We start from the raw sequence: 55,537 nt of genomic DNA, 5'->3' as shown, positions 1-55,537 counted from the left end.
TGACCACGCTCAGCGCATTGCGCTCGCCGGGATTTCCTTGCGGATCGGGAATGAACTTGGGCACCAGAAACAGGCTGATCCCCTTGGTGCCCGGCACACCGTCGGGCAGCCGCGCGAGCACGAGGTGGCAGACGTTTTCCGTGAAATCGTTATCGCCCCAGGAGATGTAGATCTTCTGGCCCGTTATGGCATAGGTGCCGTCACCATTGGGCTCGGCGCGGGTGCGCAGCGCGCCCACGTCCGAGCCTGCCTGCGATTCGGTCAGGTTCATGGTGCCCGACCATTCCCCGCTTACGAGTCTGGGCAGGTAGAGGGCCTTCAACTCGTCGCTCGCGTGATGCTCGATCGCCTCGATCTGGCCTTGTGTCATCAAGGGGGCGAGTTGCAGCGACAGGCAGGCCGCTGCCATCATCTCGTTGACCGCCGTGGTCAGCACCATAGGCAGCCCCATGCCGCCGTGATCAGGGTCCGCACTGATCGCGATCCAGCCACCCTCGGCGATCGCGCGGTAGCCGTCGGCGAAACCGGGCGAGGTCCGCACCACGCCATTCTCCATGTGCGCGGGGTGCAGGTCGCCCGCGCGGTTCAACGGGCTGAGCACCTCCTCGCACATGCGCCCCGCCTCCGTCAGGATCGCGTCGGTCATGTCCGGTGCTGCCTCGGCAAAACGGTCGGTAGCGGCCACCTCGGGCAGGCCGATCACATGCTCGAAGAGAAAGCGATAATCCTCGACAGGGGCGCGATAGGGCATTGTCACTCATCCTTTCCATCCTGCCGGCGCGGCTTGGCAAGCGGGCCGCGGGGCTGTATTCAACCTCTTCCCGCCGAGGGTAGCCGGTGGCGCCGTGGCGGCAAGCGAAACGCCGCGTCAGGGGTTCTAGATGCCAAATGCAACCGAAACATTGCAAGCGGATGCGCAAGGCTTTGCCCGCGCCGCCGCCATCTGGCGCGCGGGCGGGCTCGTGGCCTTTCCCACCGAGACGGTCTATGGCCTCGGCGCCGATGCCGCCAATGACCGCGCGGTGGCCGCGATTTTCGAGGCCAAGGAGCGGCCGCGCTTCAACCCGCTGATCGTGCATGTCGATAGCGCCGAGCGCGCGCGCGACTTCGTGGACTGGTCGGACGCGGCGGAGATCGTGGCGAGCGCGTTCTGGCCGGGGCCGCTGACGCTGGTGTTGCCATTGCGGCAGGGCGCGAGGGTGTCGCCGCTGGTGACGGCGGATCTGCCGACGCTCGCCGTGCGGGTGCCCGCGCACCCGGTGGCGCGGGCGCTATTGGCCGAGTTCGGCGGGCCGGTTGCTGCCCCTTCGGCCAATCCTTCAGGACGGATCAGCCCAACCGAGGCGGCGCATGTGCTGGCCGGACTGGACGGGCGGATCGCGGCGGTGGTGGATGGCGGGGCCTGCCCGGTGGGGGTGGAATCGACCATCCTCGGGCTGGCGGGCGATCCGGTGCTGCTGCGCCCCGGCGGCGTGCCGGTCGAGGTGCTGGAGGCGGCGCTAGGTACCCCGGTCGCGCAGCGTGGCGAGGCCGACGCGTTGACCGCACCGGGGCAGATGCACTCGCATTACGCGCCAGGCGCGAGGGTGCGGCTCAATGCGACGGAGCGGCAGGCAGGCGAGGCGATGCTGGGCTTCGGCGCGGTGGCGGGCGATCTGAGCCTGTCGGAGACGGGTGATCTGGTCGAGGCGGCGGCAAACCTCTTTCACCACCTCCACGCGCTCGACGCGACCGGTGCGGCAGGGATTGCCGTGGCCCCCATTCCGGAGCGGGGCCTTGGACGGGCGATCAACGACCGGTTGCGACGCGCGGCGGCCCCCCGGGACTAGGGGGCGCTGCCCCCGTCGCGCATCCGCGCGACTCCCCCGGAGTATTTTCACCAAAGAGAAGCCGGGGCCGTCAGCCCAGAAGGGCGAGACCTGCAAAAAGCGTGAGCGCGCCGGCCGAGATGGCGAAGATCACGTTGCGCATGAAATATCCGATGGAGAGGGTGACGAGGGCGGCGGCCATGCGCGGGGCGTCGAGCGTGCCGCCGGTGGCGGCGGGCCAGACAACCAGCGGCGCGACCAGCCCCGGCAGCACCGCCACCGCCGTGTAACGCAGGTGCCGCAGCAGCCAGGCGGGCAGCGGGCGGTCGCCTATGAGCCCGAGAAAGACGAAGCGCAGCCCGAACGTTCCGAGGCCGAGCGCGGCGATGAAGAGCCACAGGGCGGGTCCTTCGATCATGTCCGGCCCTCCTTGCGGCGTTCGAGCACGACCTCGGCCTGCGCACCCGCCATCATGCCCGCGATCCCCGCCAGCAGCAGCCCGAGGTTGTAGGGCAGCCACGCCAGCGCCAACGCCAGCGTCACCGACACCAGCGCCGCCACCATGTGGGCGGGGGTGCGCAGCATCGGACCGATCATCGCGAGAAAGGTGATGGGCAGCGCGAAATCGAGCGGCAGCCCCGTGGGCACCGCGTTGCCGACCAGTGCGCCGACGAGGGTGAACACGTACCAAAGCGGGCAGATCGGTGTGACAACGCCAAAGAAGTAGGCCAGGCGCGCGGGCACCGACCAGTGCGGCTCCTGCTCGAATTTCACCACCGCGCAGGCATAGCTCTGATCGACGGTGAAGTAGGCTGCGATCGCGCGCTGCCACAGCGGCGCCGCCCCGAGCCACGGGGTGAGCGAGGCCGAGTACATCGCCATGCGCAGGTTGACCGCCAGCGCCGAGACGAGCGCGATGAGCGTCGGCGCGTTGTCGGTCAGCAGTTGCAGCGCCGCGAACTGCGCCGCGCCCGCGATCACCAGCACGGAAAACGCCATCGTTTCCGCGATGTGCAGTCCCGCCTCGGTACCGACCACGCCGAACAGCATCGAGAACGGCACGATCACGAGGATGAAGGGCGCGCCGTCGCGCACGCCTTGCCAATAGGGCGAATTGGTGCTTTGGCTGGACACTGTCGGGGGCGCTCCGGGCTGGTTGCGCCCTTGGCCTATCGGATGCGAGGAGGAGATTCAATTGACCGCTCAAAGCGATATTCCGGACTATCTCATCGCGCCCGATCCCGGTGCGGCGCGGCTCACCCGCGCGGTCGAGGGGGTGGATCACGAGGGAAATCCTGCGCACATCTCGGTGGTCGAGGAACGGCCCCTGACGATCTTTCTCAACGGTCAGGAAATCGTGACGGCGATGACCATCGGGGATTATCCCGAGTATCTCGCGCTCGGCTTCCTGCGCAATCAGGGGATGCTGGCGCCGGATGAGGTGGTGCGCGGTGTAGATTACGATGACGACCTGGAAACGGTGGTGGTGCGCACCGACGGACAGACGTCCTACGAGGAAAAGCTGAAAAAGAAGACCCGCACCAGTGGCTGTGCCGTGGGCACGGTCTTCGGCGACATGATGGAGGGGCTGGAGGAGGTGCGTCTGCCGCAGGTGGAGGTGCGCACATCGGACCTCTACGCGCTGGCCGCCAAGATCAACCGCACCCCGTCGCTCTATCTCGAGGCAGGGGCGATCCACGGCACGGTGCTGTGCCAGGGAGCGCGCCCGCTCGTCTACATGGAGGATGTCGGCCGCCACAACGCGGTGGACAAGATCGCCGGCTGGATGTTCTCCGAAGGCGTGCGCCCGGACGACAAGACGCTCTACACCACCGGGCGACTGACCTCGGAGATGGTGATCAAGACCGCGCTGATGGGCATTCCGGTGCTGGCCTCGCGCTCGGGCTTCACCGCCTGGGGGGTGGAAATCGCGCGCGAGGTGGGGCTCACGCTGATTGGCCGGATGCGCGGGCGGCGGTTTGTCTGCCTGAGCGGGGAAGACCGGGTCCTGCGCGACGCCGACCCCGCGAGCGTGGCCGAGGAAAGCCCGAAGCATCGCCGCAAGAGCGCCCAAGGATGAGCGCTCCGCCCGGCGTGATCCTCGCGGGCGGACAGGCCACGCGGATGGGCGGTGGCGACAAGGGGCTGCTGCCGCTTGGCGAGGCGACGATCCTCGATCATGTCCTCGACCGGCTTGCACCGCAGGCGGGTGCGCTGGCGCTCAACGCCAATGGCGATGCGACACGGTTCGCACGGTTCGGCCTTCCGGTTCTGCCCGACCCGGTCGAGGGTTTTCCCGGGCCGCTGGCGGGGGTGCTTGCCGGGCTCGACTGGGCCGCGGGCAATGGGGCTGAGGCCATCGTGACTGTGGCTGCCGACACGCCGTTCTTTCCCCGTGACCTCGTGGCGCGCTTCCAGGCGGCTGCGGAGGGGATGGATCACCCGTTGGTGCTGGCAGCCACGCCGCGCGGCGCGGAAGAGACCAAGTCTATGAGCCGCGGCGGGCAGGTGCGCCACCCCACCTTCGGCCTCTGGCCCGTGGCGCTGCGCGACGATCTGCGCGCCGCTCTGGAGGGTGGCCTGCGCAAGATCGTGCTCTGGACCGACAAGCATGGCGGGTGCGAGGCGCTATTCGAGGATCCGGACGCCTTTTTCAACGTCAACACGCCCGGGGACCTGGACCTCGCGCAGAGGAGGGCAGGGGCATGAGGCTCTACGGTGTCACCGGCTGGAAAAATGCAGGGAAAACCGGGCTGATGGAGCGGCTGGTGACCGAGATCACCGCGCGGGGCTACTCGGTCTCGACGATCAAGCACGCGCATCACAGCTTTGACGTCGATCATCCGGGCAAGGACAGCCATCGCCACCGGGTCGCGGGGGCGACCGAGGTGCTGTTGGCCTCGCGCAACCGCTTTGCGCTGATGCACGAGATGCGCGGTGAGGGCGAGCCCGCGCTGGAGGCGCTGTTGCAGAAGCTGAGCCCCGTCGATCTGGTGCTGATCGAGGGCTACAAGCGCGACCGCCACCCCAAGGTCGAGGCGTTCCGCGCCGAAACGGGCAACGCGATGATCGCCACGGATGATCCGACGATCCGCGCGGTGGCGAGCGACGTGCCTCTCGATCTGGACCGGCCGGTGTTCGATCTGGACGATACGGGGGGTATCGCGGATTTCATTCTCGCAGAGGTGGGGCTTTGACCCCATTCGACACGGTCGCGATGCTCGACTGGTCCGGGGGTAACGATACCGGCCCGCGCCCGCGACGCGACGCGATCTGGCTGGGGGTCGTGCGGGGCGAGGTGGAGGAAGACCCGCGCTACCTGCGCAACCGGGACGAGGCCGAAGCGGCGCTCGCCGCGCTGATCGAGGGCGAGCGCGCGGCGGGGCGCAGGCTGCTCATCGGGGTGGATTTTCCCTTCGGTTTTCCGGCGGGGTTTTCCGCGACCTTGACGGGCCACGCCGATCCCTTTGCCGTCTGGGATTGGCTGGAGGACCGGATCGAGGACACGCCGAAAGCGAACAACCGTTTCGACGTGGCGGCCGAAATCAACGCGCGCTTTCCCGGGGTGGGGCCGTTCTGGTTCAACGGGCTGAGGCGCGATATTGCTGGCCTGCCGCGCAAGGATACGCGCACGGGGCATGGAATGGCCGAGCGGCGCGTGGCGGATGCGCGTGCGCCGGGCGCCTTTTCATGCTGGCAGATGGGCGGCGCGGGGGCTGTCGGCGGGCAGGTGCTGACCGGGCTGCCGGTGCTGGGTCGCCTGCGGCGCAGGTTTTCCGGGCAGGTGGCGGTCTGGCCGTTCGAGCCGTTCGACGCGCCGGTAGCGCTGGTCGAGACATGGCCGGGGCTCATTAACGGGGCCGTGAAACGGGCCGAGGCGGCGGGCGGCATTCGCGACGCGCACCAGGTGCGGTTGATGGCGCGTGCGATGGACCGCTTGCCTCGCGACCGCCTCGCCATCATGCTGGCGGTGGAGGCGCCCGAGGAGGGCTGGATTCTCGGCCTGGGCCACGAGGAGGAATTGATGAAAGCCTGCGACGACCCCCTGAAACCGCCCCCCTTGCGCGACGATTGTTTCGCACTGCCTGCGGGCGTGGACTGGACGCCGGTGGATGACGCCTTGGCGATGCTGCGCGACCGGCTGCGCGCGGTGGTGGGGCAGGAGCGGTTGCCGCTCGGCGACGCGGCGGGGCGGGTGCTGGCGGCCCCGGTGGTGGCGCGGCGCGCCAACCCGCCGGAGGCGAACACGGCGGTGGATGGCTATGGGTTTGCCCATGCGTCGCTCGGCGAGGGCGATCAGGTGTTGCCGCTGGTGGAGGGGCGCGCGGCGGCCGGGATGCCCTATCGGGGCGCCGTGCCGCCGGGCCATGCCGTGCGGGTACTGACCGGCGCGGCGCTGCCAGAGGGCGTCGATACGGTGGTATTGCAGGAGGACGTGACACTCGGGCAGGGGCGCATCGCCTTTCGTGGGGGGCTAAAGCCGGGCGCGAACACGCGGCGCGCCGGTGAGGATGTCGAGGCGGACGCGACCGTGCTGGAGGCGGGGCGCGTTCTGACCCCTGCCGATCTGGCGCTTTGTGCCGCCGTGGGGCTGGCTGACCTCCCTGTTTTCAAGCGGTTGCGCGTGGCGGTGATCTCCACCGGGGATGAGCTGGTCGAGCCGGGAGAGGCGGCGCGCGCGGGACAGATTTACGACGCCAACCGGCCCATGCTGGCAGCACTTGTGCGGCAGGCGGGATACGATCTCGTCGATCTCGGGCGGGTGGCCGACGACCGCGCCGCCCTGCGCGCGGCGATGGACCGGGGCGCGGCGGAGGCGGATGTGATCCTGACCTCGGGTGGTGCGTCCTCGGGCGACGAGGATCACGTCTCGGCGCTGCTGAACGAGGCAGGGGCGATGGCGGAGTGGCGGATCGCGCTCAAGCCGGGGCGGCCGCTGGCGCTCGGGATGTGGGCCGGCGTGCCGGTTTTTGGCCTGCCGGGCAACCCGGTTGCGGCGTTGGTGTGCACGCTGGTCTTCGCGCGGCCTGCCATGGCGGTGCTCTCGGGGGCCGAGTGGTGCGCGCCGCAGGGCTTTGACGTGCCCGCTGCGTTCGAGAAGCGCAAGAAACCGGGGCGTCGCGAATACCTGCGCGCGCGCATCCGCGACGGCCGCGCCGAGGTGTTCCAGTCCGAGGGTTCGGGGCGCATAAGCGGGCTGAGCTGGGCCGAGGGGCTGGTCGAACTGCCCGACGGCGCGGCGGACATCTACCCCGGCGACCCGGTGCGCTACATCCCGTTCGGCAGTTTTTCAGGCGCCTGAAACGCCTTCTCCTCCTCGGCGCGCAGCGCCCGAACCTTGCGGTTCAGCGTGCGAATCGTGCGATTGAGGCAGAGCTTGCCGCCTCGGGGCTGTGCCACTCCATCGGCCGCCCGACCGCCTGATTCAGGTCGCTCTCCAGTCAGCCTGGCCGTCGGCGCGGGCAGGCCGTTCCTCCTGTTCGGAGATGGACGACTCCCGCCAAGTATTTGAGCCAAGAAGACGCAGTGGGTCAGTCACCGGGTGGGCAGACATGGACATGGGTGTCCCATGTCGCGCAGGCCTCGGCGAGGGCAGAAGGCAGCGGCAGGTCGGTGAAGACGTGATCGACGTCGCGGATCGAGCCGATGCGCACCGGCGCGCTGCGCTGGAATTTAGAGTGGTCGGCCACGAGCATCACCTCGCGCGAACGTTTCAGAAGGGTCTGGCCGACGAGCACCTCCTGGATGTCGAAATCGAGCATGTCGCCGTCCTCGTCGAGGGCCGAGCAGCCGAGGATCGCGTGGTCGAACTTGAAATTCTCGATGGCGCGCGCGGTGAGGTGGCCCACGAGCCCATTATCGGAGCGTCGCAGCGCGCCGCCGGCGAGCACGATCTCGCAATCGGGGTTGGCCAGCAGGGTTTGCGCCACGTTCATGTTGTTGGTCACCACCATCAGGTTGCGGTGGTCGAGCAGCGCCTGCGCCACCGCCTCTGTGGTGGTGCCGATGTCGAGAAAGAGCGATGTCGCGTCGGGGATGGCCGCCGCGCACGCGCGACCGATCGCCGTCTTGGCCGATTCGTTGAGGCGGCGGCGTTCCTCGTAGAGGATGTTGCTCACGCCCGAGGGCAGGATCGCGCCGCCGTGCACGCGCTCAAGCTTGCCGGCGTTGGCAAGCTCTGTGAGGTCGCGGCGGATGGTCTGGACGGTGACGTTGAAGCGTTCGGCGAGGTTCTCGACCATCACCTTTCCCTCGGCGCGGGCGATCTCGAGGATATCGGGCTGGCGAAACGATTGCGACATGGCGGACCTCGCTGGCTGAGTGTTCGATTATGTTCGTTTTTTCGCCCACCGCAAGGGCGTGTGTGGCCTGCGTTGTGATGTCGGTCAATGTAGTGCTCTGCCAAAAGAGAGCAAAAACGAACATTCGTTATTGACTGAAACGCGCGAATGCTGTTTCGTTTACTTTCATGTGAGGGAGGGCATGCGCGTGGAGGAGGCTGACGGCGATATTGTTGATCTGTTCGTCATCGGGGGCGGGATCAACGGCTGTGGTATCGCGCGGGATGCTGCCGGGCGCGGGCTTTCGGTCGAGCTCGCGGAGATGCACGACCTGGCGTCGGCCACGTCCTCGGCATCGACCAAGCTGTTCCACGGCGGGCTGCGTTACCTCGAGTATTTCGAGATACGGCTGGTGCGCGAGGCGCTGATAGAGCGCGAGACGCTGCTCCGGGCGATGCCGCATATAAGCTGGCCGATGCGGTTTGTACTCCCCTGGCATCGTGACATGCGGTTCGAGGGCGAGACACCGGTCTCGCGCATTCTGAATGTCGTGATGCCGTGGATGAAGGGCCGGCGTCCGGCATGGCTGATTCGGCTGGGCCTGTTTCTCTACGATCACCTTGGCGGACGCGAGATATTGCCCGGTACGAAAACGCTCGACCTGACGCAGGGGCCCGAGGGCCGGCCGCTCAAGGACAAGTTCACCCGCGCGTTCGAGTATTCCGATTGCTGGATCGAGGACAGCCGCCTCGTTGTGCTCAACGCGCGCGATGCCGAGGCGCGGGGCGCACGCATCCGGGTGCGCACGCGCGTCGCCGGGGCAGAGCGCCGGGACGGGCTATGGCATGTCCGACTGGAGGGCGGCGAGCCCTCAACGGTGCGCGCGCGCGCCATTGTCAATGCCGGGGGGCCGTGGGTGAGCGATGTCATCACCGGCACGCTGCGGCTCAATTCCAGCGAAGGCGTGCGGCTGGTGCGCGGCAGCCACATAGTGACGCGCAAGCTCTATGACCACGACAAGTGCTATTTCTTTCAGGGCGAGGACGGGCGGATCATATTCGCGATTCCCTACGAGGGCGATTTCACCCTCATCGGCACCACCGATGTCGAACACGACGACCCCGACACGGCCCCCGAATGCACCCCCGAGGAAGCGGCCTACCTGTGCCGGTTCGCAAGCGAATATTTTGCGCGACCCGTGACCGAGGCGGATATCGTCTGGAGCTATTCCGGCGTTCGCCCGCTCTACGATGACGGGGCGAAATCGGCCACGGCGGCAACGCGCGACTACGTGCTGTCGCTCGATGAAACCGGGGGGGCGCCGCTCCTGAACGTCTTTGGCGGCAAGATCACCACCTACCGGCGGCTGGCGGAATCGGCGATGGCGCGGCTGGCGCCTCATTTCCCGCGTGCGGGGGCTGCGTGGACTGCGGGGGTGCCGCTGCCGGGCGGGGACTTCGCCGTTGACGGGGTCGGGGCGCTGACCGAAAGTCTGGAGTCGCGATATCCGTTCCTGGAGGCGGGCCATGCGCCGCGGCTGGTGCGTGCCTATGGAACAGAGGCTGCGCATGTGCTGGGTGATGCGCACGAGGCCGCCGATCTGGGCCGCGATTTCGGCGCGACGCTGACCGAGGCGGAGGTGCGCTGGCAGATGACGCACGAATATGCACGAGAGGCGGCGGACGTGGTCTGGCGACGCACGCGGCTGGGGCTGAAGATGACCGAGGATCAGATCGCCGCGCTCGATGACTGGATGCGCGCGGCGCGCGCGCCCGGCGCAGCGGCGAAGGGGAGGGCCAAGGCGTGACGCTGACACTTGAGGGCATATCGAAGGTGGTGGGCGGCGAGGTGCATATCCACCCCACCGATCTGAGCCTTGCGCCCGGCACGATGAACGTGCTGCTAGGGCCCACGCTGGCGGGCAAGACCTCGCTCATGCGCCTGATGGCCGGACTCGATGCGCCCGCCACGGGGCGCATCCTGTGGCAGGGGCAGGATGTGACGGGGATGCGGGTTCAGGACCGCGCGGTGGCGATGGTCTATCAGCAATTCATCAACTACCCGTCGATGAACGTCTATGACAACATCGCCTCGCCGCTGCGCCTGCAGGGCAAAGCGGCGGACGAGATCGACCGGGGCGTGCGCGAGACCGCCGAGATGCTGAAGCTCACCCCGATGCTCGACCGCAAGCCGCTGGAGCTGTCTGGCGGGCAGCAGCAGCGCTGCGCGTTGGCGCGGGCGCTGGTCAAGGGGGCGGGGCTGGTGCTTCTCGACGAGCCGCTGGCCAATCTCGACTACAAGCTGCGCGAGGAATTGCGCCTCGAGATCCCGCGCATCTTCGAGGAGTCCGGCGCGATCTTTGTCTATGCCACGACCGAGCCCGAGGAGGCGCTGCTTCTGGGTGGCAACACCGCGACGCTGTGGGAGGGGCGGATCACGCAGTTCGGGCCGACGGCGGAAGTCTATCGTCAGCCCGCCGACGCCACCACCGCGCGGGTATTTTCCGACCCACCGATGAATTTCCTGGATGTGACCAAGACAGGCGACCGGATCGGATTTGGCGATGCGCAGGAGGTGCCCGCGCTGGGCGCGCTGGCGCGGCTCGGGGACGGGGAGTACATCGTGGGGTTCCGGCCCAACCATCTGGAAATCGAGCGGCACGGCGACGAGGTGATGGGTTTTGACACGCGGCTCAGCGTGACCGAGATCACCGGGTCGGAAACTTTTGTGCATCTCGACCATCACGGAGAGCGCTGGGTGGGGCTCATCCACGGGGTGCGCGATCTGGAGATCGGCGCTGAACTGCGGGTCTGGCTCGATCCCGCGCATGTCTACGTGTTCGGAACCGATGGCGCGCTGGTCGCGCCCGCGTCCTATGCGCAGGCGGCCTGAGGGGGGAAGACATGGCAAAGATCACGCTCGACAACCTTGCGCATAGCTACCTGCCCTCACCCGCGGGTGAGGAGGACTGGGCGCTCAAGGAGCTCAACCATGTCTGGGGCGATGGCGAGGCCTATGCGCTGCTGGGCGCGTCGGGCTGCGGCAAGTCCACGCTGCTCAACATCATCTCGGGGCTGCTGCGCCCGTCGCGAGGGCGCATCCTGTTCAACGATATCGATGTCACCGATCAGCCGACCGCCGCACGCAACATCGCGCAGGTGTTCCAGTTTCCGGTGGTGTACGACACCATGACCGTGCGCGAAAACCTTGCCTTTCCTCTCAGGAACCGGGGCGCGGAGGCGGGCTATATCGCCACGCGCGTGCAGGCCATCGCGGACATGATCGGCATGGAGGCCGAGCTTGACCGCAAGGCGCGTGGGCTGACGGCGGATGCCAAGCAGAAGATCAGCCTCGGGCGCGGGATGGTGCGCGAGGATGTCAACGCGCTGCTGTTCGACGAGCCGCTCACGGTGATCGACCCGCACATGAAGTGGGAGCTGCGCACGCAACTGAAGGCGCTGCATCACGAGTTCGGGCACACGATGATCTATGTCACCCACGACCAGACCGAGGCGCTGACCTTTGCCGACAAGGTTGTGGTGATGCATGACGGGCGCGTGGTGCAGGTGGGCACGCCGCAGGCGCTATTCGAGCGGCCCGAGCACACTTTCGTGGGGTATTTCATCGGCAGCCCGGGGATGAACCTTCTTGACGCCGAGGTGGCTGGAAAGGTCGCGCGGGTGGGGAGATTCGAGGTGCCGCTCGGGGCCGAGTATGCCCCGCCGGGGGGCCGGGTGCAGATCGGCGTGCGGCCCGAATTCGTGAGCCTCGGTGCAGAGGGGCTGCCGGTCACGGTGACCCGCGTCGAGGACGTGGGCCGCCACCGCATCGCGCGTCTCGATTTCGAGGGCACGGCGCTCAACGCGCTGTTGCCCGAGGGTGCACCGTTGCCCGCCGGGGACGTGCGGGCACGTTTCGCCCCCGAGGCGATCAACGTCTATTCGGACGACTGGCGCGTGGCGCCGGGGTCTCGCAGCGAGGAGGCCGCGTGATGGAAAAGACGGTCAACCAGAAGGCATGGTTCCTGGTGCTGCCGGTGTTGGTGCTGGTGGCGTTCTCGGCGGTCATCCCGCTGATGACCGTGGTCAACTACTCGGTGCAGGACACGTTCGGCAACAATCAGTTCTTCTGGGCGGGGCTCGACTGGTTCCGGCAGATGCTCGAGGACGAGCGGATGTGGAACGCGTTGCAGCGGCAGGTGCTGTTTTCCGGCGTGATCCTGGCCATAGAGGTGCCGCTGGGCGTGCTCATCGCGCTCAACATGCCAAAGCGCGGCGTCATGGTCTCGGTCTGCCTGGTGCTGATGTCGCTGCCGCTGCTCATCCCGTGGAACGTGGTGGGGACCATCTGGCAGATATTCGGGCGCGTAGATATCGGGCTTCTGGGGCACACGCTGGCGGCGCTGGGGGTCGATTACAACTACACGCAGGACGCGCTTGACGCCTGGGTGACGCTGATCGTGATGGATGTCTGGCACTGGACATCGCTGGTGGCGTTGCTGGCCTATGCCGGGCTCAAGTCGATCCCCGACGCCTATTATCAGGCTGCGCGCATCGACCAGGCGAGCCGCTGGGCGGTGTTCCGCTATATCGAGCTGCCCAAGATGACGGGGGTGCTGACCATCGCGATCCTGTTGCGCTTCATGGACAGCTTCAAGATCTATACCGAGCCTTTCGTGGTCACCGGGGGTGGCCCCGGCAACGCCACCACCTTGCTATCCATCGACCTCGTCAAGATGGCGCTGGGGCAGTTCGACCTCGGCCCGGCGGCGGCTTTCTCGATCATGTATTTCCTTGTGATCCTCTTGGTGAGTTGGGTGTTCTACACGGTAATGACCAATCTCGACCAGCAGGGGGGCAAGTGATGAATTTCCGTCCGCGCATCAACCTGGTCATGGTGCTCTATCTGCTGTTTCTCATGCTGCCGATCTACTGGCTGCTGAACATGAGCCTCAAGACCAATACCGAGATACTCAACGCTTTCACGCTCTGGCCCGACGACCTGACGCTCGACAATTACCGCACGATCCTGAGCGATCCGGCGTGGTACATGGGCTATGTCAACTCGATCATCTACGTGACCATGAACACGGTCCTGTCGGTGGCGGTGGCGCTGCCTGCGGCCTATGCCTTCTCGCGTTACAGTTTTCTCGGTGACAAGCACCTGTTCTTCTGGCTGCTGACCAACCGGATGGCGCCGCCCGCGGTATTCGCGCTGCCGTTCTTTCAGCTTTATTCATCGGTGGGGCTTTTCGACACGCATATCGCGGTGGCATTGGCGCATACGCTGTTCAACGTGCCGCTGGCGGTGTGGATCCTCGAAGGCTTCATGCGCGGGGTGCCCAAGGAGATCGACGAGACCGCCTATATCGACGGCTATTCCTTCGGGCATTTCTTCGTGAAGATATTCATGCCGCTCATAGCCTCCGGCATCGGCGTGGCGGCGTTCTTCTGCTTCATGTTCTCATGGGTGGAGCTGCTTTTGTCGCGCACGCTGACCACGGTGGATGCCAAGCCCATCGCCGCGATCATGACCCGCACGCAGGGGGCTGCCGGGATCGACTGGGGCGTGCTGGCGGCGGCGGGGGTTCTGACCATCGTGCCGGGGGCGCTCGTGATCTACTTCGTGCGCAACTACATCGCCAAGGGCTTTGCCCTGGGGAGGGTGTGATGGAACGCATCGTTAACCATTCTGATGTCATCCTCGGGCTTGACCCGAGGACCTCGTGGAATGAGCGCCTCGCGAGAACCGGGGCCGTCCATGCCGAAGGACATGTTCGTTTACATCGTCACCAACAAGCCGCGTGGAACGCTCTACATCGGGGTGACAAGCGACCTTGCGAAGAGGGCGTATCAACATCGAACCCACGCCATTCGTGGTTTCACGGACTGTTACAATCTCGAGCGCCTCGTATGGTTCGAGCGCCATGCCGAGCCACGCCATGCGATCCAGCGAGAGAAATCGCTGAAGCGCTGGTACCGCGACTGGAAAATTGCTCTGGTGGAGACGGCGAACCCTCAATGGCGGGATTTGTGGCAGAACATGCGCGGAGCATAGATGATGCTGATCGTCCGGTTGCGGGAGGTCCTCGGGTCAAGCCCGAGGATGACATCCCTTCGCTCCGCGCGCTGCAGGGGAGGCGTTGAATATGGCATGGATGGCATGGACCTGGCCCACGGCGATCTTCTTCATGGTGATCGCGGGGCTATTGATCACCTTCACAATCATCGGGGTAAAATTCCCCGAAACCCCGCGCAGAGGCATCCTGCGCATCGAGACGACGCGGGGCGACCGGCTTTTCATCACGCTTCTGGGCTCGGCCTTCATCAACCTGGCCTGGCTCGGGCTCGTCGGCGCGAACCAACCCTACGCGCTGATCGTCTGCCTGATCTACGCAGCGGCGGTGTTTCGCTGGGTGTGAGACGGCATAATAACCTGACTGAGAGTTCATAAGGGAGGACAACATGAACTTGCGACTGACAACGACAACGGCGATCGTCTCGCTTGGCCTGATGGCCGGGCAGGCCGCCGCCGACATGGAGGCCGCGCAAGCGTTCCTCGATGACGAGATAGCGGGCCTTTCGGTGCTGAGCCGCGCCGATCAGGAGGCCGAGATGCAATGGTTCATCGACGCGGCCCAGCCCTTCGAGGGGATGGAGATCAAGGTCGTTTCCGAGACCATCGCCACGCATGAATACGAGTCTCAGGTGCTTGCGCCCGCGTTCACGGCAATCACCGGCATCCAGGTCACCCATGACCTCATCGGTGAGGGCGACGTGGTGGAAAAGCTGCAGACGCAGATGCAGTCGGGGCAGAACATCTATGATGGCTATGTCAACGACTCCGACCTCATCGGCACCCATTGGCGCTATCAGCAGGCGCGTAACCTGACCGACTGGATGGCGGGCGAGGGTGCGGATGTGACCAATCCGGGGCTCGATATCGACGATTTCATCGGCACCTCCTTTACCACCGGGCCGGATGGCAAGCTCTACCAGCTTCCCGACCAGCAATTCGCCAACCTCTACTGGTTCCGCTACGACTGGTTCAACGACGAGAAGAACCAGGCCGATTTCAAGGCCGAATACGGCTATGACCTCGGTGTGCCGGTGAACTGGTCGGCGTACGAGGACATCGCCGAGTTCTTTACCGGGCGCGACCTGAGCCATCTCGGTGTCGAGGGCGAGGTCTTTGGCAACATGGACTATGGCAAGAAGGATCCCAGCCTTGGCTGGCGCTATACCGATGCGTGGATGTCGATGGCCGGCATGGGAGACGTGGGCGAGCCCAACGGCCTGCCGGTCGATGAATGGGGCATCCGCGTGAACGAGCAGAGCCAACCCACCGGCTCTTGCATGGCGCGCGGTGGCGCGACCAACAGCCCGGCCGCTGTCTACGCGGTGGACAAGGCAATCGAGTGGCTGGAGAAATACTCGCCGCCCTCCGCCGCCGGGATGACCTTCTCCGAGGCCGGGCCGATCCCCGCGCAGGGCAACATCGCGCAGCAGATGTTCTGGTACACCGCCTTCACCGCCGCCACGGTCAAGCCTGACCTGCCGGTGATGAACGAGGACGGCACGCCCAAGTGGCGCATGGCCCCCTCGCCGCACGGTGTCTACTGGAAGGAAGGCCAGAAGATCGGCTACCAGGACGCAGGTTCTTGGACGCTGATGAAATCCACGCCCGTGGACCGTGCCAAGGCCGCGTGGCTCTATGCGCAGTTCGTCACGTCGAAGACCGTCGATCTCAAGAAATCGGATGTGGGCCTGACCTTCATCCGCGAGTCGACGATCAATGCCGACCACTTCACCGAGCGCGCACCGCGGCTTGGCGGTCTGGTCGAGTTCTACCGCTCGCCTGCCCGCGTGCAGTGGTCGCCCACCGGCACCAACGTGCCGGACTATCCGAAGCTGGCACAGCTGTGGTGGCAGAATATCGGTGACGCCATGTCCGGCGCCAAGACCCCGAAAGAGGCGCTCGACGCGCTGTGCTCGGACCAGGAGCGCGTGCTCGAGCGGCTCGAACGGGCTGGCATCCAGGGCGATATCGGCCCCAAGCTGAACGAGGAGCGCGACCCCGAATACTGGCTGAGCCAGCCGGGCGCGCCATACCCTGCGCTGGAGAACGAGGACGAGAAGCCGGTCACCATCGCCTATGACGAGCTGATCAAGTCCTGGCAGTAAGCGCCACGCTTGCTTGAATGCGCGATCGCCCGGCCCGTTCGGGCGATCGCATCACGACAGAAGGGGCGCGCCGCAATGACCCATATCCTCGCCATCGACCAGGGCACCACGTCGAGCCGCGCGATCCTTTTCGACGCAGGCATGAAGCCCGTCACCTCCGCGCAGGAGGAATTTCCGCAACATTACCCCGATTCCGGCTGGGTCGAGCACGACGCGGGCGACCTGTGGTCCACCACAGCCGCCACCTGCCGCGCCGCCATCGAGAAGGCGGGGATCACCGGTGCCGACGTCGCCGCCATCGGCATCACCAACCAGCGCGAGACCACCGTGGTCTGGGACCGGCACACGGGGCGCGCCATCCACCGCGCCATCGTATGGCAGGACCGCCGCACCGCCGATACCTGCGCCCGCCTGCGCGACGCGGGGTACGAGGAGATGGTCAAGGCGCGAACCGGCCTGCTGCTCGATCCGTATTTCTCGGGGACCAAGCTGGCGTGGATCCTCGATAACGTGGAGGGCGCACGGGACCGCGCGCGGACGGGCGATCTGCTTTTTGGGACGGTGGACAGCTTTCTCATCTGGAAGCTGACCGGGGGACGTGTCCACGCCACCGACGCCACCAACGCCGCGCGCACGTTGCTCTACGATATCCGCAAGGGGCGATGGAGCCGCACGATCTGTGATCTGCTCGACATCCCGATGGAAATGCTGCCGGAGGTCCGCGACAGCGCCGATGACTATGGCACCACCCGCGCCGATCTCTTCGGGTGCGAGATCCCGATCCTTGGGGTCGCGGGCGATCAGCAGGCGGCCACGGTTGGGCAGGCCTGCTTTCAGCCCGGAATGCTCAAATCCACCTATGGCACGGGGTGCTTTGCGCTCTTGAACACAGGCGAGACACCCGTTGTGTCGCAGAACCGCCTGCTAACCACCATCGCCTATCAGCTGGGTGGCCAGCCGACCTATGCGCTGGAGGGCTCGATCTTTGTCGCAGGGGCGGTGGTGCAGTGGCTGCGCGACGGGCTCGGCCTCATCCGTGAGGCGCGCGAGACGCAGCCGCTGGCAGAGAAGGCCGATCCGCATCAGGAGGTGGTGCTCGTTCCCGCCTTCACGGGCCTCGGTGCGCCCTATTGGCGGCCCGATTGCCGCGGCGCGATATTCGGCCTGACGCGTGGCACCGGGCCTGCCGAGATGGCGCGCGCCGCGCTGGAAAGCGTGGGCTTCCAGACCCGCGACCTGCTGGAGGCGATGCGCGCGGACTGGGAGGGGCACGGCGCCGACGCGATCCTCCGGGTGGATGGCGGCATGAGCGCCTCGGACTGGACGATGCAGTTTCTCGCCGACATCCTCGACGCGCCGGTGGACAGGCCCGAGGTGCTTGAGACCACGGCGCTGGGCGCGGCCTGGCTGGCGGGGATGCGCGCCGGTCTCTACCCGGGGCAGGAGGAATTCGCCAAGGGCTGGGCATTGGAGCGCCGGTTCGAGCCGCGGATGAACGCCGAGGCGCGGGCGCGAAAACGTGATGCCTGGGCACGGGCGATCAAGGCCACGATGAGCTTCTGACAGGTCGTTGGGCCGTTGTGGCCGCGCGCGGGGGGGGCTAGGCTGCGCGTCTCTGCCCGTGCCTGCGAAGGAGCCGCCATGCACGCCCCGATCAGCGTCATCATCCCCGCCCGCGACGAGGCGGAAACCATCGCGCAAGTGGTCGCGACCATGCAGGATCTGCCCTGCGTGGCCGAGGTGGTGGTGATCGACAACGCCTCGACGGATGCCACGGCGGCGCGGGCACAGGCGGTAGGCGCGCGCGTCATTGCCGAGGCGCGGCGCGGCATGGGCAATGCCGTGCGCAGCGGTGTGGCAGCGGCGGCGCATGACTGGGTGATGAAGGTCGATGCCGACCTGGGCCGGTTCGACACCGCGCTCTTTGCGCGGATGGCCGAGGCGCGCGCGCCGGGGGTGGGGCTGGTCAAGGGCGCGTGGAACGATCCGAACGATCCGATGCCGATGACGCGGCTGCTGGTGGCACCCGCACTGCGGCTGATGTTTCCGGGACTGGGGGATTTGCGCGCGCCCAACACCGGTATCTACCTGTTCGACCGATCGCGGATCGCGCATGAACGGCTGACCTCGGATTACGCCGTCGATATCGACGTTATGCTGCGCATCCATGCTGCCGGGGCGGAGGTGGCGGAGGTCGATATCGGGCGCATCGTGCACGATACGCGCAACCCGGACCATTACAGCCGCATGGCCCAGGAAATTCTCGCCTTTTTCCTCTCGCGGCAGCCGCTGGGGCTTTTGGACGAGGTGGTGGTGATGGCCGAAACCGAAGCCGGGGCCGTGTGCCATGCCGGTGGCGTAATCGCCGACAAGCTCATCTCCGGGGCGCGGGTGAGTGTGTACTTGCAGGAGGGCGGGGCGGCGCTCGACGCGGTGCTCGGCGGCTTTCCAACCTATCGCCGTGCGCCGCTTGCCGAGGCCGCGCGGCATGTGCCCCACGCCAACGCGGCACGGCTGCGGATCATCCGCGCGGCCGGGATTGGTGGCATCGCGCCCGTGGGATCGGTGCCGGTGGAGGTCTGGGAGATGCAAGGCGCGGCGGATGTCTCCGTGCCGTTGGAGGCGGGCGCGCCGCTCAAGCGCGCGGCGCTGGAGCAGCTTGGCCTGTCCACACAGGTGCCCTCGCACGAGACGTTCCGGATCGTGGATGGCGGGTGCTAGGGCACCCTCTCACGTGCCCTTGAAATTCACTTCGCCCTCGTGCTCCATCGCCCGCGAAAGCGCTGGGGCCGCTGCCGGGCAATCGTCGCGTGTGCGGCGCGACCGCAGCCGCCCGAATTGCCCCAGCCCGATGGCCAGCAGGATGATCGCCCCGCCGGGCAGGAGGCCCGGCCCCGGGTCCTCGCCAAGCAGCACCATCGCGATCAGGATCGCGGCCAGCGGCGAGAAGGAGGTGGCCAGCGACACGTCGCCCGAGCGCGCGTATTTCAGCCCCAGCGCCCAGGCGAACTGCCCGCCGATCACCACGATCAGGGCATAGATCCAGACATATTCCCAAACGAGCGGGTGGAACACGTCTTGAAAATGCATGGGGCCGAAGAGGTAGATCGCGAGGAAGAAGTAGAAGATCGTGCCCACCACCGTGCGGTAAATCGCGTAAATCCCCAGAGGAATGCCGCGCAGCCCGGTGCGCGCCACCAGCGTCGAGGCGATGTACGAGAGCGTCGCCAGCAGCGCGCCGATCTCGCCCTTGCCGAAGCTGACCCCGCCGTCGCTGTTGAGCCACAGCATCAATACCGCGCCAACCAGCGCCACCAGCCCGGCGGCGAACGCCCAGGGCTCGAATTCCTCGCGCAGGATCAGCCACGCCGCCAGCACGAAGAGCGGCGGCTCGATCCGGCCCATGAGCACCACGTTGGTTACCGTGGTGTGCTCGAGCGCGTAGAAGAACAGCCCCGGCGTCAGCGCCGACGACAGGAACGCCGATAGTGTCAGGATCATCCAGTTGAAACGCGTCAGCTTGCGCAGGTTTTCCAGCGTCCATTCGCGCCAGAACATGAAACCCATCGGCACGATCGACATGAGCGAGCCGACGAACAGCAGGTTGCAATAGGTGATGACGTTTCGTCCCATCACCCGGTTCTCCATGCCGATCTCGGCGAGCAGCGAGACGATGGAATTGCCGGCCGCGAAGATCACGACCGCGACCCACGCGAGCGCCGCGCCCATCATGATCCGCGAATTGTCCGGTATTGCCTGGGTGCCGGCCTGGGCCATTACTGATCCTTATCCTCGTCACTAGGGCGCGCCTGCGCCTTGTTCCGACGATGGGGCAGGGCGGTGCCGAGTGCAAATGACTTCAGCGCACGGCGGTTCACGATGCCTCAATCGCCACGCAACATTGTTTCACGGATCGGCTCTTGCTAGGTGCGAAGATCACGCCCGCGTGCATTCGCTTGCCTTTCGATGCCGGGGCGCGCAGCTTGGCAGGGAAAAAGACCCGCGCAGGGAGCGTTCCGATGACCGAAGAGCCGCAGGCGGAAGCCTTTGTTACCATCTTCGACGACACCTATGACCAGCCCGACTGCCGGGCCTATTTCCGGATGATGGATGCGCTGGGCTATCGCAACCAGCACCATGCCACGGCGGCATTCCGGGCCGGGCTCGATGCGGTTGCCCGCGTGCGCGGGCTCGACGCGCCGAGGATGCTGGATTTTGCGTCGAGCTACGGGATCGTGACGCTGCTGATGCGCCACGAGACCACGTTGGCAGAGGTGTTTGCCCGCTACCGCGATCCCGCTTTCGACGGGCTCTCGCCCGGTGACGTGATCGCGCGCGACCGCGATTGGCTCGTACGCCTGCCGCGCCGCACCCCACCGCTGCATGTCACCGGGCTCGACATCATGCCCAATGCCGTGGCTTATGGGCGCGCGGTGGGGTTGTTCGACGAAGGATATGCCGAGGATCTCGAGACCTCTGATCCCTCTGACGGGCTGGCCGCCGCGCTGGGGCAAGTGGACATGATCGTGGAATGCGGCTCGGTGGCGCAACTCATGCCGCGCGCGCTGGATCGGGTACTCGCGGCCTGCGGGCCGCGCAAGCCGTGGATCATGACGTCGCCCATCCGCGGCAACGAGCGCGCGGCGGCAGCGGAGCTGCTGCGCGCGCATGGCATGGTGCAGGAGCAACTGCCGGTGCCGCCCTTCGTTCATCGCCGGTTCGAAGGCCCCGAGGAGCAAGCCCGCGCCATTGCAAACGCGCGCGCCGCGGGCCACCAGACTGACGGTGTCGAGACCAGCGGGCATTTCCACGCACAGGTTTTGCTGGCGCGCCCCGCCGACGAGGCCACTCCGGTCACCAATTGGTCGCATCCCCTGGCCGTGCCGCCGCTGGACTGAACCCCTGCTGCGCTTGCCCGGCGGCGGTGCCGCGCGCTATAGTCAAGACGAATTCCTTTGGGACGATTTCCATGACGTATCGCCGTCTTTCCCGACAGGCCTGCCCCGTGCGGACGCTGCCCCGGCCCGGAGGCTGATGCGATGCGCGCGGCTCTTTTGCTTGTGCTGCTGGCGGCGGGTGGTTTCGCCTATGGCGGCTGGGCGCTGTGGGGGGCGGTGTTCGCCACGCGCGCCGCTCCACCGCCCCCGGTCGAGATCGGCGATGCGCTGGCCGAGGTCGCTCGCAGCGCCGCCCCCGAGCCCGATGCGCCCTGGCCCGCGATCTTTGACGCCTACGTGCCTGACCCGCCCAAACCGGCCTCCGCGCCGCGCCCAAAACAGACATGGCGCCTCGTAGGGCTGGTCGCCGGCGGAGAGGACGCCTGGGCCATCCTGTCGGGCACGGGTGGAGAGCAGATCGTGCGCAAGGGCGACACGCTGGGCGTTGCCACGGAAGTGGTGGCGATCGAGGAGGTGGGCGTGCGGCTGCGGCAGGACGGCGAGGAGACCCTCGTCGGATTCGACAAGACGCCGCGCTCGCTGCTGGCCGATCTCATCTCCAACGCGTCCGATGCGCCGCTCGAAGCGGACTTGCCGCTCAGCCTGCTGGCCGGGCGCGACATGCGGCTGGTTCTGGGTCGCGCGGGCAGCGTGCGAATGGTGGCGCCCAACGGCGGGCAGGGCGACCTCGTCCCCGAGATACTCTGGGTGCGTGAGGGGCATATCTATGACCTGATCGGCCTTCGGCGGGGCGACAAGGTGCTGCGCGTCAATGGGCACAACGTGTTCGATCCGGAGCTGTTGGCGAACGCGAAGGACATGCTCGGGCAGGCCGAGGAAGTTTCCGTGGAAATCCTGCGCGCGGGTCAGAGGCGCACGATTCGGGTGCGCGTCACCGGGCGCGGATAGCGCGCGGGTGCTGCCCGTTCGAGCGCGTGTTGAACGGAATGTCCCGCAATGATCGACAAAAAAATCCCGGGCACAACCAAAGGGGTAGTGGCGGGGACACGTGCAGATATCGTCAGACCAAGCGATCTTACGTGATATCACGAAAATGTTATCGTTGTTTATCGCAAAAAAATGTGGTCACGTCTGGTGTTAAGCGCGCATCTTGGTGTCGATTAGTTCGACGAAAAATTTGTGTACAGCGCGTGAAACCTGAAGAGGAGCGACCGCTCTAAACCCTATTAAACCAAATTCGCGTGATCACGGTCACGCACGGGCCACACATTACTCACCCTTCCGGCCTGTTTCCCAAGCTCCGGGCTCGTGCCCGATAGAAATCTGACTGATGCAAGCGGCGCTGGAGCCGCGCGCGTTGGCGTCACGGGGCTTCGGCCCTTCTCGCCCGTGGCATGTCGATGGCACGGGAGGGTGCGCATTTTGCCTGCCCTGGTTTGTTTAACAAAGCTTTTTCTGCTGGAGGACAAAGCATGAAACGAAGAGATGCATTGAAGCTTGGCTTCGGTGCGGCTGGTGCGACGGTCGCGGCGACGCAGGCCGGCGCGGTCGAGATCGAACAATGGCCGGACAATGCCGCCGAGGGCCTGACGCAATCGGGCCTCGTGTTCCCCGACACGTTTCAGCCGAGCATCGTCACCGATCCGAGCCCCTTTGTGGAGCCGTTCACGGCCCCGCTCAACATCATGCCGCTCGCCGAGCCGGTCGATCCGGATACGCTTGACCCGGCCCCTGAGCCGGCGCGCCATCAGCGCTATGACGATTTCCCGCCGCAGAAATTCTACCAGGAGGTGCTGAGCGAGTTCCGTTGGAAATACCACTGGCAGCCCCCCTATGGCGACGGTACGCCGGATGTCGTGGGCAAGGACGGCGATCCCGATATCGGCTCGTGGCACTGGGGCTTCAACGGCATCACGCCGGGCGAGACCTATCACGCCCGTTACGGCGAGCCGGTGTTCCTGCGCCGCATCAACATGTTGCCGGTGGTGGGGGCGGGCAAGGTGCAGTTCGCGCTGCCGTCGCCTACGATCCACTTGCACAATGCGCATACCGCGTCGGAATCCGACGGCATCCCGCAGGACTTCTTCAATCCCGGCGAATTCTGGGATCACCACTATGCCAATTTCCCGGCCGGGTCGCCGAACGGGTGGAGCGCCTACAACACCGAGATCATGAATACCCTGTGGTATCACGATCACCGGCTCGATTTCACCGCGACCAATGTCTATGCCGGGTTCTCGGGATTCTACCTGCTGTTCGACGAGCGCGACTCCGGTAACGAGCGTGACCGCAACCGACGCGCGTTCCGTCTGCCCTCGGGCAAGTATGATATTCCGCTGATCCTGCACGACGTGCAGTTCACCGCCGACGGACAGGCGCGGTGGGATTTCTTCCTGCCCGACAACGGCGACCAGCCAAACCCCGAACCGCGCCCTAGCCCGGTCGATGTGGGCAACTCTCAGGGGGCACCAGACACGTTTGACTCGAACCGCCTGCAATACACCACGCAGGGCATGATCGGCGACATGGTGACGGTCAACCGCATCATCACCCCATATCTCGACGTGGATCGGCGCAAGTATCGCTTCCGTTTCCTCAATGGCGGTCCATCGCGGCTTTATCGTCTGCGCCTGCGCATCGTGCCGGGAGATGGCGGTGATCCCTATTACGACGACTGGATCGTCCTGTCGAACGACGGCAACCTGTTGGAGGCGCCACTGGTGGAGTCCACCCTGAGCCTGTGGGTGGCCAACCGGTTCGATGTGATCGTGGATTTCTCGAAATACAGCGATGGCGACAAGATCCAGGTCTGGAACGATCTCGAGATTCGCGACGATGGCGCGGGTCCGACCGGCTACATGCTGGACGATGAGAACATGATGCCGGTGATGGAGTTCCGCGCCAAGGGTGAAAAGGTTGACGATCCCTCGCGTATCCCTGCGCGGATGCGCGAATTGCCCGAGATCGACATGTCCGAAGTGCGTCGCGAGCGCCTGTTTGTGTTCGACTACGACAACGGGCTTTGGACGGTGAACGGCCGCCTGATGGATCCCAACCGCGTGGATGCCAAGATCGAGCAGGGCTCTGCCGAAATATGGACGTTCCGCAACGAGGGCAACGCCTGGGCTCACCCCGTGCACACCCATTTCGAAGAGTTCCAGATCCTCGAGATTAACGGACGCCCGCCAAGCGCGGTCGAACGGTCCCGCAAGGACGTGGTCTCGCTCGGACCGGGTGACGAGGTGACTTTCTACAGCCACTGGCGTGATTTCTTCGGCAAGCACGTGATGCACTGTCACAACGTCGTCCACGAGGACCACGCGATGATGATCCGCTGGGACATCGTCGAACCGGGTCAGGGCGACTGAGCGCGCCGTAACGGAATTCTCTGAACGAGAGAGGAAAAGATATGACCAACAGACGTCAATTCATGGCGAGCCTGCCGGTCGCGGCGGCTGCGGGGGTGACGGCGGGGTTCTACACCACGCCCGGCAACTCGCAGGAACGCGCGGCGGCGGCGGCAGCCGAAGCCCGGGGCCGGCTGCGCGACGCCGCGGCGCAGGCGCATCCCAACGACACGCCGGTCCTGTGCAACCCCGTCGAGAGCGGTGGCGTTATCGACCCCAACCTGCGGGATTCGTTTCCCAATGTGATGATGGTCAATCAGGACGGTCTCGGCATGGCCTTCTACGAGGGCTTTGTCGAGAACAAGGTCGTGATGATGCACTTCATGAGCCTCCAGGACGAGGCGCACCTGCCGATCACGCGCCGGATGGCCGATGTCGTGCACGAGCTGGGCGAGAAGGTCGGGCGCGATGTGTTCGTCTACTCTATCACCCGCGACCCCGAGCACGACACGCCCTCGCGGATGGCGGCCTATGCGCGCGAGTTGAACGCGCCCGAGGGCTGGCACTTCCTGACTGGCACGCCGCAGCATTGCGCCGATCTTGCCTTTCGGATGTATCGCATGAGCCATGCGACGCTGCCCGGCAAGCGCAAGGTGGACGTGGTGTTCTACGGCAATGGCCGTGCCGGACTGTGGGGCACCTTCCCGTGGGATATCCGCGCCGATGACGCCGCCGAGCGGGTGGGCTGGGTTATGCCCGGGCGTGCGCCCGAGCCCGATGCCGAGCCGCACCGCGCGGGCCCGCGGGTGTTCGATCTCACGGACCTGCGCAACCACAACCGCGAAGCGTGATTCCGGGCCCCGCCGCGCGGGGCCTGACAAGTCATTTGTAACGGAGACAAACGAAATGTTTCGTAAATCCATGAAATTGGCCGCGGTGATGGCAGTGCCCGTCATCAGCCTGTGGGGGGGAACAGCCCTCGCGCAGGGGCCGGCCGGGCTCAACATGTTCTGCGAGAACGGCGGCCATGCCGCCGGCGGACAACAGCCCCGGGTTCCCTTTGAAATCCGCACAACCAACGAAGTGCGCGATCCGGTGAGCGACGAGGTTATCACCCCCGCCACGCGCACCTATCTCACCACGGCGGGCGGCACGGCGGTGTTTCCCGAGGGTGATTCCTTCGGCCCTAACCCGCCCAACATGCTTCCGACCATCTACGAGAACGCCAAGACGTGCCGGGGCAACGAAATACCGAACACGTTACCCTCGACACCGGACAACCCCTACAACCTGCACGACGATCCGGTGATCCGCCAAATCGACAAGACCTCGCCGACCGATGATCTCGACTGGATCATGGACGAGATCGAGGCGATGGCGGAGCCGCGCAAGGTATGCCGCAGCGTCCGGGGATATCGGTTCTGCTACTCCTATCCCCGTCGGGTGAATATCGCGGACCTTCGCGAACTCGCGCAGAACGCGGTGGACATCATCGAGGGCAACGACCTGCGCGGGCGGTTCAGCGAGCGTGAATACGAAGGTTTCCCTCTGCTGCACTATCTTGGCGGGCTGAAGACCAAGGCAGTCGATCCCGAGACCAAGACGATCACGATAACGCAGCTCTGGTACGACACGCATATCGAGTCGGACGTGGCCTATATCGACCCGACCGTGGTGAATGACGAGGAATGGACGATCAACTATGTCGTCAAGATTCTCAACCGCGGCCATGAGGACTTCGCGCCCTACGCGATGTTCTTCGACGATCCCACGGAGCTCGACCTGACCGATCTCGGCGGGCCCGACCTCACACAAGGGGGTGACGCTTTCCCACGCCTGCCGAATGTCGGCATGGACCAGACCTTCTTTCCGATGGAGGAGGGGTTGGAGTACACGCTCAACATGAAGATGCCGCCGGCGCGGTTCTGGAACCTCAGCTATCACTGGGGTTGGCGGAACCACCCGCCGCGCGTGCAGGTCACGGAAAATGTACTCGTGCCACTGGCCAATGGCATGCCGCGCAATGCGGCCGAAATCGCCGTGTTCGGGGAAAATCCGCGCGAGAGCGAGGAGTCCAAGCTCAATGCCATCGGCATGATCGGGGATACCGCGCCGGCCAAGCGCATGTGGCGGATGTTCCGCGAGCTGGCCGCGATGGACACCGGGCGCGACTACCGGCGACATTTCCGTGGGTTCAACGCCTCGGTCGTGCGGGCTCAGATGGAACTGATCCGGCAGGCCTTCTACGACTGGCGGAACCGCCGCACGCTGCCCACGGGCTATGAGATGGCCCCTGATACCGACGTGACGGCGCTGTTTCTCAACAACACCATGTATGGCAAGCTCAAGGGGCATGACGGCGAGGCCGAGGTGCGGATGGACCAGGGCCTGTGGGACAAGCGCGGCGACAAGGTAAATATCCAGCTTCTGAACGGCGATTACTTCCCCCATGCCTATGTGCTGGTGGATTTCGGCGGGCTGCGGGGGTGGGAGAACACCTTCCACAACACGCTGCCCGTGGGCGGGGCCGGTCCGCTCTTTACCTTCGGGCGCAACTACTTCTGGATCCACGTGGCAGGCCAGGGCCCGATCCCGGTGCCGCCGGCGACCAGGCCCGACGAGCCGTCGCCGACCCCGGTGAGCGAGATGGGCTGGAAGCCGGGCCGCTATGCCGGGCTGGGGCACCAGTTCGCCTGGGGCGGGATGCAGCAGGAGATATCGGACTACGTCAACACCGATGGCGTGGGCGAGCATAACCTCGAGGTGACCTTTACCTACGAGCCGTCGCGCCGGCTGCGGATGTACCAGTTCGACGCGCTGCACCACGACGTGGCGGTGTGGTCGGTGCACTGACCTGCGACGTAATACGGGGGGCCGGCGGCGATGCCGCCGGTCTCCACGAGACTGACATTACTCACTTTCAGTTCGTGGAGACCACGATGAACGTTCATCACATTTCCTTTCCGCGCCTGTGCGCCGCGGTGATCGCCACTGGGGCGCTCATTCTTTTCTCCGGGCCCGACGCGCTGGCACATGAGGACAAGCACCGGATGCCGGATCATCTGGGCATGGACGCCGGTAATACCGAGTTGGCGATGCGTCCCGACGGATTTCATTACAAGCGCGGCCACCACGCCTATGCCGCCCCCGCCGTCCCCTTGCGTGACCGGCAGGGCCGCAAGGTAGATTTCGCGGAGTTGATGGAGTTCGACGGTCCGGTGTTGCTGAATTTCATCTTCACCAGTTGCGCCACCATCTGCCCGGTGCAGAGCGCGACCTTCGGCCAGGTACAGCCCGACCTCGCGGCGATCGATGATCGCTACCTGATGGTGTCGGTCTCGATTGATCCAGAATACGATACGCCCCGCCGCCTGCGCGAGTATGCCGAGTTACACGATGCGCGTGACAACTGGGTTATGCTGACCGGGCAGTTCGACGATATCTTTGCCGTCGTGCGCGCCTTCGACGCCGTCTACAAGGGCGAAAACAAGATGTATCACCGCCCACTCACATTCCTGCGCGCCAACGCCGGGGCTAAGTGGTTGCGGCTCGAAGGGCTGCTCGGCGCAGAGGAACTGGCCGAGGAATACGCCAAGCTGCTGCGTCCAGAGGTGAACTGATGCCACGATGGGCAGTAATCGGGCGGCTGCGGGCGGCGGCGCTCGCCGTGCTGCTGGCGGCGGCCCCGGCCTTTGTGGTTGCGGGGCAGGCGGGCGATGCCGAGGCGGGCAAGCGGCTCTACTGGGAGGGGATCGGCGCCGATGGCGCCCCGATCCGCGGCGTAACGCAGGGCGATGTCGAAGTGACCGGCGCGCAGTTTTCCTGCGTGAGCTGTCACCGTCCGAGCGGGTTCGGCACGTCGGAGGGGGGCAACTACATGCCCCCCATCATCGGCGAGGTGCTGTTCAACGCCAAGACGCCCGACCGCAACCGCAATTTCAAGGAGCTTTACCAGGAGGTGCAGCCCCCCGGCTTCTGGGCACGGGTGCGCCAGCCGCGGATGCGGCCCGCCTATGACGAGGCGGCGCTGGCGCGCGCACTGCGCGAAGGGGTGGACCCCGGCGGCCATGAGTTCGACCCGATCATGCCGCGCTATGACCTGTCGGACGCAGACGTGGCCAATCTGGCGGCTTTCCTGCGCACGCTGTCGGAGGAAATATCTCCGGGCGTCGAAGGGCGCGACATCCATTTCGCCACGATTATCGGCCCTGATGCAGACCCGGATGCGGCGGATGCCATGCTGCGCACGATGGAATTGTTCTTCGACTGGATGAACAAGGACACCGAGGGCGACACCCAGAATCCCACCTTCTCGCCCAACTACCGGTCGAATTTCATTTCCGCCTATCGCTATTGGCAATTGCATGTCTGGCGTCTCGAGGGGCCGCCCGGGACCTGGCGCGCGCAGCTCGAGGCGCATTATGCCGCGCAGCCGGTGTTCGCCACGGTAAGCGGGCTGGTCGCGGGGCCGTGGGACGAGATCGGCGCGTTCTGCGATGCGCGTCGCCTGCCCTGCATCTTTCCCAATACCGAACTGCCCACGCCCGGTGAGGGGCGGTATGGCTATTCGGTCTTCTTCAACCGCGGCCTCGCGCTTGAGGCCGAGGCGCTGGCCCTGCACCTGGGCGACCGGGACAGCGCTCCGGCGCGTGTGGTGCAGCTTCACGGCACCGGCCCCGCAGGCACCCGGCCCGCCCAAGCCTTCGCCGCGGCGTTGGAGCGGGTGCTGCCGGATGTGACGGTAGAGACGGTGACCTACGAGGATGCGGCGGAGCTCAGGGCGGCACTGGCCGCCGCGGGGGATGCGGATGTACTTGCGCTCTGGCCACAGGACATTGACGGCGTGCTCGCGGCGCTGGCCGGTGCCGCGCCCGGTGCCTCGCGCATCTACCTGCCTTCGGCGGCCAAGGACCGCGCGCTCGAGACGCTGCCCCCCGAGTTGATGGCGCGCACGCGATTGGTCTGGCCCTATGACAAGCCCGGCAGCTATCACCCCCGCAAGTTTCGCGTGCGAGGCTGGATGCATTCCCGGCGGCTCGAGGTGAGCCACCCGCGTATCCAGTTGCAGACCTATTACGCCCTGACGATGGCGCAGTTCTCGCTCCTGCACATGATTGATGATTTCTACCGTGACTACATGCTGGAGATCATCGAGCACCAGGCCGAGAACGAATTGAACCCTGGCACCCATCCCGAGCTTGCGCTGGGACCGGGGCAGCGCTTCGCCTCGAAAGGCGCGTTCATCGCCGCGCTCGCCCCCGATACCCGGCTGGGATATCGGGTTGTCAGCGACTGGATCGTACCCTGAGGTTTTGAGTAATGGGCCAACGGGTACGTAGCGGGCGGCGGGGCGACCTGTCGTCCGCACATTTTTCAGGTGGCGCCGCCGCTGCTCAGAATCCAGACGAGCGCTGCCGCGCCGCAGAGGTAGGCGCCGAACGGGATTTCGGCATCGCGTGCCACCGATCCGCGGTGCAGCAGCAGCGTCGTCGCGAGCGCACCAAGCGCCGCGATCAGCGCGACCAGAGGCAGCGCTGCCCAGCCAAGCGCCGCGCCGATGCCAGCTATCAGCTTGACATCTCCCATGCCCAGCCCCTCGCGCCCGCGCAAGCCTTCGTAGCCCAACCGGATCGCGAGAAAGCAGCCCGCGCCCACGCCCGCGCCGATGAGCGCTGGCCCCGCGCCCGGCCCCAGTACCCCCAAGGCGAAACCGGTCACGAACAGCGCGCCGGTGAGCGGATCGGGCAGGCGCATGGCCACGAGGTCGCACAGTGCCAGCCCCATCAACAGCCACAGCCACAGCGCGCCCAGCGCCATGGTGGCGGGGGTGGGCGCGACGAGGATCGCCGTTGCCGCCAGCGCCATGCCGCCAAGCTCGGCATGAAACAGCCAGGGCGGGATCGCCGCGCCGCAGCCCCGGCACCGCCCGCCCAGATGAATCCACGAGACCACGGGCACGATATCTCGCCAACCGATCCGTGCGCCGCAGGCCCGGCATCGCGAGCTGCGCAATACCACCCCCTCGCCATGCGGCAACCGCTCGGCCCAGAGCGCCAGAAACGAACCCGCCGCCGCTCCGGTGAACAGAAGGAAAAGGGCGAGCGGCAGCAAGTTCTGCATCGGGCATCACCGCGGGCAGGGGATCGGTCAGGGGCGCAGGACGATTGTCAGACGCGTGGCCATCGTTTATCATCAATACTGAAAACTATAGCACTTTCCGGACAGAATTTACCATGAAAATCAATAAGTCACTTCTTTTCAGGCCAAAACTGGCACGGCGCGGCGAAGCCGGGTTCTCGCTGCTGGAGCTGATGGTTGTCGTGGTCATCATGTCGATCCTCGCGCTGGTGGTCATGCCGCGCATCATCGACCGCCCGGATCAGGCCCGCGTGGCCCGCGCGCAGGCCGATATCTCGGCACTCGCGGGCGCGCTGAAGCTCTACAAGCTCGATAATTTCCGCTATCCTACCACCGAGCAGGGGCTCGCCGCGCTGGTTAGTGCCCCGGCGGCCGAACCGGTGCCCGGCAACTACGCGCAGGGCGGCTATATCGACCGCCTGCCAACGGACCCTTGGGGCAACGCGTACCAATACCTTTCGCCCGGTGTGCACGATGAGTTTGACATCTTCACGCTCGGCGCGGACGGGGTGTCCGGGGGCACCGGGCTCGACGCGGATATCGGCTCATGGGACGGTTGAGCGCGCGTCCCGATCACGGATTCTCGCTGCTGGAAATGGTGGTGGTGGTGGCGATCATCGCCACACTGTCGGTGGGAGCGAGCCTCTCCATTGGCCAGCGCGGCGGAAGGGCGGACGCGCCGCGGCTCACCGCTACCTACGACGCACTGCGCGACGCGGCCATTTTGGGGCAGGAAGCGCGCGGCTTGCGACTCGTGCCGGGGGGCTGGCAGGCGCTGTTGCCGGGGGAGGGAGGCGACCTGGGATGGCGGGTCTCCGGCGGGACGCAGGCTTTCCGTTCCGAGGCACGCTTCGAGGGCGCGCGCGGCCCAATCCTGGCCGCCGCACCCGATGGCGGGCCGCCGCGCCCCGACATCGTGTTTCTTCCCGATGGCGAGGTGACGCCGTTCGAGGTGGTCTTTGTCACCGACGGCGCTGTGACCGCCTGTCGGTCGCAGGGGCTCGCCGGCCTCGAATGCGCGACCCGATGAGCGCGCGGGCCGCAACCCGCGGTTTCACGCTGCTGGAACTGGTGGTGGCGGTGCTGGTGCTTGCGATGGCGACAATGGCGGCACTGCGCAGCACCGAGCATGCCACCCGTGCGCTGGGCGGCGAGACCGCGCGCGTGCTGGCGCTTCAGGTGGCGCTCAACCGGGCCGAGGAATACCGCCTCTACGGCGCGCGCGTGGCGGGCGGGCTGCCGCGCGAGGCGCGTTACGGCACCACGCTCTGGCGGCTCGACGTGACCGAAGAGCCGACGCGCGCGGGCCATGTGCTGGCGACCATCGGCGCGCGGGGCGAAGTGGGCCCGGGCGCGCGGGTCGCGGTCATCGCGCCGCGCGTGGTGACGCCATGACCGAGGCGGGCAGCCGCGGGCTGACTCTCGTCGAGCTGGTCGCCGCGCTTGCGATCTTCTCGCTGGTGGCGATCATGGGGCTGCAAACGCTGAGCGGCATGATGCGCGCGCGCGATGGCACCACCGCCGCCGCGACGGAGGCGGCCGCGCTCGCCCGTGGCCTCGTGCTCCTGCGTGCAGACCTCAAGGCAGCGGCGGACCTGCCGTTCTGGCCGCCCGAGGCGGTGGAGCCAGAGCCACCGCTGCTTGACCTCAGCGCCGAAGAGGGGCGTTTTGCGCTCAGCACCGAGGCACGCGCCGTGCTGCCAGAAACGCAGGCCGCCGGGACCGAGCGCGTGATCTGGCGCCACGACCGGCGCGGCGAGCGGCTTTTGCGCACCGCGTGGCCGGTGCTGCGTCCGGCATCGGAGGCGGCACGCGCCGCCGAAACGGTGATCTTCGAAGGTGTGGCAGGCCTGCGCCTTCGCGCCTATGGGGGCCCCGAAGAGGGCTGGATCGGTGGCTGGGGACAGGCCCCGGAGGCGGCGCAGGCCGACTTGCCCCGCGCCGTCGAAATCATCCTGCAATCGGAGCGCTACGGCGCGCTGCGCGTTCTGGTGGTGCTGCCATGAGGCGCGACCGGGGCATTGCGCTTCTCAATGCGCTGGTCATGGTAGCGGCGATCGCTGCGCTGGCCGTCGGGCTGATGATCCAGGCCGGCCACAGTCGTGACCGGATGGCCCATGTCGTGGGCAGCCAGCAGGCGGCACTGCACCTGGATGCGGGCCTGCTGCTCATCGACCCGGTGCTGCGGGCGGACTGGTTGCGCGCGCCGGATCTCGACCACATGGCCGAGCCTTGGGCGCGCGCGCCGCTCGATGCCGATATCGATCGGGGCCGCCTTGTCGCGCGGTTGTCCGATCTTCAGGGCCGGTTCAACATCAACAGCCTCGCCAATGCTTCCGATACGGCGGCGGCGCGCGCCTTCGAGCGGCTGTTGCGGCGGCTTGGTCTGCCGGTGGCGCTCGGGGCCGAGGTCGCGGGCTTTGTGCAGCCGCGCGGGCCGGTGCGCCCAGCCGATTACGCGGACCGCCCGGTGCCAGTGCGGGTGGTGGGTGGTGCGGCGGACCGGGTCGAGGCACTGCGCCTCGTGCGCGGCATGACCGAGGCGCATTACGTGCGGCTTGCCCCTTTCGTCGCCGCGCTGCCGCCGCGCACGCCGCTCAACGTCAATACCGCCCCGCCCGAGGTTCTGGGCGCGGTCCTGCCCGCTGCCAGCCCCGCCGATATCGACCGTCTGGTGGCCGAGCGCGCGACAGCCCCGTTCGCCGACATGGCCGATTTCGAGGAACGCGCGCGGCGGCTGATCCACCCGAAGGCGACCGCGCGGGCACAGGTGCCGAACGGGGGATTGGGTGTTTCCACCCGTTGGTTCGAGGCGCGGCTCGCGCTGCACCTTGACGGACGCGTGCACAGGCGCATCCTGACCATCGAGCGTTCGCCCGAGGATGGCGCGGCGCTGATCGCCCACCGCCGGATGGTCCTGCCATGATCGCGCCCTTTCGCCGCCGCCGCTCTGCGCCCGCCGCGCCGTCCCTCGCGATCCACGCGGTGGAGAGTGGCGCGCCCCTGCCCGATGGGCCGTTCGTGGCAACCGTTCCCGGTGCCGATGCGCCGCTCCTGCCGCTCGATCTGCCGTCCGGGCTGAACGGGGTGGCGCGCGAGCGGGTGGCGCGGCGGCAGTTGCGCGATGCCGGTTGCGCCGCCGGGCTCGACCTGCGGCCCGCGCGGTTGGGTTCCAGGCGCGAGTCGTGGGCGCGGATGCTGGTCTGCGACGGGGCGCTACGCGCCGATTGGGCGACGCTGGTGGCTCCGGCGGGCCGGCGTTGCCGGGCGGTGCTGCCCGACTATCTCACGTTGCCCGCTGCTCCGGGCCTGTGGGTAATCGAGGTGGACGAGGGGGGCACGGTTCGCGCCCGGCTCGGCCTTGAGGACGGCTTCGCTGCCGAGCCCGACCTCGCCCGCGCGCTGTTGGAAGAAGCGGCGAAGGAGGCCGCCCCCGCCGCGATCTTGCGGCTCGGCGCGCCCTGCGTGCCGCTCGACGACTGGCTGACAACGCTCGGTGTGCGGGTCTGCAACGGGCCCGAGGCCTTGGCGACAACCGGTATCGCGCAGCCTGTGCGGTTCGGTCATGGCGAGCTTGTGCTCGATCTGGCGCGCGACCCTGAGGCCCTGCGCGTTGCGCTGCGCGGCAGCCTGCGCCGGATCGCCGCGGCGCTGGTTCTGGCGCTGGGTGGCTTCGGGTTGTGGGCGACCTCGGTGCAGATAGAGACCGAACGACTGCGCGATCTCGACCGCAGCTATCGCGCCAATGCCGAGACGATACTGCGCACCGCGCTGGTGCCTTCGGGTCCTGTGCTAGACATTCGTGCACAGGCGGAGGGCGCGTTGTCGCGGGCGCGCGCCGAGGCCGAGGCCGCGCGCGTGCGATCCCGCCCGCTCGACGTGCTGCGCGCGGCCGGCGAGGCACTGGTCGTGCATGATCCAAGGGTCACGCGCGTCAGCTATCAGCCCGGTCTGGGACTGGTGATCGACCTCGAAATCGGTGATTTCGCGGCGCTCGACGCGCTGGTAAGTGACCTGGCCGCCGCCGGGACCGAGGCGCGCGTCGCCCGCTCGGTCGCCCGCGAGGGTCGCGGTGTCGAGGCGGTGCTGGCGCTGACCACGACGCGCGCGGAGGCGGAACGATGAGCGCGGTGTGGGACAGGCTCGCGGCCCTATTGATGGAGCGCAGCCGCCGAGAGCGTTGGCTGTTGCTCGTGCTGGTACTGGGCGCGCTGCCTCTGGGGCTATGGCAAGGGGTGGCCGTGCCGATGATCGAACGGCAGGCGCAGGCGCGCGCGGCCCTGGCCGTCACGCGCGCCACCGAAGTTTGGGTGGCCGAACAGGCGGTGGAGCATGCGCGGCTCAGGCGCGCGGCGGGGGACGGGGCCGGTCGTGCCGCCGCGCCTGTCGGGATGAGTGGGCTGGAAAAGGCGCTGCGCGAGGCGGGGCTGCGCGCGGATGTGGCAGAACTCGCCAATACCGCCGATGGCGGGATCACCCTGCGCTTCGACGCGGTGCGCTTTTCGCGGCTGGCCGCGTGGCTCTCGGCGCAATCGGGGCAGTGGGGCTATGATCTCGACGCCTTCACCATCGAGCGTGGCGAACGCGAGGACGTTGTGGCTGCCGATTTGCGGCTGGTGCCTGTGCCGCGCTGAATGGTCAGCCCTTTCCGAGGCTGCGTGCGATCTCGGCCCGTCGGCTTTGCATCGCGCCCAGCGGATCGAGCGCGGCATCGAGCGACAGCATCTCGGAGAGTGCGACGTCGGCGCGGCGCAGCTTGGCGTTGACCTCCGCCCCGGAACGCCCGGCCCGCATGTCCGCCAGCGCGCTTTCATGGAGCGCCGTGCCCTCGACGGCGAGCGCGGCGGCGCGGTTGCCGCCCTCCACCTCGGAGGCCAGCATGTTTGCGACCTGTGCCGCCTCGTCATTGCGCCCGGCGCGCAAGAGCGCATGCGCATATTCCAGCCGAAGACGCGGCGCGAGCGGGCCCGACGAGGGGATCAGCGCGGCATAATTGCGCGCTGCGAGATCGTAATTGCCCTCTTCCAGCGCCTTGCGCGCACCGGAATATTTCTTTTGGAAATTCGCGCCTTCGCCGATGGCGCCCGCCTCGCATCCCGCAAGCCCCGCCGTCACGACCGTGAGAACCAGAAATTTCGTTACAAGTTGCTTTATCATAATGCTTTTACCAGTGCCGGTCGTGATCTTGGGATACCATGCCTTGGCGCGACATGGCCACGTAAAAGACGGGTGACGACGGAAAAAAGACGCCGCGCACGTATGCCTGCTTGGCGTGAGTCTTGGCGATGGCCAGGGCGGAACAAATGAGCTAGGCTCAACGGGTGGCGGGCAGACGCGGCGAGCGACCCGTGCACCTGCTCCCCTATTCCGCCGCGATGTGGCTTTGAAGACTGAATTGACAATGCAATTTTTGAGATTCTCGGCTTTGCTCCTGACGCTCTGCGCAGCGCTTCCACACGTGACCAAGGCACAGGTTTCGCTCGATTTGCGCGACGCGAGCCTACGTGATTTCGTGCAGATCGTGGCGCAATCCACAGGGCGCAATTTCATCCTCGACGACCGGGTGCAGGGCAGCGTTACCGTGGTCGCCCCCAACGAGGTGTCGCCGGGTGCCATCTACGAGATTTTCCTAAACGTGCTCGAGCTCAACCGCCTGACCATCATCGAGGGCGACGAGACCGACCGCATCGTGCCCATCGACGTGGCGCGCGAACTGGCCCCCGGCGCTGATCGCAGTCGCCGCGGTGGCGATTTCGAGACACGGGTGATCGCGCTCGACAACAGCCCGGCGCAGGAAATCGCCGAGGTCGTCCGCCCGCTCCTGCCGGGCGAGGCGGTGCTGTCGGTGGTGCCCGAGGCCGGGCTGTTGATCCTGTCGGACCGGCGCGAGAATTTCCAGCGCATCGTCAAGCTCGTGGACCGGCTCGACAGCCCGACGCGCAGTGCCATCGAGACGATCCCGCTGCGCAACGGCAAGGCCGCCGAGATGCTCGGCGTCATCAACGCACTGTCGATCGCGCCGCCCGGCGCGAGCCTGTCGGCCGATCCGCGATCGAACGCGCTGATCGTTTCAGGTACGCCCGAGTTCCGCGACCGGGTGCGAAACGTGGTGGCCCAGCTTGACCGCCCGCAGCGCAGCTTCGCGACCGAGGTGGTGCGGCTCAACTATGCCAGTGCCGAGGACATGGCCGATGTGATCCGCCAGAGCTTTGGCGGCGCGGGCACGAGCATTGGGGCGGCGACGGGTGAAGGCGGGACCGCCCCGGCGACTACCGGCATCTCGGTCGTGGCCGAAACCTCGCAGAACGCGCTTGTCATCACCGCGCCCGCTGATCGGATGCAGGCCATTGTCGCCGCCGTGCGTGGGCTCGACCAGCGCCCCGACCAGGTACTCATCGAGGCTGTGATCTTCGAGTTGTCGGTCGACAATTTTTCTGACCTGTCGTTCCAGTTCGGCGGTGTGATCGAGGACGCGACCGTGGGCGGTGTCGAGTTTGCGATTCAGGGGCGGCCGACGCTTACCAGCCTCGTGACCACCGTGCTGTCGGGGGCCGAGCCTACCGGCGGAGGCACCGGCGGAAGCCTTGCGGCCTTTGACCGCAGCGGCATCGGCGGGTTCCTCGCTGCGCTCGCCTCGAAAAATTCCACGCGGCTTCTGTCTACCCCCTCGATCCTCACGCTCAACAACCGCGAGGCGCAAATCGTGGTGGCGCAGAACGTGCCCTTCGTCACCGGCAGCTTTGCCACAGTGGGCGATAGCGCGGTTCCCGATCAGCCGTTCCAGACCATCCAGCGGCAGGATGTCGGCCTCACCCTTACCGTGACGCCGCAGATCACCCGCGACAACACGGTGCGGCTGGAATTGCGGCAAGAGGTGTCGAACCTTACCAATTCCGCTTCCGCCGCCGGCAGCGAGATCACCGCCAAGCGCGAGCTTTCGACCAATGTTCTGGTGCGCGACGGGCATGTGATCATGCTGGGCGGCCTGCTGGAAAACGGCTCGGGCGCGGTCAACCAGCGGGTTCCGGGCTTGAGCGAGCTGCCGCTTCTGGGGCGGCTGTTCAAGGGGCGCTCGACCTCGCAGAACCAGCGTATCCTGCTGGTGATGCTTCGCCCTCGTATCCTGTCATCGGATGCCGAGGCCGCCCGTGAGACGCGCCGCATCGCCAAGGCCGCCAAGCGCGCGAGCGCCTATATCGCGCCGCCCGATGATGGTACCTGGCCGCAACAGCCCGATCAGGCCTTCCCCTTCGACGGGGCCGATCTTGATCAGCCATTTGACGCGGGCTTCATCGACCCGGCGGCGCGCGCAAGGCGGCTGCCGCCGCTGCCCTCGCGGCTGACCTTCGCGGATCGCTGAGCCATGTCCGCGCCGGTGCTGCCCTTTGCCCTCGCGCGTGACATGCACGTGCTGATCGAGGGCGGGCGGCTCTTGGCCGGACCGGAGGCAGGCGCGCGTGGACTGCGCGAGGCGCGCCGCCGCGCGGGGCAGGCGCTCGCGCTCGAACGGCTCGAGGCAGCGGAATTCGACGCGCGGCTGGCCGCGCTCTACCGCGACGATGGCGAGACGGAGATGGGCGACGCGGGGCTGGCCTTCGATCTCGAGGAGGGGGCCACGCGGCAGGGGCCGCGCGATCTCCTGGAGGCGGATGAGGAGGCCCCGGTCATCCAGCTCGTCAACCAGCTGTTGCGCCGCGCGGTGCGCGCGAGCGCCTCGGACCTGCATGTCGAGCCGCACGAGGCTGGATTGCGCGCGCGGATGCGGGTGGACGGGATGCTTCAGACCGTGCTCGACCGGGGAGATGTGCCTGTGCGCCGGATGATCTCGCGGCTCAAGGTGATGGCTGGGCTCGACATCGCCGAGACGCGCCTGCCGCAGGACGGCCATATCGCGCTACGCCTAGGGGGGCGTGCCATCGACGTGCGTGTATCCACTCTGCCGGGGAACTATGGCGAGCGGGTGGTGATGCGGCTCTTGGATCGCTCCGCGGGGCTGATGCCGCTTGAGCAGCTTGGCCTGCGCGCCGATCAGGAGGCCACGCTCAAACGCCTCGCCGACCGGCCCAACGGCATCATCCTCGCCACCGGCCCCACCGGCTCGGGCAAGACGACGACGCTCTATTCGCTGCTGCAACTGGCCAATGACGAGGAGCGCAACATTCTCACCGCCGAGGATCCGATCGAGTATGACCTGCCCGGCGTCAGCCAGACCCAGATCAATTCCGAGATCGGCATGACGTTTGCCGCCGGGCTGCGGGCGGCACTACGGCAGGACCCCGACATCATCCTCGTGGGCGAGATCCGCGATGGCGAGACGGCGAGCATAGCGGCGCAGGCATCGCTGACCGGGCATCTCGTGTTTTCCTCGCTCCACGCCAACGGGTCGGTGGGGGCAGTGGTCCGGCTGCGCGATCTGAGGCTCGATGATTTCTTGATCGCCGCCACGCTGCGGGGCGTGATCGCACAGCGGCTGCTCCGGCGGCTCTGCACGGAGTGCCGCGAGGCGCAACCGGTCGATCCCGGGACCGCGCGCCATTTCGAGGCGGCAGGACTGGAGGTGCCGCGGGCGCATCACGTCGCGCGCGGCTGCGATGCCTGCCACGGCACAGGCTACGCGGGGCGGGTGGGCATCTTCGAGATACTCGAGGTCTCGGATGCGCTGCGCGGGGCCATTGACGCCGGCAAATCCGAGACCGAAATGAAACCACTCGCGCTCCCCCCGGCCGAGACGTTGTTCGGGCAGGCGCTGCGAGAGGTGGCTCAGGGGCGCACGAGCCTTGCAGAGGCGCTGCGAGTGGTGGGCGACGCGCTGTGAGGGCGTTCGCCTATACCGCCTTCACCGCCGAGGGGGCGCGCAAGCGCGGCACGCTGGTGGCCGAGAGCGAGGCGCAAGCCGCCGAAATCCTGCGCGGGCAGGGCCTCTTCGCCGAAGCGATCACCGCCAAGGACCGCGCCAACGCCCGGCGCGGTTCGCTCACCCGTCGCACCCGGCTCTCTGCCGATATGCGCGCGGTCTTTACCCGACAGCTGGCGGTGCTGCTTGCCTCCGATCTCACGGCCGAATCGGCGCTCGAGACGGTGCGCGCCTCGGGCACCGCGCCCGCGATCGAGGCGGCGGCCGCCGAGGCCAAGGCCGCGCTGATGGACGGCCAGCCGCTCTCCGTTGCACTCGACATGGCCGGGGCCGGGTTCCCGCGCTTCTACATCGCCGCGGTGCGCGCGGGCGAAGGGTCGGGTGACTTGGCCGCCGTGTTCGACCAACTGGCCGATTACCTCGAAAGCGCGGGCGCGGATCGCGCGCAGCTTGCCACCGCGCTCATCTACCCAGCCTTCGTGGCCGCGGTCTCGCTGCTGGTGGCGGGCATCCTGATGGTCAACGTGGCCCCCGAGATTGCCGCCATGTTCGCCGTCACCGGCCGCCCGCTGCCGCCGCTTACGCAGACCGTCATGGGAATCAGCGACTTCGTTCAGGCCAACGCGGTTGCCCTCGGACTCGGTGCCGTGGGCCTCATCCTCGGCACCGTCTTTGCCCTGCGCGTCCCCGCGATCCGCGACCGTTGGCACGCGCTTGCGCTGCGCCTGCCGGTGGTGGGGCGGCTGATGCGGCTCTCGGCGGCGGCGCAATACCTGCGCACGCTGGCACTTGTCATCTCCAGCCGTCAGGCGGTGGTGGACGCGGTCGCCTCGGCCTCCGAGGTTCTGGTGGTCCGTCGGTTTCGCGACGAGGCCGAGGCACTCGCGGATGCCGTTCGCCGTGGCGAGAGCCTGAGCCAGGGGTTGGCGCGGATGAGCCTCGTGCCACCCGTGTGCCGCCAGCTCATCGCCGCGGGCGAGCAATCGGCGCGGCTCGGCCGGATGACCGAACGCGCGGCTGTGCTGGTAGAATCGTGGCTCGCGAACGAACGCAAGCGGGTCGCGGCGCTCATTGACCCTCTGCTGATGTTGGTGGTGGGCACGATGGTACTGGTGATCGTGCTGGCGATCCTCTTACCGATCTTCGACCTGCAGGCGGCCGTTGGCTGAGCGCGCCGTTGCGGCGCGCCTACCCGCCGCCTATAGTCCGCGCGACATGCGACGGAAGGCTGTACCGATGAAGGACACCGACAACATTCCCGCCCTCATGGCCGAGATCGGCGCGCGCGCCCGCGCGGCGGCGGCAGAGCTTGCGACCGCCGACGCCGGGGCCAAGCGCGCCGCGCTCGAGGCCGCGGCAGATGCCGTCTGGCAGCGCCGCGCCGATATACTTGCCGCCAACGAGCGCGACCTCGCGGCGGCGCGCGACAAGGGCCTGACGCCCGCGATGATGGACCGGCTCGCGCTCGACGAGGGACGGATCGAGGGCATCACCAAGGGACTGCGCGCCGTGGCCGCGCAGGACGATCCGGTCGGCACGGTCATTGCCGAATGGGACCGGCCCTCGGGCCTGCATATCCAGCGCGTGCGCACGCCGCTGGGCGTGATCGGCGTGATCTACGAGAGCCGCCCCAACGTCACCGCCGACGCAGGCGCGCTGTGCCTCAAATCGGGCAACGCGGTGATCCTGCGCGGCGGATCGGAGAGCTTTCATTCCTCCGCAGCGATCCATGCCTGCCTTGTCGAGGGGCTGCGCGCTGCCGGTCTGCCCGAGGACGCCATTCAGCGCGTGCCCGTCACCGACCGCGCGGCGGTGCAGGCGATGCTCACCATGACCGACACGATCGACGTGATCGTGCCGCGTGGCGGCAAGAGCCTCGTTGGTCTGGTGCAGCGCGAGGCGCGGGTGCCGGTTTTTGCCCATCTCGAAGGCATCGTGCATATCTATCTCGACGCGGGCGCCGACCCGGCAAAGGCGCTGAAGGTGGTGCTCAACGCCAAGACCCGGCGCACGGGGATCTGCGGTGCCGCCGAATGCCTGCTCATCCACCGCGACTTGGCCGACACCATCGGGCAGGGCGTGATCCGCGCGCTCATCGACGCGGGGGTGGAGGTTCGCGGCGACGCGGCCCTGCAATCCATCCCCGGCGTTGTGCCCGCAAGCGAAGAGGATTGGGGCCGCGAATACCTCGACAGCATCATCGCCGCGCGGGTGGTCGATGATATCGACGCCGCCATCTCCCATATCCGCCGCTACGGGTCGGGGCACACCGATTGCATCATCACCGAGGACGATACCGCTGCCGACCGCTTCTTCGCCCGGCTCGACAGTGCGATCCTGATGCGCAACGCATCGACGCAATTCGCCGACGGGGGCGAGTTCGGGATGGGGGCCGAAATCGGCATCGCGACCGGCAAGATGCACGCGCGCGGACCGGTCGGGGCCGAGCAGCTTACCAGCTTCAAGTATCTCGTTGTGGGGGATGGGGCGGTCAGGGCGTGACCGCTTGGGCCAATGCGCGGAATAATGGCGCGGAACGCGCCGCCGCGCAGCGCCCGACCGCTCAGCCTTCGTCATCCTCCGGCAGGCCGTGGTCCTTGAACAGCCGCCCCTGCGTTATGAAGAAGACGAAGATCGCCGCCGTCAGGCCGAAGGTCTTGAAATAGACCCATATCTCCTCGGTCTGCGTCCGCCAGATCGCCTCGTTGAGTATGGCCAGCCCGAAGAAGAAGAGCATCAGCCGCCGTGTCAGGATCATCCATCCCCGGTCGGTGAGCGGCATCATCCCGTCCATCACCACCTGCAACCACGACTGCCCGCGCATGAGGCCAACCCCAAGGACACCGCCGAAGAGCAGGTAGATCATCGTCGGCTTCATCTTGAAGAACCGCGGATCGTTGAACCACACCGACAGGCCGCCGAAGACCACGATCAGCACCGCCGTCACCGCCTGCATCCGGCTCAGATGCCCGGTTAGCCGCCACAGCGCCGCCATCGAGATCAGGAACACCGGGATGAACCCGGCGGTGACCACGATGAAGCCCTCATACTCGGTGCCGCCGATCTCGAAGCTGCGATCCTTGAGCAAGAGATAGGCCACGAAAAACGCGAGGATCGGGCCGAATTCCAGCGCCGGTTTAGCCCATTTCGGATAGGTCTTGTCAGCCATGGACATCTCCTGTTTCAGCCGCCGAATTCAACTATGACCGCCCCAGCGGCGATCAACCCCATGAGCGCGATGCGCCGCGGCCCGACCGTCTCTCGCAGCACCAGCCAGCCGATCAGCGCGGCAAAGACCGTAGAGGTCTCGCGCAGAACCGCCGCCTCGCCTACCTTGTCGAGCCGGGTGGCCAGCATGATCGAGCCGAACGATAGGAATGCCACCAGCCCGCCCGTCACCCCCCGCACCGCCAGCGGCCCGGGCGCGGGCCGCACCGGCATCGCGCGCCATCGGCGCCACGCCAGCGGCAGTATCGATAACCCGTCAAACATGAAGAACCACGCGAGAAAGGTGAAGGGATCGGCGCTCGCGCGGATGCCGTAGGCGTCATAGGTGGTGTAGAGTGCCACGAACAGCCCCGTCGCCACCGCGAGGCCGAGCGCCATCCGCAGCGTGTCGCGCTGCAGCGGATAGAAGCGCAGGTTGTAGATCGCGAGCCCGTAGATACCCGACAAAAGCACCGCGACGCCCAGCCATTGCGTGGGCGTGAAGCGCTCGCCAAAGAGGAGCCAAGCGCCGATCACGGCAAAGAGCGGCCCGGTGCCGCGAACCACCGGGTAGACCACCGTGTAGGCGCCGCGCGAATAGGCCATCGCCTGCAACACCTTGTAGCCGATATGGATGAGCACCGCGCCTGCGAAGATGGGCCACATATGCGGCTCTGGCCACGGCACCACAAAGAGCGCGAAGGGCGCGGCCATCAGCGAGTAAGAGGCGTCAATCGCGCCGCGGCTCAGCCACGGATCGTGCCGCCCCTTTTGCAGCGCGCCGAACACGGCGTGCAGAAACGCGGCCATCACCGCGAGGGTGGTGGCCAGCAGGCTGCCGGCCTCGGTTCCTTCCAGCGAGATCAGCCAGGCGCTCATGCGGCGGGGGCCGTCACTTGCGGGGCCTGCCTCCCAAACCGCGTGTTTGCTTGGGGGACCAGCCCCCCAAACCCCCCGGAGTATTTCCGCCAAGAAGAAGCAGGGGTGCGGCTCATGCAGCGTCGAGGCCGGTGAGGGCGGCGGCAAATTCCTCCGGGTCGAAGGGTGCGAGGTCGTCGATCTGCTCGCCCACGCCGATGGCGTGGATGGGCAGGCCAAAGCGGTCGGCCAGCGCCACGAGAACGCCGCCGCGCGCGGTGCCGTCGAGCTTGGTCATCACCAGCCCCGAGACATCGGCGAGTTTGAGGAAAATCTCAACTTGGCTCAGGGCGTTCTGCCCCGTCGTGGCATCGAGCACCAGTAGCGTGTTGTGTGGTGCGTCCGGATCCTTCTTGCGGATCACGCGGACGATCTTGGCCAGCTCCTCCATCAGGTCGGCGCGGTTCTGCAAGCGCCCCGCCGTGTCGATCATCAACAGGTCCGCGCCATCGGCCTCGGCCTTTGTCATGGCATCGAACGCTAGGCTCGCCGGGTCGGAACCTTCGGGCGCGGTCATCACCGGCACGCCCGCCCGATCGCCCCAGACCTGCAACTGCTCGACGGCGGCGGCGCGAAACGTGTCACCCGCCGCGATCACCACGGATTTGCCCGCCGCCTTGAACTGGCTGGCGAGCTTGCCGATTGTGGTGGTCTTGCCCGAGCCATTGACGCCCACCACCAGCACCACCTGCGGGCGCTTTGAATAGAGCGGCATGGGGCGCGCCACCGGCTCCATGATGCGTGCGATCTCCCGCGCGAGGATCGACTTGATCTCGCGCGAGGAAAGCCGCTGGCCCATCCGCCCCTCGGCCATGTTGGCGGTGACGCGGGCGGCGGTGTCGACGCCCATATCGGCGGTGATCAGCAGGTCCTCGAGGCTTTCGAGCATGTCGTCGTCGAGCACCCGGCGCGGGGCGCCGCGGGCGTCACCGCGGCCAAGCAGCCGACCGAGAAACCCTGCGCGCGGGGCGTCCGAAGGGGCTGGGTCGGCCGGGATTTCCAGCGGAGCGGGCGTGGCCGTGGCCTCGGAGGGTGGTGGCGGCACCTCGTCGGGGCGCTCAATGGGGGCCTCCTGCGGCGCGGGCGGCGGGGTCTCGTCGGGCCGCGGCGGGATGGTGGGCGGTTCGGGGCGGGGCTCAGGCTCTGGCCGGGGCTCCGGCTCGGGCGGGTCGCCGCCCTCCTGCACGATCGCGTCGAGCCCCTCGTCGAGTTTCGACGAAGACTTGAACAACCGTTCCTTGAGCTTCGAGAAAAACGCCATGCGCCCTCCATGCCGCCGATCACCCGATCCCTACTTCGGATCGGCGGCATATGGAAGCCCGTGCGGCCCTCAGATTTCCTCGGGGAAATGCCGCATGGTCAGCCGGATCGGGTTAGGGGCTGCTTGGCCCAGCCCGCAGATCGAGGCGTCGGCCATCGCACCGCACAGCTCCTCCAGCAACGGCTGATCCCAGCGGTCGGCCTGCATGAGCTTCACCGCCTTCTCGCAGCCCACCCGGCAGGGCGTGCATTGCCCGCAGCTTTCATCCTCGAAGAAGCGCAGCATGTTGAGCGCGGCGTCGCGCGCACGGTCGTGATCCGATAGCACCACCACGGCCGCCGACCCGATGAAGGTGTCATGCGGCTGCAACGTGTCGAAATCGAGCGGGATGTCGTTCATCGAGGCGGGCAAGAGGCCCGAGGAGGGGCCGCCCGGCTGGTAGGCCTTGAACGTGTGGCCATCCAGCATGCCCCCGGCGGCTTCGATGATATCGGTGATGGTCGAGCCTGCGGGCAGAAGGTGCACGCCGGGGTTTTTCACCCGGCCCGAGACCGAGTAGGAGCGCAAGCCCTTGCGCCCGTTTTTCTCGACGCCCGACAGGATATCGCCGCCCTCGCGCAGCACACGCGTCACCCAGTAGAGCGTTTCCACGTTGTTGACGAGCGTGGGGCGGTTGTAGACACCCACCTGAGCGACGAAAGGCGGGCGATGGCGTGGCAACCCGCGTTTGCCCTCGATCGATTCGATCATCGCCGATTCCTCGCCGCAGATATAGGCGCCCGCACCGCGGCGCAGCTCGACATACCCGGGATCAATGAGAGCTTCGTCCTCCAACGCCCTGATTTCACGGCGCAAAATCTCTAGAACGGCAGGGTACTCGTCGCGCATGTAGATGAAGCAGCGCTCGGCCTCCACCGCCCAGGCGGCGATCAGCATTCCTTCAAGGAAAACATGAGGTTCCCGCTCGAGGTAAAAGCGATCCTTGAACGTGCCTGGCTCGCCCTCGTCGCCATTGACGGCGACGTAGCGCGGCCCCGCCTCGGCGCGGACGAAGCCCCATTTCTTGCCCGAGGGGAAGCCCGCGCCGCCAAGGCCTCGGACGCCGGAATCGAGCAGCGTCTGCTGCACGGTTTCGAAATCACCGCCTGCGCGCAGGGCACGCAGGGTGGCGTATCCGTCGCTTGAGGTATAGTCCGTAAATGTCTGATACTGTGGGATATGCGGGTGCGTGTCACCAGAGGAGACGGCGGCCTGCACCTTTTCCGGCGTGGCGTGGTCGATATGATTGTGGCCCAGTTCCAGCACCGGCGCGGTATCGCAGCGGCCCATGCAGGGTGCGCGCACAACGCGCACCTCCGTCGGGTCGAGCCCATCCTCAAGCGCGGCCTTGAGCTGTTGTGCGCCCGCGAGTTCACAGGATAGCGAATCGCACACCCGGATGGTCAGCGCAGGGGGCGGCGTCTCGCCTTCCTTCACCACGTCGAAATGCGCGTAGAACGTCGCCACCTCGTAGACCTCGGCCTGTGCGATGCGCATTTCCTCGGCCAGCGCGCGCAGATGCGCCGCCGACAGGTGGCCGTATTCGTCCTGGATCAGGTGCAGGTATTCGATCAGCAGGTCGCGCCGCCGGGGGGCGTCGCCGATGAGCGCGCGCACCTCCTCCCAGGCCTGATCCTCGAGCTGGCGGCCCTTGGGCGTGTGCCGTCCCTTGCCCTTGCCGGATTTCCAGACGCCCTTGCGTTCGTCGAGTGCCATTGCGCTGTCCTCCTGCGTCGCTGACGAAGCCATATCCCTCCGGTCGCGTCATGGCGGGACCAAAAGCGACATTTGCGGCGCCGGATGCGTTGTCTTGCCGTGTAATGCCGCATGTTTTAACGGGTTGCGCCCTGTGCGTGCCGTGGTTTGCAGGGTAATCTGCGCACGTCAAAGGCAAATCACAAGCCGGGGCTGGCCCATGTTTCTCTTCGCGCTCGCCGCATCCTTGCCACTGGTGCTGGTGGCGCTCGCCGCGCTTTGGGGCGGGGTGTGGGGCTGGCTGGCTGTTGGGTATGTGACGGTGTTTGTGTTCTGCCTTGATCGGCTCAAGGCGCGCGGCATGGTTAACGCCGACCCGCAGGCCGAGTTTCCCGGTGGTGACAGGCTCTTGGTCGTGCTGGGGGCGGGGCATTTCGTGGTGCTGGCGCTGGCCGTGCGCGGGGTGGCCGGGGCGGGCGGGCTCGACCCGGTCGAGCGGGTCCTTCTGGCGGTTGCGGCGGGGCTGGTGGCCGGGCAGATCGGGCATCCGGCGGCGCATGAGCTGATCCATCGCGGCGCACGGGCCAAGCGGCGGCTGGGGCGACTCATCTATACCTCGCTGCTATTCGGTCACCACGCGAGCGCGCATCTGCATGTTCATCATGTTCATGTCGCCACCGCCGATGACCCGAGCAGCGCGCGCCACGGCGAGGGGTTTTATCGCTACGCATTGCGGGCATGGGGTGGGGCGTTCCGCGCCGGGCTGGCTGCCGAGACGCGCCGCCACCGCGGTGCGGTCTGGCGGCACCCTTATGCGCTCTACTTTGGCGGGGCGGCGGTGATGCTGGTGGGTGCAGCGGTGTTCTGGGGGTGGCAAGGCGTTGTTTCCCTTGGCGTTATCGCGGGGTATGCGCAGGTGCAGATCCTGCTGTCGGATTACGTGCAGCATTACGGGCTACGCCGTATACGGCGTTCGGACGGGCGGATGGAACCTGTGGGCCCGGCGCATTCGTGGAACGCGCCGCACTGGTATTCCTCGGCGATGACGCTCAACGCGCCGCGCCATTCCGACCACCACGTGACACCGTCGCGGCCCTTTCCGGCGTTGCAGCTCGCGCCTGACGCCATGCCGATACTGCCGCATTCCCTGCCGGTCTGCGCGGTGGTGGCGCTGGTGCCGCCGCTCTGGCGGCGGATGATGGACCGGCGGGCGGCGCGGTGGCGCGAAACCGGTGGCGTGTCGGCGGGCGATCTGGCAAGCTGAGGCCATGCGCCTGATTTCCTTTGTCCTTGCTTTCGTTCTGGCTGGTCCTTCCCTGGCCGGGATGGGCGCAGAGGAATTTGATACCTACACGCGCGGGCAGACCTTCTATTACGGGGCCGAGGGCGAGGAGCCCTACGGAGCCGAGGAGTACCTGCCCGGCCGTCGGGTGCGGTGGTCCTTTCTCGATGGCGAATGTCAGGAGGGGTACTGGTATGCGCAAGGTTCGCTCATCTGCTTCGTCTACGAGAACCGATCCGAGCCGCAATGCTGGAGCTTCGAGCGCCGAACCGGGAGGTTGGTTGCGCGGTTTGAGGGCGAGACGCCGATGACCGAGCTCTACGAGGTGCGCAAATCGCGCGAACCGCTGGAATGCCCAGGGCCAAAGATCGGCGTGTGAGTTTTTGATTATCAATCTCCACGCCCGCTCCGTAAGAAACTTACGGGGTCAGAATGTTAAAAAACCGACATTTCGCTAGTTATCCATAACCGCGTCAGCAGTGCCCGCGCGTCAGTCAAGGCGCTTGCTCTGACCGATTTGCAAATCTACTCTGCGAGATAAGCAAATCTGCGAAGGAAGGGTCGAGACCATGGCTACGCGGAAACTCTATGCCGGGGTCAAGCTGCGCGAAACGCGTCAGCGGCTGGGGCTCACTCAAAAGGATTTTGCCGCGAAATTGGGGGTCTCGCTGCCATATCTCAACCAGATGGAGAACAACAACCGCCCGCTCTCGACGACCGTGGTCTTGGCGCTGGCGCAGGAATTCGGCTTTGACGTCACAGAGCTGAGCACCGGCGATGCCGAGCGGCTGGTCTCTGACATGCGCGAGGCGCTGGCTGACCCGGTTTTTGGTGCCGAACCGCCGCCACTGGCCGATCTGCGGCTGACCGCCTCTAATGCGCCGGCGCTGGCGCGGGCGTTTCTCGAACTGCACCGCGCCTATCGACAGACCCACGAGCGGTTGGCGAGCCTCGATGAGGCGTTGGGGCGCGAGGATGCGCGCAGCCCGGCAAGCCCGTGGGACGAGGTGCGCGATTTCTTCCACTATTGCGACAATTACATCGATGCGGTGGATCGCGCCGCCGAGCGGCTGGCCGAGGGCGCGGGCCCGGGTGGAATCGAGGTACTGGCGCGCGCGCGGCTGCGGGACATGGGAATCGGCGTGACCGAGGCGGATACCACCACGCTGCGCCATTTCGATCGCGAGACGGGCACGCTGACGCTTTCGGCGCGCGCACCGGCGGAGACGCGGCGCTTTCAACTCTTGCTGCAACTGGCGCTCCTCACGCAGGATAACCTGCTGGAGGCGACGCTGGATTTCGCGCGCTTCCAGTCCGAGGCCGCGCGCGCCATCGCAAAGATGGGGCTGGCTAATTATTTCGCCGGGGCCGCGCTCATGCCCTATGGCGCGTTCCTGAGCACGGCGCAGACCGTTCGCCACGATCTGGAGGTTCTGGCGCTGCGCTTCGGTGCGTCGATCGAACAGGTCTGTCATCGGCTCTCGACCCTGCAACGCCCGGGCGCCAAGGGCATTCCGTTCTTCTTCGTGCGGGTCGATCAGGCGGGCACGATCACCAAGCGCCATTCGGCCACGCGCCTGCAATTCGCCCGTTTCGGCGGCGCCTGTCCCTTGTGGAACGTGCATCGCGCCTTTGAGACGCCGGGGCGGTTCCTGCGGCAGCTGGCCGAGACGCCGGACGGGGTGCGCTATATCAGCCTTGCCTGCGATGTCAGCAAACCCGGCGGCAGCTTTGGTGCGCCGGTGCGGCGATTTGCGATCGCGCTGGGCTGCGAGGTCAAGCACGCGGGCGATCTGGTCTACGCCGACGACCTGGACGTGACCAATGCCCGCGCTTTCGAGCCGATCGGGATTTCGTGCCGCATCTGCGATCGTACCGAGTGCCACCAGCGCTCGGTCCCGCCGCTGGAGCGGCGGTTGCAGGTCACGCCCGACGAGCGCGGGGTGCTGCCGTATCGCGTAGGATAGGGTGGCGTGCGGCGGCAGACCCGCGCCTCTATCCTTGGTGCTCCGCGCCGATCCCCTGAAACATGGTGCGCAGGTCGACGGTGCTTTCCTCGCCGATCCGGTCGAAGCAGCTATCGAGCCACGCGGCGGCCGTCTCGCGCCCGACATCGCGCAGGCGGGTGAGGAACGCCCATTCCACGTTCATCTTGGACGAGGCCCCCATCGGTTTCAGCGTGTTCTCGTTCTCGACCAGGTGGACCTTGACGGGGCGGTAATGATCGACTGTGAGCTTGCCCTGCCGGATCAGCCGATCGACGAAGTCGATGGCGCGTAACTCCTTGAGCAGGCTCGCGTTGAAGCTGATCTCGTTCATCCGGTTCTGGATCTCCTGGGCGGTGCGCGGGGTGCCCTTGCGCTCGACCGGGTTGATCTGGATGACTACGATATCGTCGGTGCCGGTCTTGCCGTAGAGCGGGAACAGTGCCGGGTTTCCCATGTAGCCGCCGTCCCAATAGGGTACGCCGTCGATCTCGACCGCCTGATAGATATGCGGCAGGCAGGCTGAAGCCATCACCATGTCCACGGTCAGGTGCTCGCGCGGGAAGACCTTGACCCGGCCCGTCTCGACATTGGTGGCGGAGATGTAGAGCTCGAATGCCGTACACTGGCGCACCATTTCGAAGTCCACGCTCTCCTCGACCAGGTCGCGCAGCGGATTGATGTTGAGAGGGTTGAGCTGATAGGGTGAGGCGACGCCAGTGAGCGCGTTCATGAAATGATAGAACGGGTTGTTTTCCAGCCCCCAATTGCCGGTCACATGATCCATCGGCGTGCGTTGAAGCGGTGTGTGGCTGGCGCTCGCGCTCATCGAGCGCCAGAATTCGTCGAGCGCGGCGCGCGCGCCATCGGGGCCTGCACGGGTATAGCCGTCGGCCAGCGCCACCGCGTTCATCGCGCCCGCCGAGGTGCCCGAGACCCCCGCGATGCGCAAGCGGCCATCCTCGAGCAGGTAGTCGAGCACACCCCAAGTGAAGGCCCCATGCGCCCCACCCCCCTGGAGGGCGAGGTTGACGGGTTTCTGCCGTTTGGCCATCGCGGGTCTCCTTGCTGCGTCGCGGCGCGCCCTGTCTTAGCGCAGATTGCCCACGGGATGTAGGGGAAATGCGGCGCGGGGGGAGGGGGGGCACGGTCGCGTGGGATCAGCGGGTGAACGCCACCGGCAGGTTGAAGCGGTGGCGTGCCCCCGGCAGGCGGTCGGGCGCGGCGGGCAGGCGGGCGCGGCGGACCGCCCTGACCGCCGCCGCGTCGAGCCGCGCGTCGCCAGAGGAGCGCCGCAGCCCCACGCCGAGGAGCTGCCCGTCGGCGGCAACGTCGAGCACGAGATGCGCGGTGCCGGAAGCGCGCGTGCCGGATGGGTAGCGTTTGTGCCGCTCGATCCGCGCGCGGATCGCCCCACCCCACTGACCCATCAGGCTGGCGCGGGTCGCGTCGTCGATCCGGGCGGCGGACCTGGTTTGCGCCTGGCCGCCCGCCTGCGCGCCGCCGGTGCCGCGGGCGACTTCCTCGCGCCTTGCAGGGGCGGGCGTGGCGGGGCGCGCCCGGGGTCGCGTGTCCGGCGGCGGCGGGGCTTGCTCGGCAGGCGGGCTGCGGTCCACCTGTGGCAGGGCTGCCATTGCCGGGGCGCGGGGCGCGTCGGGCCTGGCGGGACGTGGAGTTGGGACCGGGCGGTTCGCTGGCGTGGGGGCTGCCTCTTGCGGTGCCTCGGGCGGCTGCGACGCGGAGGGGGCGCGGGTCTCTACGCGCGGTACGGGCAGGGGGAGTGGTGTGCTCTCCACCTGAGGACGGTGGGGGGCGCGGGTGGTGTCGGGCAGGGCGTCCGGCGTGGGCGGGGCTGCGTGACCCGCCTCGGGACGCAGCGCCACGGGTTGGGTATCCGGTGCGGGTGCAGGACGCGCCGCGGGGGCCGCGTCCTGCACCGCGACCGGGCGCTGCCAGGTCTCGACCAGCGCGGCCATCTGCGGGGTGGAGGCGGCGAGCGTGGCGGTATCGGTCCCGGTCTCGCCGCCCGCGCCGCCGCCCTCGGGCGCGGCGGTCCAGAGCCCGGCATGGACAACGGCGGCGAGGGCTACGAAGCCCGCGAATTCCAGCCCCCGGATCATTTCGCCCCCGTCACGATCTCGACCTGCGCGATCCCACGCGCGGCCAGCTGCGGCAGGAGTCGGGCCAGCGCGCGCGCCTCCATCCGCGCATCGGCACGGATTTGCAGGGCCTCGTCGGGCGTGGCGCGGGCGGTGAGGGCGTCGAGCACCGCGTCGCCGCGCGCCTCGTTGAAGGCGAGACGCCCCTTGGCATCCATGTAAAGCGTGTCGGTGGGTGCGGCGTGGTCTCCGTCTGCGCTTTTCGGAAGGGTCACGTCGAAGGGGGCGGGGGGCGCGATCTGCGCGCTCATCAGGAAGAAGATCAGCAGCAGGAATACCACGTTGATCATGGGCACGATGGGCTCTGGTGTACGGCGGCGGCGGGGAAGGCTGAACTGCATGGGCCTACTCCACCACCACGATCCGGCTCAGACCGGCGGCGCGCAGGCCGTCGCTCACCTTTATGAGCCGTTGCAGGGGCACGCCCTCGGCGGGGCGCAGCACGACGATGTCGGAGGGTGCGGACATCAGCGGGTCGAGCGCCGCGGGCAGGGCCTCGGGGGCAATGGCCTGCCCGTTGAGGGTGAGGCTGTCGTGGCCGATGACCACCAGGCGCGGCGGGCCGTCATAGACCGTCGCGCCGCCGCCTGTGGCCATGGGCAGGCCCAGGTCATGGCCGAAGCGCGCCGCCAGCATGAAGAACACCAGCAGCAGGAACACCACGTCGATCATTGGCGTGAGGCTCGGGCGGCGGGCGTGGCGGGGTGTGCCGAACTGCATCATGGCCGCGCCTCCGGCGTGGTGAAGATGCGGGTGGCGGCGTCCTCCATGTCGGCCTGCACATGGTCGGCCACGCTCTCGAACCAGGTCAGAGCCATCGAGGCGGGGATCGCCACGGCCATGCCCGCCGCCGTCGTCAGCAGCGCTTCCCAGATGCCGCCGGCGAGTACGGACGGGTCGGCGCTGCTGCCGCTCGTCTGAAGCGCCTGGAAGGCGGCGATCATGCCCAGCACCGTGCCCAGCAGCCCCACGAGGGGCGCGATGGTGGCTATGAGTTCCAGCACGCGCAGGCCGGTGCGCGCCTCGTTCAGCAGGGTCTTGGCAACGCGGGTGGTTTCCTCGCGTGCCTGCGCCTCGGTCCAGCGGGAGGCCTGTGCTGCCTCCATCGCGGCAAGGGCGAGCCGGGCGCGCAGGCTGCGGCGTGGGCGCAGGAGGGCCGTGGCCTCGGTAGCCTGCCCGTGCTGCCAGAGCGCCACCGCGCGTTCGGTCATCGCGCCCGACCACGCGCCGGTGAGCATCAGGCGCCAGATTTTCCACAAGATGAGTGCCAGCGTCAGCACGGAAAGCGCGGCGATCACCCAGAGCGCCGGGCCGCCGCGGTCGAGAAAGCCGGTGAGAGTAGTCTCATCCATGACGGGCCTCCTTGGCGGTGTCGGTGGATTGCCAGAGCGCCACGCCGCGCGCAACCGCGTCATGCACGGCGCGGCCCACGGCCTCGCCCACGCCTGTGTGGAGCCCGGCATAGCGCGTGGTCCCGTCGGGCGCGGCGATGGCGATGCAATCCGTGCCGGTGCCGGTGGCGGGTCCGGTGGGCAGGGGTATTTTCGCGGCCATGATTGCGGCGGTTCGGGCCTGGGTCGCAATGCTGAGCGCCTCGAGGCGGGCGGCCTCGGTCAGAGCGGCGTCGATCTCCACCGCGACGTTGATGGTGCCCCAGCCATGCGTGGCGAGGGGCCGGCGGGTGCCCACCGACTCGGCGTTGGAGAGGCCCACGGTTGCCACGGCGTGGGCGCGGATGCCGTCGGCCTCGGCCTCGGCGGCGGTGAAGCGGGCGATGTCGCAGGACGTTAGAAAACAGACCGCGTCACGCGCGTCGCGCGCGGCCAGTTGCGCGTCGAGCCACTGGATCACGTCGAGATGTTCGGGCAGATCGGTATTGCGCACCTCGCGCCACAGGATGCGCCGGGCGCGCACGAGGCCGGGCCGGTTCACGGCCCAGCTAAGCACCGGCATCTCGTGCGGCAGGTCGAGGCAAAGCCAGGGGGGATCGAGGCGGGGCGCGGTCATCGGATCACCTCGAGCGGCTGGAAGACAGGGCCCTGGGGCGTGGTCGCGTAATGGGCGCTGACATGGAAGATGCGGGCGAGGTTTTCGGGCGTGAGCACCTCGGCGGGCGGGCCGTCGGCGGCGATGCCCCCCTCGCCGAGAAGAATGAGCCGCGTGCAATGTCGTGCGGCGAGGCCGAGGTCGTGCAGGGAGGCGATGACCGCGCGGCCCTCGCCCGCCAGCCGGGCAAAGACCTGCATGGTGGCGATCTGGTTGGCCGGGTCGAGCCCCGCGATCGGCTCGTCGGCCATCAAGAGGGGGGTCTGTTGTGCGAGCGCCCGGGCGATGAGGGCCATCGCCTGCTCGCCCCCCGAGAGCCGCGTCGCGGTGCGGTGGCGGAGGTGCTCAAGCCCCATCGTTTCGAGCGCGGAGTCCACGTGGGCACGATCCTGCGGCCCCATCCCCTGCCAGCCGCTGACATGCGGCGTCCGCCCCAGCGCGACCAGTGTCTCCACCGTGACCGGCCAGGCAATGTCGCGCGCCTGCGGCATCCACGCCGCGGCCCGCCCGCGTGCGGGCGGTGGCAGGGCAGTAAGGCTGCTTGTGCCCTCGTGCGGCAGCAGGCCGAGGGCCGCGCGCATGAGCGTGGTCTTGCCCGCGCCGTTGGGGCCGATGAGGCCGATGAACTCGCCAGCCTCCACGTCGAGGGTGACGTAGGTGAGGATCGCCCGCCCGCGCAGGCGCACCGAGAGATCGTGCAGGGAAAGCAGGGTCATGCCTGTCCTCCCCGCGTTTTGTAGATGAGGTGGAGGAAGAGCGGCGCACCGACGATGGCGGTGAGCACGCCGAGCTTCAGGTCGCGTTCGGGAAGGACGAGACGCACGGCAATATCGGCGGCGAGCACCATCGCCGCGCCCCCGAGGCCCGAGGCCCAGAGAAGCCGCGAGGGCCGCGCGCCGACGAGCGGGCGCAGGAGGTGCGGCACCACGAGGCCGACGAAACCGATGGCGCCGGCCACCGCCACCGCCGCGCCGACCATCGCCGCGGTGCCCAGCACCAGCGTGAGCCGCAGGCGCGCGAGACGCAGCCCCATTGCCTCGGCCGCGTCCTCGCCCAGCGTGAGCGCGTCGAGCCCGCGCCCCAGCGTCAGGAGCGCCACCCCGCCCGCCAGCATCAGCGGAGCCGCGAGCCAGACATGGGTCATCGAGCGGTCGGCGAGCGAGCCCATCATCCAGAACACGATTTCCGAGGCGGCATAGGGGTTGGGCGAGAGGTTGAGCACCAGCGAGGTGAGCGCCGCGGCGAGTGCCGAGATGGCGATGCCGGCGAGGATCAGCGTGATCGACCCGCCGCGCGGCCCCGCCAGCAGCAGGATCAGCAGCACGCCGGAGCCCGCGCCCGCCAGCGCCGCGACCGGCAGGGCGAGCGTGGTGACGGCGGCGAGGCCGGTATGGATAGCCAGCACCGCGCCCAGCGCGGCGCTGCCCGACACGCCG

Annotated in this window: 55 protein-coding genes (2 of these 55 only partly in view); 36 read left to right on the top strand and 19 right to left on the bottom strand. The window is 67.3% G+C overall.

Going from position 1 to position 55,537, the window contains the following annotated elements; translation table 11 throughout:
- On the bottom strand, positions 1 to 751 hold the 5' end (the start) of the coding sequence (locus AC13D8_RS19035) for an acyl-CoA dehydrogenase (protein WP_482970149.1). Its footprint begins 968 nt before the window's first position; the window shows 751 of its 1,719 coding nt (coding positions 1-751); the start codon lies at positions 749 to 751; its stop codon lies off the left edge, out of view.
- A 130-nt stretch (positions 752 to 881) separates the two neighbouring features.
- On the opposite strand from AC13D8_RS19035, the gene AC13D8_RS19030 reads away from it, so the two are divergent.
- Positions 882 to 1,829: an L-threonylcarbamoyladenylate synthase gene (locus AC13D8_RS19030; protein WP_482970148.1), complete on the top strand. Its 948-nt coding sequence runs from the start codon at positions 882 to 884 to the stop codon at positions 1,827 to 1,829.
- A 70-nt stretch (positions 1,830 to 1,899) separates the two neighbouring features.
- Here AC13D8_RS19030 and AC13D8_RS19025 read toward each other — a convergent pair whose 3' ends face one another.
- Positions 1,900 to 2,226, bottom strand: a complete 327-nt coding sequence (locus AC13D8_RS19025; protein ID WP_482970147.1) for an AzlD domain-containing protein — start codon at positions 2,224 to 2,226, stop codon at positions 1,900 to 1,902.
- Positions 2,223 to 2,942 (bottom strand): AzlC family ABC transporter permease, encoded by a 720-nt coding sequence (locus tag AC13D8_RS19020; RefSeq protein WP_482970146.1) that lies wholly within the window; start codon positions 2,940 to 2,942, stop codon positions 2,223 to 2,225. The genes AC13D8_RS19025 and AC13D8_RS19020 overlap by 4 nt, the downstream gene beginning before the upstream one ends.
- A 61-nt stretch (positions 2,943 to 3,003) precedes the next feature.
- On the opposite strand from AC13D8_RS19020, the gene AC13D8_RS19015 reads away from it, so the two are divergent.
- The 4 genes from AC13D8_RS19015 to AC13D8_RS19000 are packed head-to-tail and all read left to right on the top strand — an operon-like array spanning position 3,004 to position 7,110.
- Complete coding sequence (locus AC13D8_RS19015; RefSeq protein ID WP_241691175.1) at positions 3,004 to 3,888, top strand: formate dehydrogenase accessory sulfurtransferase FdhD; 885 nt, start codon at positions 3,004 to 3,006, stop codon at positions 3,886 to 3,888.
- A complete protein-coding gene (gene mobA, locus AC13D8_RS19010; protein ID WP_482970145.1) occupies positions 3,885 to 4,517 on the top strand; it encodes a molybdenum cofactor guanylyltransferase MobA in 633 nt (210 codons plus the stop codon). The genes AC13D8_RS19015 and mobA overlap by 4 nt, the downstream gene beginning before the upstream one ends.
- A complete protein-coding gene (mobB, locus tag AC13D8_RS19005; protein WP_104019487.1) occupies positions 4,514 to 5,005 on the top strand; it encodes a molybdopterin-guanine dinucleotide biosynthesis protein B in 492 nt (163 codons plus the stop codon). Before mobA ends, mobB begins: the two co-directional genes overlap by 4 nt.
- Complete coding sequence (locus AC13D8_RS19000; RefSeq protein WP_482970144.1) at positions 5,002 to 7,110, top strand: molybdopterin-binding protein; 2,109 nt, start codon at positions 5,002 to 5,004, stop codon at positions 7,108 to 7,110. The genes mobB and AC13D8_RS19000 overlap by 4 nt, the downstream gene beginning before the upstream one ends.
- Positions 7,111 to 7,339: 229 nt before the next feature.
- Here AC13D8_RS19000 and AC13D8_RS18995 read toward each other — a convergent pair whose 3' ends face one another.
- Positions 7,340 to 8,110, bottom strand: a complete 771-nt coding sequence (locus tag AC13D8_RS18995) for a DeoR/GlpR family DNA-binding transcription regulator (RefSeq protein WP_482970143.1) — start codon at positions 8,108 to 8,110, stop codon at positions 7,340 to 7,342.
- 181 nt (positions 8,111 to 8,291) lie between these two features.
- Here AC13D8_RS18995 and glpD point away from each other — a divergent pair, with 181 nt between their 5' ends.
- From glpD to AC13D8_RS18945, 10 genes are all read left to right on the top strand, one after another.
- The gene (glpD, locus tag AC13D8_RS18990) at positions 8,292 to 9,896 is read left to right on the top strand and encodes a glycerol-3-phosphate dehydrogenase (protein ID WP_482970142.1); all 1,605 of its coding nucleotides are present in this window, start codon (positions 8,292 to 8,294) and stop codon (positions 9,894 to 9,896) included.
- Complete coding sequence (locus tag AC13D8_RS18985) at positions 9,893 to 10,981, top strand: ABC transporter ATP-binding protein (protein WP_482970141.1); 1,089 nt, start codon at positions 9,893 to 9,895, stop codon at positions 10,979 to 10,981. The genes glpD and AC13D8_RS18985 overlap by 4 nt, the downstream gene beginning before the upstream one ends.
- Positions 10,982 to 10,992: 11 nt before the next feature.
- Positions 10,993 to 12,081: an ABC transporter ATP-binding protein gene (locus AC13D8_RS18980; RefSeq protein ID WP_482970140.1), complete on the top strand. Its 1,089-nt coding sequence runs from the start codon at positions 10,993 to 10,995 to the stop codon at positions 12,079 to 12,081.
- On the top strand, positions 12,081 to 12,953 hold the full coding sequence (locus AC13D8_RS18975) for a carbohydrate ABC transporter permease (RefSeq protein ID WP_482970139.1): 873 nt from the start codon (positions 12,081 to 12,083) through the stop codon (positions 12,951 to 12,953). Before AC13D8_RS18980 ends, AC13D8_RS18975 begins: the two co-directional genes overlap by 1 nt.
- Positions 12,953 to 13,759: a carbohydrate ABC transporter permease gene (locus tag AC13D8_RS18970; protein WP_129434528.1), complete on the top strand. Its 807-nt coding sequence runs from the start codon at positions 12,953 to 12,955 to the stop codon at positions 13,757 to 13,759. The genes AC13D8_RS18975 and AC13D8_RS18970 overlap by 1 nt, the downstream gene beginning before the upstream one ends.
- 90 nt (positions 13,760 to 13,849) lie before the next feature.
- The gene (locus AC13D8_RS18965) at positions 13,850 to 14,146 is read left to right on the top strand and encodes a GIY-YIG nuclease family protein (RefSeq protein WP_104019480.1); all 297 of its coding nucleotides are present in this window, start codon (positions 13,850 to 13,852) and stop codon (positions 14,144 to 14,146) included.
- Between the two features lie 91 nt (positions 14,147 to 14,237).
- Positions 14,238 to 14,510 (top strand): DUF2160 domain-containing protein, encoded by a 273-nt coding sequence (locus AC13D8_RS18960; RefSeq protein WP_129434532.1) that lies wholly within the window; start codon positions 14,238 to 14,240, stop codon positions 14,508 to 14,510.
- 43 nt (positions 14,511 to 14,553) lie between these two features.
- The gene (locus AC13D8_RS18955; protein WP_482970138.1) at positions 14,554 to 16,272 is read left to right on the top strand and encodes an ABC transporter substrate-binding protein; all 1,719 of its coding nucleotides are present in this window, start codon (positions 14,554 to 14,556) and stop codon (positions 16,270 to 16,272) included.
- A gap of 75 nt (positions 16,273 to 16,347) precedes the next feature.
- Positions 16,348 to 17,835, top strand: coding sequence for a glycerol kinase GlpK (gene glpK / locus AC13D8_RS18950; RefSeq protein ID WP_482970137.1), 1,488 nt, complete (start codon positions 16,348 to 16,350; stop codon positions 17,833 to 17,835).
- 78 nt (positions 17,836 to 17,913) lie between these two features.
- Entirely contained in the window at positions 17,914 to 18,993 is a 1,080-nt protein-coding gene (locus tag AC13D8_RS18945; RefSeq protein WP_482970136.1) for a glycosyltransferase, read from the top strand.
- Between the two features lie 9 nt (positions 18,994 to 19,002).
- Here the strand turns inward: AC13D8_RS18945 and AC13D8_RS18940 are convergent, their stop codons facing one another.
- Positions 19,003 to 20,049, bottom strand: coding sequence for a DMT family transporter (locus tag AC13D8_RS18940; RefSeq protein ID WP_482970135.1), 1,047 nt, complete (start codon positions 20,047 to 20,049; stop codon positions 19,003 to 19,005).
- A gap of 242 nt (positions 20,050 to 20,291) precedes the next feature.
- Here AC13D8_RS18940 and AC13D8_RS18935 point away from each other — a divergent pair, with 242 nt between their 5' ends.
- From AC13D8_RS18935 to AC13D8_RS18905, 7 genes are all read left to right on the top strand, one after another.
- Entirely contained in the window at positions 20,292 to 21,170 is an 879-nt protein-coding gene (locus AC13D8_RS18935) for a hypothetical protein (RefSeq protein ID WP_482970134.1), read from the top strand.
- 141 nt (positions 21,171 to 21,311) lie between these two features.
- On the top strand, positions 21,312 to 22,118 hold the full coding sequence (locus tag AC13D8_RS18930; RefSeq protein WP_129434544.1) for a hypothetical protein: 807 nt from the start codon (positions 21,312 to 21,314) through the stop codon (positions 22,116 to 22,118).
- Positions 22,119 to 22,642: 524 nt separating this feature from the next.
- On the top strand, positions 22,643 to 24,538 hold the full coding sequence (locus AC13D8_RS18925) for a multicopper oxidase family protein (RefSeq protein WP_482970133.1): 1,896 nt from the start codon (positions 22,643 to 22,645) through the stop codon (positions 24,536 to 24,538).
- Positions 24,539 to 24,579: 41 nt separating this feature from the next.
- Complete coding sequence (locus AC13D8_RS18920; RefSeq protein WP_482970132.1) at positions 24,580 to 25,368, top strand: SCO family protein; 789 nt, start codon at positions 24,580 to 24,582, stop codon at positions 25,366 to 25,368.
- A 70-nt stretch (positions 25,369 to 25,438) separates the two neighbouring features.
- Positions 25,439 to 27,370, top strand: a complete 1,932-nt coding sequence (locus AC13D8_RS18915; RefSeq protein ID WP_482970131.1) for a hypothetical protein — start codon at positions 25,439 to 25,441, stop codon at positions 27,368 to 27,370.
- An 86-nt stretch (positions 27,371 to 27,456) separates the two neighbouring features.
- Positions 27,457 to 28,137, top strand: coding sequence for an SCO family protein (locus AC13D8_RS18910; protein ID WP_482970130.1), 681 nt, complete (start codon positions 27,457 to 27,459; stop codon positions 28,135 to 28,137).
- On the top strand, positions 28,137 to 29,825 hold the full coding sequence (locus AC13D8_RS18905) for a c-type cytochrome (protein WP_482970129.1): 1,689 nt from the start codon (positions 28,137 to 28,139) through the stop codon (positions 29,823 to 29,825). The genes AC13D8_RS18910 and AC13D8_RS18905 overlap by 1 nt, the downstream gene beginning before the upstream one ends.
- A 65-nt stretch (positions 29,826 to 29,890) precedes the next feature.
- Here AC13D8_RS18905 and AC13D8_RS18900 read toward each other — a convergent pair whose 3' ends face one another.
- Positions 29,891 to 30,637 (bottom strand): prepilin peptidase, encoded by a 747-nt coding sequence (locus AC13D8_RS18900; RefSeq protein ID WP_482970128.1) that lies wholly within the window; start codon positions 30,635 to 30,637, stop codon positions 29,891 to 29,893.
- Positions 30,638 to 30,750: 113 nt separating this feature from the next.
- Between AC13D8_RS18900 and gspG the strand changes: the two genes are divergently transcribed.
- Genes gspG through gspM form a run of 7 tightly spaced genes read left to right on the top strand, consistent with a single transcriptional unit; the run spans position 30,751 to position 35,289 of the window.
- On the top strand, positions 30,751 to 31,215 hold the full coding sequence (gene gspG, locus AC13D8_RS18895) for a type II secretion system major pseudopilin GspG (protein ID WP_482970127.1): 465 nt from the start codon (positions 30,751 to 30,753) through the stop codon (positions 31,213 to 31,215).
- Positions 31,203 to 31,685 (top strand): type II secretion system protein, encoded by a 483-nt coding sequence (locus AC13D8_RS18890; RefSeq protein ID WP_482970126.1) that lies wholly within the window; start codon positions 31,203 to 31,205, stop codon positions 31,683 to 31,685. The genes gspG and AC13D8_RS18890 overlap by 13 nt, the downstream gene beginning before the upstream one ends.
- Complete coding sequence (locus tag AC13D8_RS18885) at positions 31,682 to 32,050, top strand: prepilin-type N-terminal cleavage/methylation domain-containing protein (protein ID WP_482970125.1); 369 nt, start codon at positions 31,682 to 31,684, stop codon at positions 32,048 to 32,050. Before AC13D8_RS18890 ends, AC13D8_RS18885 begins: the two co-directional genes overlap by 4 nt.
- Positions 32,047 to 32,661, top strand: coding sequence for a type II secretion system protein GspJ (locus AC13D8_RS18880; RefSeq protein WP_482970124.1), 615 nt, complete (start codon positions 32,047 to 32,049; stop codon positions 32,659 to 32,661). Before AC13D8_RS18885 ends, AC13D8_RS18880 begins: the two co-directional genes overlap by 4 nt.
- Complete coding sequence (gspK, locus tag AC13D8_RS18875; protein ID WP_482970123.1) at positions 32,658 to 33,581, top strand: type II secretion system minor pseudopilin GspK; 924 nt, start codon at positions 32,658 to 32,660, stop codon at positions 33,579 to 33,581. Before AC13D8_RS18880 ends, gspK begins: the two co-directional genes overlap by 4 nt.
- On the top strand, positions 33,578 to 34,780 hold the full coding sequence (locus tag AC13D8_RS18870; protein WP_482970122.1) for a type II secretion system protein L: 1,203 nt from the start codon (positions 33,578 to 33,580) through the stop codon (positions 34,778 to 34,780). Before gspK ends, AC13D8_RS18870 begins: the two co-directional genes overlap by 4 nt.
- Positions 34,777 to 35,289, top strand: a complete 513-nt coding sequence (gene gspM, locus AC13D8_RS18865; RefSeq protein ID WP_482970121.1) for a type II secretion system protein GspM — start codon at positions 34,777 to 34,779, stop codon at positions 35,287 to 35,289. Before AC13D8_RS18870 ends, gspM begins: the two co-directional genes overlap by 4 nt.
- A gap of 4 nt (positions 35,290 to 35,293) precedes the next feature.
- Here the strand turns inward: gspM and AC13D8_RS18860 are convergent, their stop codons facing one another.
- A complete protein-coding gene (locus AC13D8_RS18860) occupies positions 35,294 to 35,812 on the bottom strand; it encodes an outer membrane protein assembly factor BamD (protein ID WP_482970120.1) in 519 nt (172 codons plus the stop codon).
- Positions 35,813 to 36,056: 244 nt separating this feature from the next.
- Between AC13D8_RS18860 and gspD the strand changes: the two genes are divergently transcribed.
- From gspD to AC13D8_RS18840, 4 genes are all read left to right on the top strand, one after another.
- Entirely contained in the window at positions 36,057 to 38,015 is a 1,959-nt protein-coding gene (gene gspD, locus AC13D8_RS18855) for a type II secretion system secretin GspD (RefSeq protein WP_482970119.1), read from the top strand.
- Positions 38,016 to 38,018: 3 nt separating this feature from the next.
- Entirely contained in the window at positions 38,019 to 39,470 is a 1,452-nt protein-coding gene (locus AC13D8_RS18850; protein ID WP_482970118.1) for a GspE/PulE family protein, read from the top strand.
- Complete coding sequence (locus tag AC13D8_RS18845) at positions 39,467 to 40,678, top strand: type II secretion system F family protein (RefSeq protein ID WP_482970117.1); 1,212 nt, start codon at positions 39,467 to 39,469, stop codon at positions 40,676 to 40,678. Before AC13D8_RS18850 ends, AC13D8_RS18845 begins: the two co-directional genes overlap by 4 nt.
- Before the next feature lie 67 nt (positions 40,679 to 40,745).
- Positions 40,746 to 42,011 (top strand): glutamate-5-semialdehyde dehydrogenase, encoded by a 1,266-nt coding sequence (locus AC13D8_RS18840; protein ID WP_482970116.1) that lies wholly within the window; start codon positions 40,746 to 40,748, stop codon positions 42,009 to 42,011.
- A gap of 61 nt (positions 42,012 to 42,072) precedes the next feature.
- Here the strand turns inward: AC13D8_RS18840 and AC13D8_RS18835 are convergent, their stop codons facing one another.
- From AC13D8_RS18835 to AC13D8_RS18820, 4 genes are all read right to left on the bottom strand, one after another.
- Complete coding sequence (locus tag AC13D8_RS18835; protein WP_482970115.1) at positions 42,073 to 42,678, bottom strand: inner membrane-spanning protein YciB; 606 nt, start codon at positions 42,676 to 42,678, stop codon at positions 42,073 to 42,075.
- Between the two features lie 14 nt (positions 42,679 to 42,692).
- On the bottom strand, positions 42,693 to 43,595 hold the full coding sequence (locus AC13D8_RS18830) for an EamA family transporter (RefSeq protein ID WP_104019454.1): 903 nt from the start codon (positions 43,593 to 43,595) through the stop codon (positions 42,693 to 42,695).
- A 112-nt stretch (positions 43,596 to 43,707) separates the two neighbouring features.
- Positions 43,708 to 44,895, bottom strand: coding sequence for a signal recognition particle-docking protein FtsY (gene ftsY / locus AC13D8_RS18825; RefSeq protein ID WP_482970114.1), 1,188 nt, complete (start codon positions 44,893 to 44,895; stop codon positions 43,708 to 43,710).
- 69 nt (positions 44,896 to 44,964) lie between these two features.
- A complete protein-coding gene (locus AC13D8_RS18820; RefSeq protein ID WP_482970113.1) occupies positions 44,965 to 46,650 on the bottom strand; it encodes an NAD(P)H-dependent oxidoreductase subunit E in 1,686 nt (561 codons plus the stop codon).
- Positions 46,651 to 46,849: 199 nt separating this feature from the next.
- Between AC13D8_RS18820 and AC13D8_RS18815 the strand changes: the two genes are divergently transcribed.
- The 3 genes from AC13D8_RS18815 (at position 46,850) to AC13D8_RS18805 (ending at position 49,878) form a co-directional block, all read left to right on the top strand.
- A complete protein-coding gene (locus AC13D8_RS18815) occupies positions 46,850 to 47,893 on the top strand; it encodes an alkane 1-monooxygenase (RefSeq protein ID WP_482970112.1) in 1,044 nt (347 codons plus the stop codon).
- Between the two features lie 61 nt (positions 47,894 to 47,954).
- Positions 47,955 to 48,290, top strand: coding sequence for a hypothetical protein (locus AC13D8_RS18810; protein WP_482970111.1), 336 nt, complete (start codon positions 47,955 to 47,957; stop codon positions 48,288 to 48,290).
- A gap of 190 nt (positions 48,291 to 48,480) precedes the next feature.
- Entirely contained in the window at positions 48,481 to 49,878 is a 1,398-nt protein-coding gene (locus AC13D8_RS18805; RefSeq protein WP_482970110.1) for a helix-turn-helix domain-containing protein, read from the top strand.
- Between the two features lie 28 nt (positions 49,879 to 49,906).
- On the opposite strand, the gene AC13D8_RS18800 is transcribed toward AC13D8_RS18805, so the two are convergent.
- The 8 genes from AC13D8_RS18800 to AC13D8_RS18765 form a co-directional block, all read right to left on the bottom strand.
- Positions 49,907 to 50,950 (bottom strand): patatin-like phospholipase family protein, encoded by a 1,044-nt coding sequence (locus AC13D8_RS18800; protein ID WP_482970109.1) that lies wholly within the window; start codon positions 50,948 to 50,950, stop codon positions 49,907 to 49,909.
- Between the two features lie 106 nt (positions 50,951 to 51,056).
- A complete protein-coding gene (locus AC13D8_RS18795; RefSeq protein ID WP_482970108.1) occupies positions 51,057 to 52,016 on the bottom strand; it encodes a TonB family protein in 960 nt (319 codons plus the stop codon).
- Entirely contained in the window at positions 52,013 to 52,396 is a 384-nt protein-coding gene (locus AC13D8_RS18790) for an ExbD/TolR family protein (protein WP_482970107.1), read from the bottom strand. Before AC13D8_RS18790 ends, AC13D8_RS18795 begins: the two co-directional genes overlap by 4 nt.
- Before the next feature lie 4 nt (positions 52,397 to 52,400).
- On the bottom strand, positions 52,401 to 52,775 hold the full coding sequence (locus tag AC13D8_RS18785; protein WP_482970164.1) for an ExbD/TolR family protein: 375 nt from the start codon (positions 52,773 to 52,775) through the stop codon (positions 52,401 to 52,403).
- The gene (locus AC13D8_RS18780) at positions 52,775 to 53,407 is read right to left on the bottom strand and encodes a MotA/TolQ/ExbB proton channel family protein (RefSeq protein WP_129431921.1); all 633 of its coding nucleotides are present in this window, start codon (positions 53,405 to 53,407) and stop codon (positions 52,775 to 52,777) included. The genes AC13D8_RS18785 and AC13D8_RS18780 overlap by 1 nt, the downstream gene beginning before the upstream one ends.
- Positions 53,400 to 54,062, bottom strand: a complete 663-nt coding sequence (locus AC13D8_RS18775) for an adenosylcobinamide amidohydrolase (protein ID WP_482970106.1) — start codon at positions 54,060 to 54,062, stop codon at positions 53,400 to 53,402. Before AC13D8_RS18775 ends, AC13D8_RS18780 begins: the two co-directional genes overlap by 8 nt.
- Entirely contained in the window at positions 54,059 to 54,817 is a 759-nt protein-coding gene (locus tag AC13D8_RS18770) for an ABC transporter ATP-binding protein (RefSeq protein WP_482970105.1), read from the bottom strand. Before AC13D8_RS18770 ends, AC13D8_RS18775 begins: the two co-directional genes overlap by 4 nt.
- Positions 54,814 to 55,537 carry the 3' portion of a FecCD family ABC transporter permease gene (locus tag AC13D8_RS18765; RefSeq protein WP_482970104.1) on the bottom strand. 260 nt of this gene lie beyond the right edge of the window, so only the last 724 of its 984 coding nucleotides appear in the window; the start codon falls outside the window, past its right edge; its stop codon occupies positions 54,814 to 54,816. The genes AC13D8_RS18770 and AC13D8_RS18765 overlap by 4 nt, the downstream gene beginning before the upstream one ends.

It is taken from the genome of Roseovarius sp. B-10, from assembly GCF_056859295.1.
This window is presented reverse-complemented; position numbering and strand designations above follow the sequence as displayed.

Excerpts from the sequence above, each read along its gene's own strand:
- AC13D8_RS19030 (WP_482970148.1), top strand. The coding sequence starts at position 882 with ATGCCAAATGCAACCGAAACATTGCAAGCGGATGCGCAAGGCTTTGCC.
- AC13D8_RS19025 (WP_482970147.1), bottom strand. The coding sequence starts at position 2,226 with ATGATCGAAGGACCCGCCCTGTGGCTCTTCATCGCCGCGCTCGGCCTC.
- mobA (WP_482970145.1), top strand. The coding sequence starts at position 3,885 with ATGAGCGCTCCGCCCGGCGTGATCCTCGCGGGCGGACAGGCCACGCGG.
- mobB (WP_104019487.1), top strand. The coding sequence starts at position 4,514 with ATGAGGCTCTACGGTGTCACCGGCTGGAAAAATGCAGGGAAAACCGGG.
- AC13D8_RS18995 (WP_482970143.1), bottom strand. The coding sequence starts at position 8,110 with ATGTCGCAATCGTTTCGCCAGCCCGATATCCTCGAGATCGCCCGCGCC.
- glpD (WP_482970142.1), top strand. The coding sequence starts at position 8,292 with ATGCGCGTGGAGGAGGCTGACGGCGATATTGTTGATCTGTTCGTCATC.
- AC13D8_RS18980 (WP_482970140.1), top strand. The coding sequence starts at position 10,993 with ATGGCAAAGATCACGCTCGACAACCTTGCGCATAGCTACCTGCCCTCA.
- AC13D8_RS18975 (WP_482970139.1), top strand. The coding sequence starts at position 12,081 with ATGGAAAAGACGGTCAACCAGAAGGCATGGTTCCTGGTGCTGCCGGTG.
- AC13D8_RS18970 (WP_129434528.1), top strand. The coding sequence starts at position 12,953 with ATGAATTTCCGTCCGCGCATCAACCTGGTCATGGTGCTCTATCTGCTG.
- AC13D8_RS18965 (WP_104019480.1), top strand. The coding sequence starts at position 13,850 with ATGCCGAAGGACATGTTCGTTTACATCGTCACCAACAAGCCGCGTGGA.
- AC13D8_RS18960 (WP_129434532.1), top strand. The coding sequence starts at position 14,238 with ATGGCATGGATGGCATGGACCTGGCCCACGGCGATCTTCTTCATGGTG.
- AC13D8_RS18955 (WP_482970138.1), top strand. The coding sequence starts at position 14,554 with ATGAACTTGCGACTGACAACGACAACGGCGATCGTCTCGCTTGGCCTG.
- glpK (WP_482970137.1), top strand. The coding sequence starts at position 16,348 with ATGACCCATATCCTCGCCATCGACCAGGGCACCACGTCGAGCCGCGCG.
- AC13D8_RS18945 (WP_482970136.1), top strand. The coding sequence starts at position 17,914 with ATGCACGCCCCGATCAGCGTCATCATCCCCGCCCGCGACGAGGCGGAA.
- AC13D8_RS18940 (WP_482970135.1), bottom strand. The coding sequence starts at position 20,049 with ATGGCCCAGGCCGGCACCCAGGCAATACCGGACAATTCGCGGATCATG.
- AC13D8_RS18935 (WP_482970134.1), top strand. The coding sequence starts at position 20,292 with ATGACCGAAGAGCCGCAGGCGGAAGCCTTTGTTACCATCTTCGACGAC.
- AC13D8_RS18930 (WP_129434544.1), top strand. The coding sequence starts at position 21,312 with ATGCGCGCGGCTCTTTTGCTTGTGCTGCTGGCGGCGGGTGGTTTCGCC.
- AC13D8_RS18925 (WP_482970133.1), top strand. The coding sequence starts at position 22,643 with ATGAAACGAAGAGATGCATTGAAGCTTGGCTTCGGTGCGGCTGGTGCG.
- AC13D8_RS18920 (WP_482970132.1), top strand. The coding sequence starts at position 24,580 with ATGACCAACAGACGTCAATTCATGGCGAGCCTGCCGGTCGCGGCGGCT.
- AC13D8_RS18915 (WP_482970131.1), top strand. The coding sequence starts at position 25,439 with ATGAAATTGGCCGCGGTGATGGCAGTGCCCGTCATCAGCCTGTGGGGG.
- AC13D8_RS18910 (WP_482970130.1), top strand. The coding sequence starts at position 27,457 with ATGAACGTTCATCACATTTCCTTTCCGCGCCTGTGCGCCGCGGTGATC.
- AC13D8_RS18905 (WP_482970129.1), top strand. The coding sequence starts at position 28,137 with ATGCCACGATGGGCAGTAATCGGGCGGCTGCGGGCGGCGGCGCTCGCC.
- AC13D8_RS18900 (WP_482970128.1), bottom strand. The coding sequence starts at position 30,637 with ATGCAGAACTTGCTGCCGCTCGCCCTTTTCCTTCTGTTCACCGGAGCG.
- gspG (WP_482970127.1), top strand. The coding sequence starts at position 30,751 with ATGAAAATCAATAAGTCACTTCTTTTCAGGCCAAAACTGGCACGGCGC.
- AC13D8_RS18890 (WP_482970126.1), top strand. The coding sequence starts at position 31,203 with ATGGGACGGTTGAGCGCGCGTCCCGATCACGGATTCTCGCTGCTGGAA.
- AC13D8_RS18885 (WP_482970125.1), top strand. The coding sequence starts at position 31,682 with ATGAGCGCGCGGGCCGCAACCCGCGGTTTCACGCTGCTGGAACTGGTG.
- AC13D8_RS18880 (WP_482970124.1), top strand. The coding sequence starts at position 32,047 with ATGACCGAGGCGGGCAGCCGCGGGCTGACTCTCGTCGAGCTGGTCGCC.
- gspK (WP_482970123.1), top strand. The coding sequence starts at position 32,658 with ATGAGGCGCGACCGGGGCATTGCGCTTCTCAATGCGCTGGTCATGGTA.
- AC13D8_RS18870 (WP_482970122.1), top strand. The coding sequence starts at position 33,578 with ATGATCGCGCCCTTTCGCCGCCGCCGCTCTGCGCCCGCCGCGCCGTCC.
- gspM (WP_482970121.1), top strand. The coding sequence starts at position 34,777 with ATGAGCGCGGTGTGGGACAGGCTCGCGGCCCTATTGATGGAGCGCAGC.
- AC13D8_RS18860 (WP_482970120.1), bottom strand. The coding sequence starts at position 35,812 with ATGATAAAGCAACTTGTAACGAAATTTCTGGTTCTCACGGTCGTGACG.
- gspD (WP_482970119.1), top strand. The coding sequence starts at position 36,057 with ATGCAATTTTTGAGATTCTCGGCTTTGCTCCTGACGCTCTGCGCAGCG.
- AC13D8_RS18850 (WP_482970118.1), top strand. The coding sequence starts at position 38,019 with ATGTCCGCGCCGGTGCTGCCCTTTGCCCTCGCGCGTGACATGCACGTG.
- AC13D8_RS18840 (WP_482970116.1), top strand. The coding sequence starts at position 40,746 with ATGAAGGACACCGACAACATTCCCGCCCTCATGGCCGAGATCGGCGCG.
- AC13D8_RS18835 (WP_482970115.1), bottom strand. The coding sequence starts at position 42,678 with ATGGCTGACAAGACCTATCCGAAATGGGCTAAACCGGCGCTGGAATTC.
- AC13D8_RS18830 (WP_104019454.1), bottom strand. The coding sequence starts at position 43,595 with ATGAGCGCCTGGCTGATCTCGCTGGAAGGAACCGAGGCCGGCAGCCTG.
- ftsY (WP_482970114.1), bottom strand. The coding sequence starts at position 44,895 with ATGGCGTTTTTCTCGAAGCTCAAGGAACGGTTGTTCAAGTCTTCGTCG.
- AC13D8_RS18820 (WP_482970113.1), bottom strand. The coding sequence starts at position 46,650 with ATGGCACTCGACGAACGCAAGGGCGTCTGGAAATCCGGCAAGGGCAAG.
- AC13D8_RS18815 (WP_482970112.1), top strand. The coding sequence starts at position 46,850 with ATGTTTCTCTTCGCGCTCGCCGCATCCTTGCCACTGGTGCTGGTGGCG.
- AC13D8_RS18810 (WP_482970111.1), top strand. The coding sequence starts at position 47,955 with ATGGGCGCAGAGGAATTTGATACCTACACGCGCGGGCAGACCTTCTAT.
- AC13D8_RS18805 (WP_482970110.1), top strand. The coding sequence starts at position 48,481 with ATGGCTACGCGGAAACTCTATGCCGGGGTCAAGCTGCGCGAAACGCGT.
- AC13D8_RS18800 (WP_482970109.1), bottom strand. The coding sequence starts at position 50,950 with ATGGCCAAACGGCAGAAACCCGTCAACCTCGCCCTCCAGGGGGGTGGG.
- AC13D8_RS18795 (WP_482970108.1), bottom strand. The coding sequence starts at position 52,016 with ATGATCCGGGGGCTGGAATTCGCGGGCTTCGTAGCCCTCGCCGCCGTT.
- AC13D8_RS18790 (WP_482970107.1), bottom strand. The coding sequence starts at position 52,396 with ATGCAGTTCAGCCTTCCCCGCCGCCGCCGTACACCAGAGCCCATCGTG.
- AC13D8_RS18785 (WP_482970164.1), bottom strand. The coding sequence starts at position 52,775 with ATGCAGTTCGGCACACCCCGCCACGCCCGCCGCCCGAGCCTCACGCCA.
- AC13D8_RS18780 (WP_129431921.1), bottom strand. The coding sequence starts at position 53,407 with ATGGATGAGACTACTCTCACCGGCTTTCTCGACCGCGGCGGCCCGGCG.
- AC13D8_RS18775 (WP_482970106.1), bottom strand. The coding sequence starts at position 54,062 with ATGACCGCGCCCCGCCTCGATCCCCCCTGGCTTTGCCTCGACCTGCCG.
- AC13D8_RS18770 (WP_482970105.1), bottom strand. The coding sequence starts at position 54,817 with ATGACCCTGCTTTCCCTGCACGATCTCTCGGTGCGCCTGCGCGGGCGG.